General features: G+C 35.3%; 61 protein-coding genes and 1 riboswitch (2 of these 62 cut by a window edge). Of the genes, 12 read left to right on the top strand and 49 right to left on the bottom strand.

All coding sequences use genetic code 11. The features are described from left to right. The 5 genes from AC27VX_RS03500 to AC27VX_RS03480 form a co-directional block, all read right to left on the bottom strand. Positions 1-59, bottom strand: the 5' end (the start) of a protein-coding gene (locus AC27VX_RS03500; protein ID WP_488693859.1) for a fatty acid desaturase family protein. It extends 1033 nt beyond the left edge of the window; only the first 59 of its 1092 coding nucleotides appear in the window; the start codon lies at positions 57-59; its stop codon lies off the left edge, out of view. Between the two features lie 86 nt (positions 60-145). Next, the gene (locus AC27VX_RS03495) at positions 146-1153 is read right to left on the bottom strand and encodes a homocysteine S-methyltransferase family protein (protein WP_236857188.1); all 1008 of its coding nucleotides are present in this window, start codon (positions 1151-1153) and stop codon (positions 146-148) included. 72 nt (positions 1154-1225) lie between these two features. Beyond that, complete coding sequence (locus AC27VX_RS03490; protein WP_236857187.1) at positions 1226-2386, bottom strand: O-succinylhomoserine sulfhydrylase; 1161 nt, start codon at positions 2384-2386, stop codon at positions 1226-1228. Between the two features lie 110 nt (positions 2387-2496). Then, positions 2497-4035 carry an ACT domain-containing protein gene (locus tag AC27VX_RS03485; protein WP_300688927.1) on the bottom strand — a complete coding sequence of 513 codons (1539 nt, stop codon included), beginning with the start codon at positions 4033-4035 and terminating at the stop codon, positions 2497-2499. Next, the gene (locus AC27VX_RS03480) at positions 4022-4978 is read right to left on the bottom strand and encodes an alpha/beta fold hydrolase (RefSeq protein WP_488693857.1); all 957 of its coding nucleotides are present in this window, start codon (positions 4976-4978) and stop codon (positions 4022-4024) included. Before AC27VX_RS03480 ends, AC27VX_RS03485 begins: the two co-directional genes overlap by 14 nt. A gap of 58 nt (positions 4979-5036) precedes the next feature. Next, a riboswitch (SAM riboswitch) is annotated at positions 5037-5143 on the bottom strand. A gap of 188 nt (positions 5144-5331) precedes the next feature. On the opposite strand from AC27VX_RS03480, the gene AC27VX_RS03475 reads away from it, so the two are divergent. Continuing rightward, positions 5332-7950, top strand: coding sequence for an MGH1-like glycoside hydrolase domain-containing protein (locus tag AC27VX_RS03475; RefSeq protein ID WP_488693855.1), 2619 nt, complete (start codon positions 5332-5334; stop codon positions 7948-7950). Positions 7951-8014: 64 nt separating this feature from the next. Here the strand turns inward: AC27VX_RS03475 and AC27VX_RS03470 are convergent, their stop codons facing one another. The 8 genes from AC27VX_RS03470 to AC27VX_RS03435 all read right to left on the bottom strand — a co-directional run bounded on the left by AC27VX_RS03470 (position 8015) and on the right by AC27VX_RS03435 (position 15303). Next, positions 8015-8434: an OsmC family protein gene (locus tag AC27VX_RS03470; protein ID WP_300688918.1), complete on the bottom strand. Its 420-nt coding sequence runs from the start codon at positions 8432-8434 to the stop codon at positions 8015-8017. 71 nt (positions 8435-8505) lie between these two features. After that, positions 8506-9828 (bottom strand): DUF58 domain-containing protein, encoded by a 1323-nt coding sequence (locus tag AC27VX_RS03465; protein WP_488693853.1) that lies wholly within the window; start codon positions 9826-9828, stop codon positions 8506-8508. Positions 9829-9895: 67 nt separating this feature from the next. Next, complete coding sequence (locus AC27VX_RS03460) at positions 9896-10246, bottom strand: four helix bundle protein (protein WP_488693851.1); 351 nt, start codon at positions 10244-10246, stop codon at positions 9896-9898. 60 nt (positions 10247-10306) lie between these two features. Further along, the gene (locus AC27VX_RS03455; protein ID WP_236857180.1) at positions 10307-11338 is read right to left on the bottom strand and encodes an AAA family ATPase; all 1032 of its coding nucleotides are present in this window, start codon (positions 11336-11338) and stop codon (positions 10307-10309) included. Positions 11339-11414: 76 nt separating this feature from the next. Then, positions 11415-12572, bottom strand: a complete 1158-nt coding sequence (locus AC27VX_RS03450; RefSeq protein ID WP_488693850.1) for a hypothetical protein — start codon at positions 12570-12572, stop codon at positions 11415-11417. A gap of 11 nt (positions 12573-12583) precedes the next feature. Next, entirely contained in the window at positions 12584-13375 is a 792-nt protein-coding gene (locus tag AC27VX_RS03445) for a DUF4129 domain-containing protein (protein WP_488693848.1), read from the bottom strand. Then, positions 13368-14330 (bottom strand): DUF4013 domain-containing protein, encoded by a 963-nt coding sequence (locus tag AC27VX_RS03440; protein WP_488693847.1) that lies wholly within the window; start codon positions 14328-14330, stop codon positions 13368-13370. The genes AC27VX_RS03445 and AC27VX_RS03440 overlap by 8 nt, the downstream gene beginning before the upstream one ends. Then, positions 14314-15303, bottom strand: coding sequence for a stage II sporulation protein M (locus tag AC27VX_RS03435; protein ID WP_236857175.1), 990 nt, complete (start codon positions 15301-15303; stop codon positions 14314-14316). The genes AC27VX_RS03440 and AC27VX_RS03435 overlap by 17 nt, the downstream gene beginning before the upstream one ends. A 27-nt stretch (positions 15304-15330) precedes the next feature. Between AC27VX_RS03435 and AC27VX_RS03430 the strand changes: the two genes are divergently transcribed. Both AC27VX_RS03430 and AC27VX_RS03425 read left to right on the top strand, forming a co-directional pair. Continuing rightward, positions 15331-16080 (top strand): RDD family protein, encoded by a 750-nt coding sequence (locus AC27VX_RS03430; RefSeq protein WP_236857174.1) that lies wholly within the window; start codon positions 15331-15333, stop codon positions 16078-16080. Positions 16081-16147: 67 nt separating this feature from the next. Then, positions 16148-16438 carry a GNAT family N-acetyltransferase gene (locus AC27VX_RS03425; protein WP_488693844.1) on the top strand — a complete coding sequence of 97 codons (291 nt, stop codon included), beginning with the start codon at positions 16148-16150 and terminating at the stop codon, positions 16436-16438. Here the strand turns inward: AC27VX_RS03425 and AC27VX_RS03420 are convergent. From AC27VX_RS03420 to smpB, 5 genes are all read right to left on the bottom strand, one after another. Next, a complete protein-coding gene (locus AC27VX_RS03420) occupies positions 16427-17398 on the bottom strand; it encodes a glycosyltransferase family protein (RefSeq protein WP_236857172.1) in 972 nt (323 codons plus the stop codon). The genes AC27VX_RS03425 and AC27VX_RS03420 overlap by 12 nt on opposite strands. Then, a complete protein-coding gene (locus AC27VX_RS03415; protein ID WP_488693842.1) occupies positions 17399-18223 on the bottom strand; it encodes a UDP-2,3-diacylglucosamine diphosphatase in 825 nt (274 codons plus the stop codon). A 57-nt stretch (positions 18224-18280) separates the two neighbouring features. After that, positions 18281-19021, bottom strand: a complete 741-nt coding sequence (locus tag AC27VX_RS03410; RefSeq protein WP_236857170.1) for a YebC/PmpR family DNA-binding transcriptional regulator — start codon at positions 19019-19021, stop codon at positions 18281-18283. 93 nt (positions 19022-19114) lie between these two features. Then, a complete protein-coding gene (locus AC27VX_RS03405) occupies positions 19115-20629 on the bottom strand; it encodes an OmpA family protein (protein ID WP_236857169.1) in 1515 nt (504 codons plus the stop codon). 77 nt (positions 20630-20706) lie between these two features. Beyond that, positions 20707-21165, bottom strand: coding sequence for an SsrA-binding protein SmpB (gene smpB, locus AC27VX_RS03400; protein ID WP_236859461.1), 459 nt, complete (start codon positions 21163-21165; stop codon positions 20707-20709). A gap of 121 nt (positions 21166-21286) precedes the next feature. On the opposite strand from smpB, the gene AC27VX_RS03395 reads away from it, so the two are divergent. Beyond that, positions 21287-22909: an ABC-F family ATP-binding cassette domain-containing protein gene (locus AC27VX_RS03395; RefSeq protein WP_236857168.1), complete on the top strand. Its 1623-nt coding sequence runs from the start codon at positions 21287-21289 to the stop codon at positions 22907-22909. Between the two features lie 85 nt (positions 22910-22994). Here AC27VX_RS03395 and AC27VX_RS03390 read toward each other — a convergent pair whose 3' ends face one another. Continuing rightward, positions 22995-23807: a M48 family metallopeptidase gene (locus tag AC27VX_RS03390; protein ID WP_488693839.1), complete on the bottom strand. Its 813-nt coding sequence runs from the start codon at positions 23805-23807 to the stop codon at positions 22995-22997. Between the two features lie 110 nt (positions 23808-23917). Between AC27VX_RS03390 and recJ the strand changes: the two genes are divergently transcribed. From recJ to AC27VX_RS03360, 6 genes are all read left to right on the top strand, one after another. Further along, complete coding sequence (gene recJ, locus AC27VX_RS03385; protein ID WP_236857166.1) at positions 23918-25630, top strand: single-stranded-DNA-specific exonuclease RecJ; 1713 nt, start codon at positions 23918-23920, stop codon at positions 25628-25630. Between the two features lie 38 nt (positions 25631-25668). Next, positions 25669-26253: a nicotinate (nicotinamide) nucleotide adenylyltransferase gene (gene nadD / locus AC27VX_RS03380; RefSeq protein WP_488693837.1), complete on the top strand. Its 585-nt coding sequence runs from the start codon at positions 25669-25671 to the stop codon at positions 26251-26253. Positions 26254-26509: 256 nt separating this feature from the next. Continuing rightward, positions 26510-26851 (top strand): DUF3817 domain-containing protein, encoded by a 342-nt coding sequence (locus AC27VX_RS03375; protein ID WP_236857164.1) that lies wholly within the window; start codon positions 26510-26512, stop codon positions 26849-26851. Positions 26852-27091: 240 nt separating this feature from the next. Continuing rightward, the gene (locus AC27VX_RS03370; RefSeq protein WP_300688572.1) at positions 27092-29353 is read left to right on the top strand and encodes an outer membrane beta-barrel family protein; all 2262 of its coding nucleotides are present in this window, start codon (positions 27092-27094) and stop codon (positions 29351-29353) included. A gap of 44 nt (positions 29354-29397) precedes the next feature. Further along, complete coding sequence (locus tag AC27VX_RS03365) at positions 29398-31650, top strand: TonB-dependent receptor domain-containing protein (RefSeq protein ID WP_488693834.1); 2253 nt, start codon at positions 29398-29400, stop codon at positions 31648-31650. A gap of 78 nt (positions 31651-31728) precedes the next feature. Next, complete coding sequence (locus AC27VX_RS03360; protein ID WP_236857161.1) at positions 31729-32589, top strand: alpha/beta hydrolase; 861 nt, start codon at positions 31729-31731, stop codon at positions 32587-32589. A 48-nt stretch (positions 32590-32637) separates the two neighbouring features. Here AC27VX_RS03360 and AC27VX_RS03355 read toward each other — a convergent pair whose 3' ends face one another. The 3 genes from AC27VX_RS03355 to AC27VX_RS03345 form a co-directional block, all read right to left on the bottom strand. Beyond that, on the bottom strand, positions 32638-34392 hold the full coding sequence (locus AC27VX_RS03355) for a discoidin domain-containing protein (protein ID WP_488693832.1): 1755 nt from the start codon (positions 34390-34392) through the stop codon (positions 32638-32640). A gap of 160 nt (positions 34393-34552) precedes the next feature. Further along, positions 34553-35476 (bottom strand): citrulline utilization hydrolase CtlX, encoded by a 924-nt coding sequence (ctlX, locus tag AC27VX_RS03350; protein WP_236857159.1) that lies wholly within the window; start codon positions 35474-35476, stop codon positions 34553-34555. A gap of 226 nt (positions 35477-35702) precedes the next feature. After that, positions 35703-36617, bottom strand: a complete 915-nt coding sequence (locus AC27VX_RS03345; protein ID WP_488693830.1) for a dimethylarginine dimethylaminohydrolase family protein — start codon at positions 36615-36617, stop codon at positions 35703-35705. Positions 36618-36907: 290 nt separating this feature from the next. Between AC27VX_RS03345 and AC27VX_RS03340 the strand changes: the two genes are divergently transcribed. Further along, positions 36908-37066: a hypothetical protein gene (locus AC27VX_RS03340; protein ID WP_236857157.1), complete on the top strand. Its 159-nt coding sequence runs from the start codon at positions 36908-36910 to the stop codon at positions 37064-37066. Between the two features lie 37 nt (positions 37067-37103). On the opposite strand, the gene AC27VX_RS03335 is transcribed toward AC27VX_RS03340, so the two are convergent. The 8 genes from AC27VX_RS03335 to AC27VX_RS03300 form a co-directional block, all read right to left on the bottom strand. Further along, the gene (locus AC27VX_RS03335; RefSeq protein ID WP_488693828.1) at positions 37104-39278 is read right to left on the bottom strand and encodes a TonB-dependent receptor domain-containing protein; all 2175 of its coding nucleotides are present in this window, start codon (positions 39276-39278) and stop codon (positions 37104-37106) included. Positions 39279-39358: 80 nt separating this feature from the next. Beyond that, positions 39359-40420 (bottom strand): helix-turn-helix domain-containing protein, encoded by a 1062-nt coding sequence (locus AC27VX_RS03330; protein WP_488693826.1) that lies wholly within the window; start codon positions 40418-40420, stop codon positions 39359-39361. A 312-nt stretch (positions 40421-40732) separates the two neighbouring features. Then, complete coding sequence (locus tag AC27VX_RS03325) at positions 40733-42019, bottom strand: citrate synthase (RefSeq protein WP_236857154.1); 1287 nt, start codon at positions 42017-42019, stop codon at positions 40733-40735. A gap of 81 nt (positions 42020-42100) precedes the next feature. Continuing rightward, a complete protein-coding gene (gene eno / locus AC27VX_RS03320; protein WP_236857153.1) occupies positions 42101-43393 on the bottom strand; it encodes a phosphopyruvate hydratase in 1293 nt (430 codons plus the stop codon). Between the two features lie 341 nt (positions 43394-43734). Further along, positions 43735-44523, bottom strand: a complete 789-nt coding sequence (locus AC27VX_RS03315; RefSeq protein WP_300687624.1) for a sensor histidine kinase — start codon at positions 44521-44523, stop codon at positions 43735-43737. Further along, on the bottom strand, positions 44520-45152 hold the full coding sequence (locus tag AC27VX_RS03310; RefSeq protein ID WP_236857151.1) for a hypothetical protein: 633 nt from the start codon (positions 45150-45152) through the stop codon (positions 44520-44522). The genes AC27VX_RS03315 and AC27VX_RS03310 overlap by 4 nt, the downstream gene beginning before the upstream one ends. Positions 45153-45154: 2 nt before the next feature. After that, on the bottom strand, positions 45155-45880 hold the full coding sequence (locus tag AC27VX_RS03305) for a hypothetical protein (protein ID WP_488693823.1): 726 nt from the start codon (positions 45878-45880) through the stop codon (positions 45155-45157). A 6-nt stretch (positions 45881-45886) separates the two neighbouring features. Further along, positions 45887-46519, bottom strand: coding sequence for a response regulator (locus AC27VX_RS03300; protein ID WP_300687621.1), 633 nt, complete (start codon positions 46517-46519; stop codon positions 45887-45889). Between the two features lie 324 nt (positions 46520-46843). Here AC27VX_RS03300 and AC27VX_RS03295 point away from each other — a divergent pair, with 324 nt between their 5' ends. After that, positions 46844-47278: a hypothetical protein gene (locus AC27VX_RS03295; protein ID WP_236857148.1), complete on the top strand. Its 435-nt coding sequence runs from the start codon at positions 46844-46846 to the stop codon at positions 47276-47278. A 48-nt stretch (positions 47279-47326) separates the two neighbouring features. Here AC27VX_RS03295 and AC27VX_RS03290 read toward each other — a convergent pair whose 3' ends face one another. The 19 genes from AC27VX_RS03290 to rplE form a co-directional block, all read right to left on the bottom strand. Continuing rightward, positions 47327-48151, bottom strand: a complete 825-nt coding sequence (locus tag AC27VX_RS03290; protein WP_300687620.1) for an N-acetylmuramoyl-L-alanine amidase — start codon at positions 48149-48151, stop codon at positions 47327-47329. Between the two features lie 282 nt (positions 48152-48433). Then, entirely contained in the window at positions 48434-49252 is an 819-nt protein-coding gene (locus AC27VX_RS03285) for a GLPGLI family protein (protein WP_488693820.1), read from the bottom strand. Positions 49253-49261: 9 nt separating this feature from the next. Then, positions 49262-49471, bottom strand: coding sequence for a bacteriocin-like protein (locus tag AC27VX_RS03280; protein ID WP_236857145.1), 210 nt, complete (start codon positions 49469-49471; stop codon positions 49262-49264). A 372-nt stretch (positions 49472-49843) separates the two neighbouring features. After that, positions 49844-50362, bottom strand: coding sequence for a 50S ribosomal protein L17 (rplQ, locus tag AC27VX_RS03275; RefSeq protein WP_236857144.1), 519 nt, complete (start codon positions 50360-50362; stop codon positions 49844-49846). 6 nt (positions 50363-50368) lie between these two features. Further along, positions 50369-51364, bottom strand: coding sequence for a DNA-directed RNA polymerase subunit alpha (locus AC27VX_RS03270; RefSeq protein ID WP_236857143.1), 996 nt, complete (start codon positions 51362-51364; stop codon positions 50369-50371). Positions 51365-51397: 33 nt separating this feature from the next. Next, positions 51398-52006, bottom strand: coding sequence for a 30S ribosomal protein S4 (gene rpsD, locus AC27VX_RS03265; RefSeq protein WP_236857142.1), 609 nt, complete (start codon positions 52004-52006; stop codon positions 51398-51400). A 19-nt stretch (positions 52007-52025) separates the two neighbouring features. Further along, positions 52026-52415: a 30S ribosomal protein S11 gene (rpsK, locus tag AC27VX_RS03260; protein ID WP_034702879.1), complete on the bottom strand. Its 390-nt coding sequence runs from the start codon at positions 52413-52415 to the stop codon at positions 52026-52028. 12 nt (positions 52416-52427) lie between these two features. Further along, the gene (gene rpsM, locus AC27VX_RS03255) at positions 52428-52805 is read right to left on the bottom strand and encodes a 30S ribosomal protein S13 (RefSeq protein ID WP_002983260.1); all 378 of its coding nucleotides are present in this window, start codon (positions 52803-52805) and stop codon (positions 52428-52430) included. 9 nt (positions 52806-52814) lie between these two features. Next, positions 52815-52931 (bottom strand): 50S ribosomal protein L36, encoded by a 117-nt coding sequence (gene rpmJ / locus AC27VX_RS03250; protein ID WP_007839480.1) that lies wholly within the window; start codon positions 52929-52931, stop codon positions 52815-52817. Positions 52932-52993: 62 nt separating this feature from the next. Beyond that, positions 52994-53209, bottom strand: coding sequence for a translation initiation factor IF-1 (gene infA / locus AC27VX_RS03245; protein ID WP_002983257.1), 216 nt, complete (start codon positions 53207-53209; stop codon positions 52994-52996). A gap of 3 nt (positions 53210-53212) precedes the next feature. Next, positions 53213-54592, bottom strand: coding sequence for a preprotein translocase subunit SecY (secY, locus tag AC27VX_RS03240; RefSeq protein ID WP_236857141.1), 1380 nt, complete (start codon positions 54590-54592; stop codon positions 53213-53215). A 9-nt stretch (positions 54593-54601) separates the two neighbouring features. Further along, positions 54602-55051 carry a 50S ribosomal protein L15 gene (gene rplO / locus AC27VX_RS03235; RefSeq protein ID WP_236857140.1) on the bottom strand — a complete coding sequence of 150 codons (450 nt, stop codon included), beginning with the start codon at positions 55049-55051 and terminating at the stop codon, positions 54602-54604. Between the two features lie 21 nt (positions 55052-55072). Beyond that, positions 55073-55249, bottom strand: a complete 177-nt coding sequence (gene rpmD, locus AC27VX_RS03230) for a 50S ribosomal protein L30 (protein WP_027371710.1) — start codon at positions 55247-55249, stop codon at positions 55073-55075. 10 nt (positions 55250-55259) lie between these two features. Next, positions 55260-55781 carry a 30S ribosomal protein S5 gene (gene rpsE / locus AC27VX_RS03225; protein ID WP_042721505.1) on the bottom strand — a complete coding sequence of 174 codons (522 nt, stop codon included), beginning with the start codon at positions 55779-55781 and terminating at the stop codon, positions 55260-55262. Positions 55782-55800: 19 nt separating this feature from the next. Then, a complete protein-coding gene (rplR, locus tag AC27VX_RS03220) occupies positions 55801-56154 on the bottom strand; it encodes a 50S ribosomal protein L18 (protein ID WP_236857139.1) in 354 nt (117 codons plus the stop codon). Between the two features lie 15 nt (positions 56155-56169). Beyond that, complete coding sequence (gene rplF / locus AC27VX_RS03215; RefSeq protein WP_236857138.1) at positions 56170-56715, bottom strand: 50S ribosomal protein L6; 546 nt, start codon at positions 56713-56715, stop codon at positions 56170-56172. A 17-nt stretch (positions 56716-56732) separates the two neighbouring features. Further along, the gene (gene rpsH, locus AC27VX_RS03210) at positions 56733-57131 is read right to left on the bottom strand and encodes a 30S ribosomal protein S8 (RefSeq protein WP_236857137.1); all 399 of its coding nucleotides are present in this window, start codon (positions 57129-57131) and stop codon (positions 56733-56735) included. A gap of 145 nt (positions 57132-57276) precedes the next feature. After that, positions 57277-57546 (bottom strand): 30S ribosomal protein S14, encoded by a 270-nt coding sequence (rpsN, locus tag AC27VX_RS03205; protein WP_076353267.1) that lies wholly within the window; start codon positions 57544-57546, stop codon positions 57277-57279. A gap of 3 nt (positions 57547-57549) precedes the next feature. Further along, on the bottom strand, positions 57550-57671 hold the final stretch of the coding sequence (gene rplE, locus AC27VX_RS03200) for a 50S ribosomal protein L5 (protein WP_123945195.1). The gene runs 430 nt beyond the window's last position; only the last 122 of its 552 coding nucleotides appear in the window; its start codon lies off the right edge, out of view — the gene reads right to left on this strand; it ends in the stop codon at positions 57550-57552.

The following is a 57671-nucleotide window of genomic DNA, read 5'->3' as shown; positions in this document are numbered from 1 at the left end:
CTGAGTTCATTAAACAATCGGGCATCATCTGAATCTTTTAAATAAATCGGCTTTTCCATCTGAATAGATTTTATGATTTATTTAAAGTTAATATTTATAATTCAGCGGACATTATTGATTTTAATTAAAAAAATCTATCAAATAACTAAAATTCCTTCAATTTTCTTGGTGGATAATTTTCTACCAAATCAGCAATCGCTTTTATATGTTCTGGTGTAGTACCACAACATCCTCCGATAATATTAATCAATCCTTTTTCTGTATATTCTTTAATCTGTCTTGCCATATCTTCCGGTGTTTCATCATACTTTCCAAAAGCATTTGGCAGACCTGCATTAGGATAAGCTGAAATATAGAATTCTGAGTTATGAGCCAATGTTTCGAGATAAGGAGTAAGCTGATCTGCTCCTAATGCACAGTTGAATCCTACACTTAGCAAATTCAGGTGGGATACAGAGATCAAAAATGCCTCAGCAGTCTGACCGCTCAAGGTTCTTCCTGATGCATCGGTAATCGTTCCGGACACCATAATGGGAATTTCAATACCTCTTTCTTCCTGCAATTCGTCAATGGCAAACAAAGCTGCCTTAGCATTCAGTGTGTCAAAAATGGTCTCTACCAAAAGAATATCTGATCCTCCATCCAGCAAAGCTTCACATTGTTGTCTATAAGCTACCCGCAATTCTTCAAAAGTGATGGCTCTATAGCCCGGATCATTCACATCAGGGCTTAAGCTTGCCGTTCTGTTGGTTGGACCGATAGATCCGGCAACAAATCTCGGTTTATCCGGATTTTTTGCAGTGTATTCATCACAAGCTTTTCTGGCAATTTTTGCGGACTCATAGTTCAGTTCATACACGAGATCCTCCATATGATAGTCTGCCATGGCAATTGTTGTTCCTGAAAACGTATTGGTCTCAATGATATCAGCTCCTGCTTCCAGATATTTTTTGTGAACTTCTTCTATTGCGTAAGGCTGTGTCAGAGAAAGCAGGTCATTGTTTCCTTTTACAGGATGTTCCCAGTCTTTGAAACGTTCTCCTCGGTAGTCTTCTTCTTCAAATTTATAACGCTGAAGCATTGTCCCCATTGCACCGTCGAGGATTAAAATTCTTTCCGTTAAAGCTTTATATAATGGTTCTGAATTTTTCATTTTTTATCTATTTTGGCTAAAGCCGTTGGATATTTTGATCATCAAAACGGGACAAAGCCCGTTTCTCCTGAATTAATCTAAAGCCTGTTTAAGGTCTGCAATGATATCATCCACATTTTCCAATCCTACTGAACAACGTACAAGTCCTGCTGTAATCCCTACTTCATTTCTTTCTTCATCTGAAAGTTTGGAATGGGTAGTGGACGCCGGGTGCGTAACGATCGTTCTTGTATCACCTAAATTGGCAGAAAGTGAACACATTTGTATCTTATCCAGAAAGTTTCTACCACCTTCTATTCCACCTTTGATTTCAAAGGCAACAATATTTCCTCCAAGCTTCATCTGCTTTTTGGCTACTTCATAACTTGGATGAGATTTCAGGAATGGATATTTTACAAGTTCTACATTCGGATGGCTCTCTAAAAACTCAGCTACCTTCAACGCATTTTCACAATGCTTTTCTACACGGATTGCCAACGTTTCCAAACTTTTTGATAATACCCAGGCATTAAAAGGAGATAATGCAGGTCCTGTATTTCTTGCAAATAGATAAATTTCCCTGATCAGGTCTTCTTTTCCTACTGCTATTCCTCCCAGAACTCTTCCTTGCCCGTCAATCAGCTTCGTTGCAGAATGTACCACAACATCTGCACCATATTTGATTGGCTGTTGAAGATAAGGTGTTGCAAAACAGTTATCTACAATAAAAATAAGATTATGTTTTTTCGCAATCTGTCCGAAAAACTCAAGATCCAGAATTTCAATAGCGGGATTGGTAGGAGTTTCAAGGTATAAAATTTTTGTATTCGGTTTAATATACTGTTCTACATTCTGTGCATCTTCTGCTTTGAAATAAGTGGTTTCAATATTCCATTTCGGGAAATACTTTGTGAATAAAGTATGAGTAGACCCGAAAACCGACTGGCAGCTTACAATATGATCTCCGGCATTTAATAATGCAGCAAATGTAGAATAAATTGCTGCCATTCCGGTTGCAAATGCATAACCAGCCTCTGCACCTTCCATTTTTGCAATTTTCTCTGTAAACTCTGTTACATTAGGATTGGAAAACCGGCTGTACAGGTTTTTAGATTTTTCTTCGGCAAAGCTGGCTCTCATATCTTCTGCATCCTGAAAGATAAAGCTGGATGTAAGATATAATGGTGTGGAGTGCTCATCAAACTGAGTTCTTTCTGTCTGCGTTCTTATTGCTGATGTTTCAAAATTTTCCATATAGTTTTAATTAATTGACCAATGCAGCAGTCTAACCATGAGATTCTTCGCTTTTGCTTAGAATGATCATCATTGGTAAACTGCTACATTATTATACTGTTGCCTTAATATTATTTCGTTTCACTTAGTCTTAAAATATCTCCAAAAACACCTCTTGCTGTTACCAGTGCTCCAGCTCCGGCTCCCATGATAACGATTGGGTTTTCACCGTAGCTTTCTGTATAAATTTCAAAGATGGAATCTGAACCTTTCAATTGTCCTAATGCTGAAGTTGCAGGAACAGAAATCAATTTTACATCCAATTCTCCTTTCTCTTTCTGAAGATCACCATGCAAATCACCTACATATCTCAATACATGACCCGGCTCCTGATTTTCTTTGATTTTTTGATATTCTTCGTCTAATTCTTCCAGCCTTGTAAGGAACTCTGATTTTGAAACTTCAAGTAAGCTTTCAGGAACAAGGTTCTGGATATTAATATCTGAGAATTCATTGATTAAGTCTAATTCTCTTGCCAGGATCAATAATTTTCTTGCCACATCATTTCCTGATAAATCTTCTCTTGGATCCGGTTCGGTATAGCCTTTTTCTAACGCTTCATTGATAATGGTTGAAAATTTATCGTTTCTCAAAGAAAAATTATTGAAAACATAGCTCAATGTTCCGGAGAAAACTCCTTTAATTCTTGTAATATTTTCTCCTGAAAGGTGTAATAATTTGATTGTATCAATTAATGGAAGACCTGCTCCTACATTGGTTTCATAGAGGTAACGTCTGTTCTTTTTATTCAAAGTATATCTCAACTTGCGGTATTCTTCGATAGGCAGTGTATTGAAAATTTTATTGGAAGAAACAAGGTCAAAGCCGTTTTCTGCCAGCGTATGGTAGTTTTTGACAAAATCTTTACTTGCTGTATTGTCAACAACGATCAGGTTTTCCAGTTGATTTTCGTTGGAGAAATTAATCAGCTCTTCAACTTTTGACGGATGTTCTGCTGTAAGCACCTCATCACTCCAGTTAGATTCAAATCCTTTTTTGTTGAATGCTATTTTTCTGGAGTTAGCTACAGCCACTACCTTAAGGTCTATATTTTTACGTCTTTTGATCTCATCAGAAGATTCTAATACCTGATTGATCAAAGTTTTCCCTACATTTCCATGGCCAATAATAGCCAAATGAACGGTTTTAGGCTTTTTGAAAATTTCAGATTCTATAATATTTTTAGTTTTTTCATCTTGTGAAGAGGTAACAACTATATTGACTCTGTTTTCCCCTGCTATCTGGTTTAACAGCAACGGAAAGACATTATTTCTGGCCAATTCTGCAAGAACTTTATTAAAATCTTCTGCGACGAAACCTATTACAGAAACATTGTTGATGCTATAAATCTGTGATACTTTTCCTGATTTTCTTTCTGATTCGAATTCGTCAATAAGACAAGCTACTGCTTTTTCCGCATCCACTTCCTGAACCAATATTGAGATTCCGTTTTCTATCGCTTGCTGGGAAATTACTCCTACACTGATACGCGCTAAAGTAAGCGCTTTAAAAATACGCCCGTCAATTCCGATTTCACCTAAGAAATCTTCTCCTTCAAATTTGATGATTGATCTGTTCTTTAAAAACTTTATTTCGTTAACCTTTTTCATTACTGTATAAAATGTTTTTTATGATATTATTTAATTGTTGATATTCCATTAGGAAGGCATCGTGCCCGTGTATTGATTGGATCTCATGATAAGAGACATTCTTATTTTTCTCTTTCAGCTTTTCAAAGCACATTCGGATTTCAGAGGCTGGAAAGAATAAGTCTGTATCTACGGAGATCATGTGCATTCGTGCTTCTATCTTCTCCAGAGCGGCTTCATTTGCGTTAATATTCATCAAAAGATGATTCATCAGCCAGTATGCTTTTAAACTAAATCTTTCGTTTAGCGCATTACCGTGATAAACCAGCCAGTCTTCGGATTCTAAGCGCTGTTTCTCCTGATTGTATTTATTTTGAAATCTATCATTGAGCGATTGTGGAGTTCTGTAGCATAACATGGCATGGATTCTTGCCTTTTGTAAAGGTTCATCTTTATCATTCAATAAAAATTTCTGAACCATACATTGGGCATGAAGCCAGTCGTGAGTTCTGTAATCACAAGCTATAGGGATAAAAATCTCTGCAAGTGCAGGTTGTTTTGCAAGCATTTCCCATGCAATACCTCCTCCCAGAGAGCCTCCAATAATGGCATATAAGTTTTTGATCTGTAAAGCTTCAAGACCTTTCAGAAATAGACCGGCTATATCTGAAGGGGTGAAATCTTCATAATCTTCAATTAAAAAGTTATCGTAACCGTTTCCGGGTATATTAAAACAAAGAACTGTGTATTTATTGGTATCAACGATCTGGTTTTCGCCTACCAACTGCTGCCACCAGCCTTTTTCACCTGAAACTGCAGAGTTTCCGGTAAGGGCATGATTGATCAGGATGATGGGAGCTGTAAACGGGTCTTTCCCGAAAAGCTGATAGCTTAACGAGATATGATATTCCTTTTTGGAATTCGTTTGATACGAAAGATTAATGTAGTTTAGTTCTGTTTTCAATTCTATTATTTTAATACAATTGAAAATGCCACAGGAAATGGCTGAAAAGAACTTCAGTAAGTTATCTGTCCAAAATTATTTGGTAGAACGTAGCACCTTCTTTGCTTGCACAAAGGGTTGCTAAGGTTTCATAGGGTCTAATCCCTCAACCTTTCTTGATAACATTTTCAATATTTGAATGAACGAATGGTGCAAAGGTAGCTATTTTCTTTTAATTTCAAAAAAAAAATAATTTAATATTTTTAAAAGCCTTTAAACACAAGTGTTTCAAAGCAATATTAATAATTATTCAGATAAAAGGAATTGGAATTATTTTTCAAAAAAACTAACTTCGTATGGAAAAATGATGATATATGACTGCCGAAAAGGAAAGATTACAAGATACCAAATGGAAAAACTGGGGACCTTATGTAAGCAACCGGCAATGGGGCAATGTACGTGAAGACTACAGTACCAACGGAAATGCATGGAACCATACCAATCACAATAATGCGGAGAGCTACGCTTACCGATGGGGCGAGGAAGGTATTGCAGGAATTTCTGATGTTAAACAGCTTTTCTGCTTTGCTTTTTCATTCTGGAATAAGAGGGACAAAATTGTAAAAGAACGCTTCTTTGGATTGAGCAATCCACAGGGGAATCATGGTGAAGATATTAAGGAGATTTTTTATTATCTGGATAACACTCCCACTCATAGCTATATGAAAATGGTGTACAAGTACCCTATCGGAGAGTTTCCTTATGATGATCTTGTTACAGAAAATGGAAGGCGTGGCAAGAAAGACCCGGAGTATGAGATTTTTGACACAGGAATTTTTGATAATGATGAGTATTTTGATATTTTTATTGAATACTGTAAAGCAGATCACAACGATATTCTGGCCAGAGTTACTATCTGCAACAGAAGCCAGCATGATGCACCCATTGTCGTAATACCGACCGCCTGGTTCAGAAATAACTGGAAATGGGGCTACAATACTTATAAGGGAGCACTGAATGCGGATTCTCATGACGGAAGCATTAATATTGGGCATGACAGTATTTCAATCAAAAAAATATACTCGAAAAATGGAAATGCACAAAGTGTATTTTGTGAGAATGAGACCAATACTTCAAAGCTTTATGGAGCTCCTTTGGCTGAAAATAGTTATTTCAAAGATGGAATCAATAATTTTCTTATTCATCAGACCAATACGGTAAATCCGGAAAAAAGAGGAAGTAAAGCTTCTTTTCTGATTGATGAAATGATTGAGGCAGGCCAGTCTAAAGTTTTTGAATTCAGATTATGTCCAGTCGAAACAAATGAACCTTTTGCTGGGTTTGATGAAATCTTCGAGATCAGAAAAACGGAAGCTGAAGATTTTTACACCGAGGTTCAGTATGATACTGTAAACGAAGATGAGAAGAATGTACAAAGACAGGCTTTTGCCGGACTTCTTTGGAATAAACAATTCTATCACTATAATGTCGGAAAGTGGCTGAAAGGGGATCCAAATTTTGAGGCTCCAAGGAATTTTAATGACTATGTAAGAAATACGGAATGGAATCATCTTCACAATAAGGATATTATTTCCATGCCTGACAAATGGGAATATCCCTGGTATGCTACGTGGGACCTGGCATTTCACTGTGTTCCTTTTTCTATCATTGATGCAGAGTTTGCCAAAGGGCAGCTTTTATTACTGACTAAAGAATGGTATATGCATCCTAACGGACAGCTGCCGGCGTATGAATGGAATATGAGTGATGTGAATCCTCCGGTACATGCATGGTCCTGCTTCCGTGTTTTTAAAATTGATGAAAAAAACAATGGTAAACCTGATTTATTATTCTTAGAGAAAGTTTTCCAGAAGCTTCTTCTTAATTTTACCTGGTGGGTGAATCGTAAGGATAAGAACGGTAAAAATATTTTCGGAGGCGGTTTCCTCGGGCTTGATAACATCGGTGCTTTTGACCGGAACATGGAGTTAAAAGACGGACAGCATCTTGAACAGGCTGACGGAACAAGCTGGATGGCAATGTATGCATTAAATATGATGCGAATTGCGATGGAACTGGCTCAATATTACCAGGTATACGAAGATATGGCGATCAAATTTTTTGAACATTATCTTTATATCGCTGAAGCGATGGAAAATCTGGGAGAAGGAACAAAAGGTTTATGGAACGAGGAGGACGGATTCTTTTATGATGTTCTGCAGCTTGGAAATGGCGACAGTGTTTCTTTGAAATTACGAAGTATTGTCGGTTTAATTCCCTTATTCGCAGTAGAGATTGTAGATCACAGATTACTGGAAAAGATGCCTAATTTCAAAACCCGAATGGAATGGATCTTAAAAAATAAACCGGAGCTTACCAAGCTTGTTTCTCATTGGGATGAGGAGGGGCAAGGCAGAAAGCATCTGATGAGTATCCTTCGAAAAAACAGACTGACTAAGGTTCTCACCAGAATGCTTGATGAAAAAGAGTTTTTAAGTACTTATGGAATCCGGGCTATGTCTAAAGTATATGAAGAAAATCCCTTCATATTCTCTGTTCATGGGGCTGAAAATGTAGTGTACTATACTCCTGCAGAGAGTGACAGCAGGATGTTTGGAGGAAACAGTAACTGGCGTGGCCCGATCTGGTTTCCTATCAATTTCCTGATTGTAGAAAGTTTGCAGCGCTTCCATTATTATTATGGAAACAGCTTAAAGGTAGAACTTCCAACCGGAAGCGGCGATAAGAGAAACCTGGATGAGGTTGCTCAAAACATAAGTAAAAGGCTTTGCTCTATATTTTTAAAAGATGAACATGGGCAACGGGCTTTTAATGGTGGAAATCCAAAGTTTAATTACGATGAGCATTTCAGAGATTATATTACTTTCTTTGAATATTTCCATGGAGATAACGGACGGGGTGTAGGAGCTTCCCACCAAACGGGATGGACTGCTACTGTAGCAAAACTGATAAAACCAAAACTCAATTTTTAAGATGAGTGGTGATAATAAAAAACCGGATAAAATATCCGGTTTTTCTATTTTTTAAAATAAGAGATTAAATTTTTTCTCCATTCACATATACTTCATACCCGATTTCAACATTCGGTTCTAAGGTTTTTGATACGGAACAATATTTTTCAAAAGACAGTTCGGCAGCCTTCAACGCTTTTTTAGGATCTACTTCCCCTTCTAAAAGAAATTTAACTTTAATGGATTTAAAAGGTTTTGCATCATCTACCTGAATTCTCTCTCCTTCTACTTCTGCCTGAAAGCCTTTAATGTCCTGGCGCTGTTTCTTTAAAATAGAGACTACGTCAATCCCGCTGCATCCTGCTACTGCCATCAAAACACTTTCCATTGGAGAAACTCCTTTTGCTCCCGGTTGAGAAGTGTTATCCAGAAGGATAGAGTTTCCCTGAGCATTGGTACATTCAAATAAAAAGTCGTCGTTTATTCTGTTAAGTGTTATTTTCATTATTCAATAGATTAAAAACATTAAGACACCAAGTAGTGTCAAAATATAAATTGATTATTTACTTCGCAAAGTTATAAAATTCCTCTCGCTTTTATCTCCAAATATTTATTGATAACGTCAATATTCAAGTTTTCAGGAAGTGTATATACAGTGTAAATTCCATATTTACGAAGTTCCTGAATGATCAGTTTCTTTTCAAATTCGAATTTTTCAGCCACAATCTCGTCATATATTTCCTGCATATTTTCAGGATTATTACTGGTCAGGGTCTGCAATTCAGAATTTTTGAAAAATACCACTACCAGCAAATGGTTTTTAGCAATCCCACGAAGGTATTTAAGCTGTCGGTTCAGCCCGTCCAGTGTTTCGAAATTTGTAAAAAGAAGAATTAAGCTTCTCTGATTGATAGAATATTTTACATCCTGATACAAACGGTTAAAATCACTTTCAAAAAAATCGGTCTTAATATTATACAGGGCTTCTGATATTTTTTTCAGCTGCCCGGATTTGTTATCAGCTGCAATTTTATTTTCTGCTTTTTTTGAAAATGTCATCATGCCTGCACGGTCTCCTTTGCGAAGGATAATATGTGATAATGCCATAGCAGCATTGATGGAGTAATCCAGAAGGCTTAATCCATTGAAAGGCATTTTCATGGTTCGCCCTTTATCAATCAGGATAAAAATACGTTGTGATCTCTCATCCTGGAATTGGTTGACCATTAATCTGTTCGCTTTAGAAGTTGCTTTCCAGTTGATTGTACGGATATCATCTCCGGGAACATAGTCTTTGATCTGCTCAAACTCCATGGTATGACCCAATTTTCGGATTCTTTTGATTCCACCCATCAAAAATTCGCTTTGCAGCGCCATCAGCTCATATTTTCTGAGGTGAATGAAAGATGGATAGGAAGCCAGTGCAGCATCTTTCTGAAAAGTATATCTCTTTGAAACAAATCCTAAGGGTGACGAGGCATAGATATGCAATCCTCCAAAATGGTATTCTCCCCTCTCTTTAGGTTCTAATGTATATTGAAAAAAAGTATTGGCCCCGGAATCTATATGCTTCTTTATTAAAAAATCTCTTTTTTGAAACTGGAAAGGGATTTCATCAATGACTTTAGCATCGATTTTAAAACTGTAATTATTTTTAATATCAATCTTTACAAAATTTTCATCACCGTTGGAAAGTTTTTCCGGTAAAATTCTCTGAGCCTGCAGGGCATTTTTTTGATTAAAAAGCAAAAGATAATCCACCATCAGGGCAAGAAAGCATATTAACAAGACAATATGAGCTCCCCACATGAATGCCGGAAAGAAAAATGCTAAGACATACAGCGCCCCCACTCCGATGAGTGTGAGGAAAAAGCGTGTATTGATGTATAAGTTTTTCATTGTTTAGGTGGTGGGTAGCAGGTTATAGGTTTTAGGTGGCCGCTTATTAACTTTATCTCTTTCATTATTATTGTAAGGAGTTAATTAAACCATTCAACATTTTAGTAATTTCAATAATTCCCTGATTTAATTTTAAATAACTTTCTTCATTTAATAAATTAAGATTTTTGCAAATGGTCAGCTGTGTTTCAATTTCAGCACAACTCCCTCTTGCTATTTTCAAAAATTGCAGATAGTCAGGTTTACTTCTTCTTGAATTTCCTTCAGCAATATTAGATGGTATGGAAACAGCAGCTCTTCTTATTTGCGAAATCAATCCATAAATTTCACTCTTAGGAAAAAGCTCTGTTGCTCTATAAATGTCAGTAACAAAATCAATAGATTTCTGCCAAACTAAAAGCTCTTTAAAATTTGCCATATGTAATAATTTAAGCATTCACTCTCTATCACCTGCTACCCGCCACCTATTATCTGCTACCTATCTAGGAATCTCTATTCCTTCTAAAATCTGACGGATGATCTCATCTGCCGTAAGACCTTCCATTTCTCTTTCCGGAGAAACGATTACCCTGTGTCTCAGGACAGCATAACTTGCTTCTTTGATATCTTCAGGAGTCACAAAATCTCTTCCTCTTAGTGCGGCAAATGCCTTTGAAGCAGTAAGTAATGCCAGCGATGCTCTTGGGGAAGCTCCTAAATATAAGAACTGATTTTCCCGTGTGTTGATGATAATTTTAGCAATATATTCCATCAGCTGACCTTCCACAATGATTTCTTTTACCAAATGCTGATAACTCTTCAGCTGTTCAGCTGTAATCACTTTCTGTACGCCTTCTGTCTTATCTTCTTTTTTGCTTTCATGCTGATTTTTAATGATCGTAATTTCCTGCTCAAGGTTAGGATATCCTACATTGATCTTGAATAAAAACCGGTCCAGCTGCGCCTCAGGAAGTCTATAAGTCCCTTCATGCTCAATCGGGTTTTGGGTAGCCACTACCAGAAACGGTTCATCCATAATATAACGGGTTCCATCCATGGTAATCTGCCTTTCTTCCATTACTTCAAACAAAGCAGCCTGCGTTTTTGCCGGTGATCTGTTGATCTCATCAATTAATATAAAATTGGAGAAAATAGGACCCTTTTTAAATTCAAATTCAGAGTTCTTCACACTGAAAACAGATGTCCCTAAGATGTCTGAAGGCATAAGATCCGGTGTAAACTGAATTCTGCTGAAACCTACGTCTATTGTTTTCGCCAATAGCTTTGCTGTAATCGTCTTGGCCACTCCAGGAACTCCCTCAATCAGAACGTGTCCATTTGAAAGCAAAGCTGCCAAAAGGTGTTCTATCATATTTTCCTGCCCTACAATTACTTTACCGATTTCAGTTTTTACTTTATCAAGGCTTGTACGAAGTTCAATCATATCTATTCTTGACTGAAACTGTTCTTCGCTTTTATTAAGATTAATAGCGCTTTGGTTTTCTATATTTGAGTTTTCCAGGTTTTCCATAATTCTTTTCTTTGGTTTTTTGATAGGATTTTATTCTACCTTTTATTAAATCATCTGTTGGGATGTTTCTGTTTCTTTATTTTAATATTTCGTCTAGCAGTCTGTTGATTCTCGCAAGGTCTTCCTTCATTACGCTGGCATAAGGATCCTGAGCTTTTTTGATCAGCACGATTGCTTCATTGATCATTTCCATAGTTTTCCCTGTTTTTAGCTGCAGCTTTTTAGCAAATTCTTCATCTAAATTCTGGGTATCGATCAGCAGATCCAACCTTACTTTATTTAGAAAATATTGTGCTTTTTTTGCCATCATGTCATGAAAATCTCCTTCCTGTAGATAAAGATTTCCAATACTTTTAACAAAATCCAGAGAGGTATTTCTCAATGGTTCTAGCACAGGTATTATTCTCTGCTTTCTTTTTGCATTAAAGAAAATAAACAGCACAAGCCCTCCCAACAAAACCCACCATGCATATTTTAAGGCAGGGTTTGAAAGTACAAATTTCATAAAGAAGCGTGACTCTTTGGTATTGCTTTTCACAAACCAAACTGTTTCTCTATCCTGAAGATAGGAGAATACATCCTGCGCATATTTTGTATTTCCAGATTTGAGAAGATAATAGTTGGTAAGAAAAAGAGGCTCTGTATGGGCGTAAATATTCCCTTTTCCAAATTTCACTTTAATAAAGTTTGCCTGATCCGTGTTCTTCTTCTCCACCGTTTTCCCTAATACTTCAACTCCGGGTTTAATAAATGAAAATCCTCTTCCTGATGGAAATTTATCTAATATAACAAAATCGTTCTGGTATTTTTTCTCAGTAAACTTCAGTACATTTTCTTCTTCAAAAGAGATCTCAGAGTCGTAATATCCAATCGTATCTGAAACAGCTTTCGGCATACGGCTTACCATTAACATTGCATCTGAACCCTTTGCTACCTGATCCAGAATTTTTTTCCAGGATCCCTCATCAATATCATTTTCTATAACCAAAATATTATGGGTTTCTTTTGGTTGCTTGCTATAGTACTCGTAAGGAGACTGCTCAATAGTCTTCAGATTATTTTTAAAAAGATTTTTTGCTTCATTACTGAAAACAAAAAGACCAAAAGGAGATTTTTCATGAATATCAAAATTCTTTTGCCAGTTTACGGTCTCTTTTTTATTAACTTCAAGCAACGCCAAAATAATCATCACAATGATGAAAATTACAGCATATATTTTGAAAGTTTTATTCATGGTTTGTTTTATTATGGTTTAAATGCCTGATATTGATTTTTAAATTTCTGATAACTTTGTTCTTCAATATTGAATTCCCCATACCAGACATAATCGAAAATATAGGATAAATCGGAAAAGTCTTTTTGAAGATTCGGAGCTTTTAATTCTCCGGCATAATCTTTATTGGTTTTTTCAGGATTCCAATTGATCAGTTTTTTATCACTTAATCTTTTAAGAATAAACAAAAACTGGTAACGAACTGCAGAACGATAGTCTTTTTCATTTTCAAACTTTGCGATACTTTCAGGAAAATTAATTTCATGAATATTTTCATTCAGCTCCTGTACGTTAAGATCCAATTTCCTGTTCTTTTTTCCAAACATGAAATTTCCCTCTTTCCCAAGAATATATTTTATAATAAAATAAAGCAAAAAACCTACAAGAATAATGGCAAACAGACGAATAAGAACTGTCGTAAATTCTGCAGATTTTGTAAAAGCTGTTTCCCCGAATATACTTTGTAAAAACTGGTTTATTTTTCTCATCAGCTTTTGCGAGAAAGATTCTCTTGGCTTTGATGCAGAATAGTCAAATTCGTTTCCTTTATACCTTGACGGAATGTTTTCTTTAAACTGCTTTGGATAGACCACATTTTCTGAAGCCGGATTTTTCATCAATACCGAATCTGCACGAAGCATATTATGATAATGCCCGCTTATATAGAGAGAATCATCCAGATAATCACCTGCAGGCCCATCATCCTGCGCTTTGACAAGCCCAAAAGAGAGAGAAAACAATATGAAAAAAAGAATCTTATTCATTGATACCAATAGTGTCTATTTCTGCAAGTTCTACTTTCTGATGAAGGTCTGTTCTGCTGTCATAATACATTAATCCTGCATTCACATACATCAGATTCGAAAGAATGAATGAAAGCAGCATAGAAATTCCATAGAATACAAAAAATATAAGACCCAAAGCTCCAGTAAAAGGATTTTCCTCGAATTTACCATCTGGTGTAGAGGTAAGAACTGATCCGTAAAAAAAGATCAACGGAATATAGGTAAAAATGGAAGAAATGATTGATATAATAGTAATCATAACAATAGATCCCCCCCAATATTTCCAGTAAGGGGATTTTTCCCTTCCGTTCGGGTAAGAAAACTGTGATCTTATAGAATAGCTCAGACTTTCAAAAAACTTTCTGTCTGAATTAAAATAATCATACATCAAAAATGTAACAGCGTTAAATATCGTAGGATAGATTAAAAATATCAGGAAAATTCCTATGATTAGAAATATCAGGATATAGGAAAAGCCAATCACGAAAAAAGCCAGCGGTGCAACAATAAAAGTCAGTCCTATACATAGTTTGGCTATTTTTCCGGCATTTTTTTTAAAATCACTTAAAATCTCATCCGTTTTTACCTTTTCAGCTCCCTGGGCAATTCTTTTCAGGTAAAAAACAGGATAGAGATAACTTATTATCATCAAAATCATCAGCAACAGAAAAGTCAGTAATCCAATCCCTATCAACATTCCGGCGTTATCAGAGAAATACTGTTCGAAATAATAGGACTCACCGCCTAAATTGGAGGCAAAGATCTGAGCAAAAATCTCTTTATATCCAAAGATAGCCACAGCCACCATTAAGATCAACACCAATCCATTGATCAACAGATAGCTTTTTAAATAATTTTTCCCATATAATTTAAAGAAATTAAAGCTGTCACTGATAAAGCTTCCAAATTCTCTCTTTTTATAAAATTGCATCATTGATGTGTTTATTTGTTTTTTTATTGACAATAGAAGGGTACAAAAGATAGTAAAATATTACAATCGCAAGTGAACTGAAGATAATCACCAGATTTAAAACCAAAGGCATCTTCAGTGCGTGTCTTGTTACATAACCTTCAATAATTCCTGCACAAATTGTAAAGGGAATGGTGCTCAGAAATATTTTGAATGAATCTTTAAACCCTTTTTTAAAAGAATTAAATCTGGAAAAAGTCCTCGGAAACAGAATAGAAGCGCCTAAAATCAATCCACACATAGCCTCTATTACCATTGCAAAGATTTCAAATACTCCATGAAGCCAAATTCCTCTTGCACTATCTTTCAGGGCTCCGTAATCATAGAAAAAATATTGAAAGGCTCCCAGCATTACACTATTGGAAAGCAGCGCATATAAAGTCCCTACTCCTCCCGCAATACCATAAATATAGAGTTTGGCACCTACCTGAATATTATTGAAAATAATACCGATAGTGCTTCCCCAGGTAGAACCGCTTTCATATATTGCAACGGCATTTCCTTTCTTAATATTTTCTATGGTCTCATTCACGTAAGATTCTCCATTTGGTATGGCAACTGCTAAGAAACCTTTGTCATAGATCGCAGAAAGCACCCCTATTGAAGTAAAGAGAATAAAAAAAAGAAAAGCATAGGCAAGGTATCTCCGGTACTGGTACACCAATAAGGGAACTTCAGTCCTGAAAAAATAAATCAGCCTGTTTTGCTCTACCCTTTTTGTTTTATAGATCTTCTGAAAAATCTGAGAAGACAAATGATTCAGGTAAACCGTCGTATTACTTTTAGGGTAATAAGTCTGGGCAAAAGAAAGATCATTGATCAGGTTAATATATAACGAAGACAGGTCATCAGGATTTTTTTTAATTTTCCCATCAATAACCTGTTCTATTCCCAACCATTTTTCTTTATTTTGTTTAATGAAATAAACTTCTCTCATAATTGTAAGGCTAAAATAATAAAAAATATGTCTCAAATTGCGATAAATACCTCACAAAATGTAAATATTAGCTTTAATATGGCCAGTATAGGAGAAAGAATGCTGGCATTCATTATTGATCTTCTGATAAGGGTAGCATATGTGGTTATTGTACTCTATCTGTTCTTCAATATTTTTGATTTAGGGTATCTATTAAACGGACTTGATGAATGGTCTATCCGGGCAGTTTATATTATTCTTACATTCCCTATTTATATCTACCCTCTTGTATTGGAAAGCCTTATGGAAGGCCAGACTCCAGGCAAAAAGGTCATGAAAATAAGAGTTGTGAAAATTGATGGATATCAGGCTGGTTTTGGTGATTACCTTATTCGATGGGTATTCAGGATTGTTGATGTTTCTTTCGCAGGAGTGATCGGATTAATTTCAATGATTGTTTCGAAAAACAACCAGCGTTTAGGGGATATAGCCTCAGGTACTGCTGTTATTTCTTTAAAAAACAATATTAATATCTCTCATACCATTTTGGAAAATATTCAGGAAAATTATATTCCTACTTTCCCACAGGTTATTGCTCTGAGCGATAATGACATGAGGATCATCAAGGATAATTATACGAAAGCGCTAAAAGTAGATGACCGCCAAATTATCAATAAACTTTCAAATAAGATCAAAAGCATTCTGAAGCTGGAAATAGATCCTACTAAAATGACAGAAAGACAGTTTATTAACGTTATTATTAAAGATTATAATTACTATACCGGGAAAGATAATTAACAACAAATCAACAGCTCATAAGGATGGCCAAGTTTTTGTATCTTTATTAACATTAAAGTGCTGAATCATGAAATTTGAAAACAATAAATCCGGAAACGGCGGAGTTCTTACTCTAAACAATGAAACAAAAGAGGTTGGAAGGCTTACGTATACTATTTTCCCTGAAGACCATAAACTAATCATTTCTTTTGTATTGGTTCACCCTGAATTTGAAGGCAGAGGAATGGGAAAATTTTTGGTAGAAGAGGCCCTGAAGTTTGCCAGAGAAAATAACTGGAAGGTATACCCTCACTGTTCTTATGCTAGGGCTGTCATGACAAGAATGAATGATGTGGAGGATATTTTTTTAAAGAGTTAAAACTTCCTTCACCAGAATTTCTTCAATATCATTCGGGTAGTCTACTTTCAGATGATGATCGGAAGCTACCCACTCCATAATTTCCTGAAGATTTAAAACTTTAGAATTCGGTATGCCCATTTTGTCTAAAGCACAGGCATTACATTCCTGCTCATACTGATTGTGAATAGGGATTACAAATAACTTTTTATCCATAAAAAGTGCTTCGGCAGGAGTTTCAAAACCCGCATTACACAGAATCCCCTCGCAACCTTCAAAATACTTCAGATACTGACTTTCGTCAATTGGAAAGACTTCAACATTTTTAATCCTTACCTGTACTTTACTGTATTTGGAAAAGACTTTCCATTCCACAGGAATTTTTCTTAAAACTTTAATGATATTTTCGTCTGCAAAACTAGGAAGATATACAACGTAATAGCCCTGTTTATAAGGATTAAGTTTTCTTATCTTTCCTCTGATAACAGGTTTTTTTATCTGAGGATGATAATTTTCAAAATGAAAACCGATCTTTCGCTCACTGGGAACGTAGTATTTTAAAATCATCTCTCCCAGAAAATCTTTCTTCAAGGGTTTGGGTGTTTCAGCAAAACTCATGGATGCCTGATGGCTGAGTTCTATCATTGGCAGTTTCTTCAGTTTAGAGGCCCAACCTGTCAGAGGTTCATAATCATTGATGATCAAATCATACTGTGAAAGCTCAAGTTCTTTTATCGTTTTTATAGCTTGAATAAATTTATTCTCTGTAAAAGTTTTCCGATAGGATAATCCCCCTGTTTTATTATAAAGCAGCGAAATGCCTTTATGTTGAAAATCAAGATCAAAATCAGCCTTTAATTGCGACTGATGTCCGCTAATCAATGTATCAACTGAAGCGTATTTTTTTAGGATTGGAATAATTTCCTGTGCTCTTGCCACATGCCCGTTTCCAGTTCCCTGAAATGCATACAAAACCTTCATTTAAGAAAAATTGGTTACTATTTTTAAAAGAGCGGAAGGATCCATGTCCTGAATTTCTTCCATTTCATCGTCTTTCAGCAAATGCTTATGATCATCATAATAGAAGATCGACCATTCTTTATCATTATATTCAAGAGCTGACAGGTTTTCAATCCAATCACCGGAATTAAGATAGGTACATGATCCTTTTTTATTGACAACCTCTCGGATTTGTGGCTGATGGATATGTCCACACACTACATAATCATATTGATTGTCAATGGCCAGTTCAGAAGCCGTAAGCTCAAAGTCCCCGATATATTTTACCGCTTTTTTTACATTGTTTTTGATTTTCTTTGAAAATGAATATTTTTCTCTACCCATTTTTTCCAAGAACCAATTGACAACATTATTGATAGCAATAAGGAGATCATATCCCTTTCCTCCGAGTTTAGCGATCCATTTAGAATGTTGGACTGAGGCATCGAAAACATCGCCATGAAATATCCATGTTTTTTTCTGGTCGATATTCAGGCAGATTTTATTACAGACTTTAAGTTTTCCGAGTTCGAAATCTGTGAATTTACGAAACATTTCATCGTGATTGCCTGTAATATAGTAGACATCTGTGTTTTTGGTAGCAAACGAAAGGATCTTTTTGATCACTTTCAAATGAGGTTTAGGGAAGTAAGACTTTTTGAACTGCCAGATATCAATAATATCCCCATTCAAAACTAAGGTTTTAGGATGGATAGAATTGAGGTATCTCAGCAATTCTTTAGCCTTACATCCATAAGTTCCCAAATGAACATCCGATATAACAACTAGTTCAATGTTTCTTTTCATAGTTTTATACAAAGAAACTAATTGAAAGTTAACTGTATATGAATGCTATATTATTTTTTATAAAGAGTTCATCAGCTCTTCTGTGATTTCCATATTGTGGTAAACGTTTTGTACGTCATCATCATCTTCGAAACGCTCAAGCATCTTCATATTAGCTTTGAACTGTTCTGCATTCACCTCTTTTGTATTATTTGGAATTCTTTGAAGTTCTGCGCTCTTCGCTTCAATGCCAAGCTCATCTAATTTGTGAGATAAAGAACCGAAATCTTCAAAAGCCGTTGTAATCATTACCTCATCTTCATCTTTTTCTACATCTTCAGCACCTCCATCAATCATTTCCATTTCAAAATCGTCCCAATCCATTTTGATTTGAGCTAAATCAATCGTGAAAATACCTTTTCTATCAAAGATAAATGCCAGCTCCCCATTTTTTCCAAGGTTACCATCAAATTTGTTGAAAATAGCTCTCACATTGGCTACGGTTCTTGTCGTATTGTTCGTAGTACATTCTACAAAAAAAGCAACACCACCTTGCCCGTATCCTTCATAAGTGATCTCTTCGTAGTTTTCAGCATCAGCACCACTTGCTTTCTTGATTGCTCTTTCTACGTTATCCTTAGGCATATTAGCCCCTTTTGCATTCTGGATACATCTTCTCAGCGCAGGATTGGCTTCAGGATCTGTTCCACCCGCTTTTACTGCCAATGCAATATCTTTTCCTATTTTAGAGAATGTTTTGGCCATCTTGTCCCATCTGGCCATTTTAGAAGCTTTTCTATATTCAAATGCTCTTCCCATTTTAATTTTTAATTTTCAACAAAATTACTCAAAAGTCAACAAAAAAAAAATACCTCCAAAGAATTGGAGGTATTCATTATTTAGAAAAATTAATTATTTTTTCTTTTTAGCTGGAGCTTTTTTAGCCGGAGCTTTTTTAGCACCTTTCTTAACCGCTTTTTTAGCTGGTTTAGCTACAGTTAAGTCATTTTTCTTGTAAGTATCCCACTCAGCACCTGAGATCGCTCTTACGATAACTTTTCTGTCTTTTTGTCTTTCAGCATCAGATGCAGTTGCAGGAACAGTAGCTTCCTGAGAACCGATACCAATAGATTTCAATGTTGCAGGGTTTACACCTCTAGCTTCTAAAGCACCTACTACAGAAGCAGCTCTTTCTTTAGAAAGTTTCAAGTTGTAAGCAGCAGCACCTTTAGCATCTGTCATACCTACTACTACGAAGTTTTCAGCGTCAGCTTCTTTGATGATCTTAGCAGCACTGTCTAATTTTTCGTTAGACTGAGGTCTGATCGTAGCTTTGTTGAAATCAAATAAGATATCTTTTAATTGTTCAGTTACTACTACAGCTGTTGGCTTCTTAGGAGCTGGACATCCGTTGTATTCAGGAAGACCTGGTACTGTAGGACATGCATCATCTTTATCTAAGATACCATCACCGTCAGTATCTGGCCAAGGACATCCGTTGTTTTCAGCAGGACCTGCTACTGTAGGACAAGCGTCATCTTTATCGATTACACCGTCACCGTCAGTATCTGGCCAAGGACAACCGTTGTTTTCAACTGGACCAGCAACATCTGGACATTGATCGTCTTTATCTGGAACACCATCTCCGTCTGTATCAGGACATCCCTGGAATTCTGGTAAACCTGGAGTATCTGGACAAAGGTCATCTTTATCTAGGATACCATCTTTATCTCTGTCTCTGTTTCCGAATCTAAATAAGATAGATGCAGAAGCTTGCCAGAAGTTAGCAACTGTAGAGTGATCACCTGGAGTTGATACATAGTCACCTTGGATACCAAGACCGAAGTTCTTAGTTACCCAGAAGTTAGCACCAGCACCTGTAGCTACAGTAAAGTGGTTAGCTTTACCATTTTCGTTACCATCCTTACCGTTACTAACAGTTTCGATATAGTTACCGTTAGCATCTACAGCGTTTCTTGGGAAAGTAAGTGCAGAATAGTCATGTCTTAAATAGTTAGCACCAACTCTTAAATATGGATCAAACCAAGATTCTTCGTTCCATAAAAGACCTGCAGCGTGAGCCTGGAAACCAAGACCTGTCATTAGGAAAAATTCTTTCCCCATGTTGAATTTTTTGTTTTCAACATTTCCAACAGAAGTTTGCCAGTCAATAACTAAACCTTTACCAATGTTTCTAGCAACTGTTAACTTAGACAATGGAGGTGTAATAGAGAAGTTGTTCACATTGAACATACTCTTTGTCAAATTGTTAGCAGAGAACGTATTACTAAAAGTACCTCTTGCTGCTATATGGTTTTCAGCGTGAGCACCAACCCCGATCAACCACGGATTGTTGGTAGTCTGCGCGAAAACAGTAGAGGCAACAGTAAGCGCCAATGCTGAAATTCCTAATTTTAGATTTTTCATAGAATTAAATGATTAAATAATTGATAATGCAAAATAAATATAATTTTTCTTTATATACAAAGTTTTTCAAATGATTTTTAACTTTTCTTTAATATTCTGTCCAGGTTACGTTTATTTTCTCTATCTTTTATCGTCTCCCTTTTATCGAAAAGTTTTTTCCCTCTACCAAGCGCTATCAGCACCTTTGCTTTCCCTCGATCAGTGATATATAATTTTAAAGGAATAATTGTGTTACCTGCATCCTTTAACTTTTTTTCAAGTTTTTGCAATTCTTTTTTGTGCAAGAGCAATTTCCGTTCCCTTTTTGTCTTGTGATTATAAAAAGTCCCCAATTTATACTCATCAATCATCATATTAATAATGTATAATTCCCCATCAATAAACTGACAGAACGATTCTGTGATGGATGCTTTAGATGAACGTAAAGATTTTATCTCTGTACCCGTCAAAACCATGCCGGCTTCAAATTCTTCAAGAATTTCATATTCAAAGCGGGCTCTTTTATTTAATATACTAACTGTTTTTTCAATCTTCATCATTTTAAAATTTCGTTAATGAAATATATAAAAAATACCATACGTTTAAAAACTTGACTATTATATTATTACAAATTACCCAAATTCTTTTCGTATTTTTGCGCCAAATTTACAAAACTATATGTTAACAGTATCTAACTTATCTTTACAATTCGGGAAAAGAGTTCTTTTTGACGAGGTAAATATTATGTTTACCAAAGGAAACTGCTACGGAATCATCGGAGCAAACGGTGCAGGAAAGTCTACATTCCTTAAAATATTAACAGGAAAGCAGGATCCGACAACAGGAAACGTATCTCTGGAGCCAGGGAAAAGAATGTCAGTTTTGGAGCAGGATCACTTTGCTTATGATCAGTTTACTGTTCTTGAAGCTGTTTTGAGAGGTAATAAAAAATTATACGAGATAAAAGAGGAAATGGATGCGTTATACGCAAAAGAAGATTTCTCTGATGAAGACGGAATTAAGGCTGGTGAACTAGGTGTAATCTATGATGAAATGGGAGGCTGGACTGCAGAATCTGATGCACAGACTATGCTTTCTAACGTAGGTGTAAAAGATGATATGCACTGGCAGATGATGAGTGAACTTGAGAACAAGGACAAAGTAAAGGTTCTTTTAGCTCAGGCACTTTTTGGAAATCCTGATGTATTGATTCTGGATGAACCTACGAATGACCTTGACATTGACACGATCTCTTGGTTGGAAGATTTCCTTGCAGACTATGAAAACACGGTAATCGTGGTTTCTCACGACCGTCACTTCCTTGATACGGTTTGTACGCATATCGGAGATTTAGATTATGCTAAACTTAACCTTTATACCGGTAACTACTCGTTCTGGTACCAGGCATCTCAGCTGGCAACAAGACAAAGAGCTCAGGCCAATAAGAAAGCTGAAGAAAAGAAAAAAGAACTTCAGGATTTCATTGCCCGATTCAGTTCTAACGTAGCTAAGGCAAAACAGGCTACTGCAAGAAAGAAGATGATCGACAAATTAAATATTGACGACATCAAGCCATCTTCAAGAAGGTACCCAGCTATCATTTTTGAAATGGAAAGAGAAGCCGGAGATCAGATTCTTGACGTAAAAGATCTTGAGAAAACAAAGGATGGTGAACTCTTATTCTCCAACATTGATTTAAATCTTAAGAAAGGTGATAAAGTAGCTGTTCTTTCCAAAAACTCTTTAGCTATTACAGAGTTCTTCGAAATATTAGCAGGAAATGTGGAAGCTGACAAAGGAACAGTTGCATGGGGCGTTACCACAAACCAGTCTCACATGCCTTTAGACAATACAAAATTCTTCCAGGAAGATCAAAGCTTAGTAGATTGGTTAAGACAATTCACAAAGAATGATGAAGAGCGTCACGAAGAATTCGTAAGAGGATTTTTAGGAAGAATGCTTTTCTCAGGTGATGAAGCTTTAAAATCTTGTAAGGTACTTTCCGGAGGAGAAAAAATGAGATGTATGTTCAGTAGAATGATGCTTCAGAAAGCAAACGTTCTTCTATTGGATGAACCTACCAACCACCTGGATCTTGAAAGTATTACTACTTTGAACAACTCATTATCAAACTTCAAAGGAAATCTTTTATTGGCATCTCATGACCACGAAATGCTTTCAACAGTCTGTAACAGAATCATTGAATTGACTCCGTCTGGAATTATCGACAGAGAGATGACTTATGATGAATATCTTGCTGACAAAAAAGTAAAAGAATTAAGAGAGAAAATGTATTCTTAATCTGATACTCTACCAAAGTATATCAATAAAAACACCTCAAGGCAATGCTTTGAGGTGTTTTCGTTATAAACAATAAATAAAATAATTATCTTGTAAGCTTTGAAGTGGGAAGGCTAACAGTTCCCGGATCTTTCCATAATCCGTCTTTTTCAGCTCTTTTCTTGATCGCCTGAGCTCTTTTTTCACTATCCGGATGGGAGTTAAACATCTTTTCAAAACTGGACTGTGTACTTCCTTCTGAAAGTAAAGCCAATTTTTTAAAGGCAGTATAAGCTCCCACTACATCATATTTATTCGCTTTCATGAAATCATATGAATAGGTATCAGCTTCTGATTCTTGTTTTTTACTGTGAGAAGCATCTACAAATGCATTAGCCATTTTTCCGATCTGACTGTCATTAAGAGTAGCTATAGCTGATGAAGCTGATGAAGCAGCGTCTAAAGCAGCTGCCTTCAAATAAGCAGATTTCATCGCATCTTTGGTGTCCTGATTTTTAACGTGTCCTATTTCATGACCTATTACAGCCAGTAATTCATTATCCGTCATCACATCCATCAGGGAAGAAAATACCCGTACACTTCCGTCTGCACAGGCAAAAGCATTGATATCCTTAACCTTATATACTTTATAATTCAGATTCAGCCCGTCCTGAGATTTATGCTGTCCAAACAATTTGTTCAGTCTTACGGTATAAGGGTCTTTTGGGCCTGCTACAGTATTATTTTTATCCATCCAATCTACTGATTCTTTGGATAATTTGATAGCATCTTCATTGGTAAAGGTTAAAGCTTTTGCACCATTAGAAACAATTCCTGCAGCTTTACCAAGATTGATTTTTTGTGCATTAATTGAATTCATTGCCCCTAAGAATATCAGGCAAACTATAATTTTTTTCATAATCATTTTTTAATTTGGAGCACGAAGATAGCCCTTTTTTAACAATTATTAAGTCAAAACTTAGCTTCTGTTCTTTTCAGAATGCTATTTTTTTTCCCTATTTTTGTGAAATGAGTCAAAAATGGATTTACAAGCCCGAACCCGATGAGGAAGTTGTAGACAGACTAAGTTCGTCACTTGGTTTTGGTACTTTTGAATCTAAACTTCTCGTTCTAAGAGGAATTGACAATTATCAAAAGGCCAGAGAATTCTTCAAGCCGAATCTTACCGATATACACAGCCCATTTTTAATGGCAGATATGCAAAAAGCTGTAGAGCGTATTGCTACTGCAATTGAAAATGGTGAAAAAATACTGGTTTACGGTGACTATGATGTGGACGGAACCACGGCCGTTGCTCTGATGTATCTTTATCTCAGCAAAATTGTTGAGAAAAAATATTTAGACTATTATATTCCGGACAGAAACTCCGAAGGATATGGAATTTCTACTGAAGGTATTGATTTTGCCAAAGAGAATGGTTATTCACTCATTATTGCTCTGGACTGCGGAATCAAGGCACTTGATATGATCAGCTATGCCAGTAGTCTGGATATAGATTTTATTATTTGCGACCATCATCTTCCAGGCGAAGAAATTCCAAATGCTATTGCAGTACTTGATCCTAAAAGAAGTGACTGCAGATATCCTTTTAAAGAACTTTCAGGATGTGGTGTGGGCTTTAAACTTTGCCAGGGATTAAACACGATATACAAGCTTCCTGAAGCTGAATTATTTGAGCTTACAGATCTTCTTGCGATTTCTATTGCCGCAGATATTGTTTCTATGACAGGAGAAAACAGGGTTTTGGCAAAAATGGGATTAAAGGTTCTCAGAAAGACAAGAAATCTTGGATTAAGATTACTGATTCCTGAAGATAAGCTTTCTCATTTTGAAATTTCAAATATCGTATTTGAAATAGCCCCAAAAATCAATGCTGCAGGACGGATTTCACATGGTAAAGCAGCAGTTGAACTTATGGTTTCCGACAACCTGAAACACGCGAATCAGATTGTTAATGATATCATGGGTCTCAACGATGAAAGACGTGAGCTGGACATGAATTCTACGCTTTCTGCCCTGAATCAGATTATAGAATCCCAGCAGGAAACAAAACATACTACAATTGTCTACCATCCTGAATGGAATAAGGGAGTAATCGGTATTGTTGCATCCAGACTTATTGAAACGTATTATAAACCTACGCTGGTCTTTACGGATGGAAATAATGGTGAAATGGTGGCTTCTGCAAGATCTGTTTCTGACTTTGATGTCCATGAAGCCCTTGACCTGTGCTCGGAATACTTTTTGAAATTCGGAGGACATCATGCTGCTGCCGGACTTTCAATGGAGAAAAGCAAATTTGATGCATTTAAGGTAAAGTTTGAGCAGATTGTTTCTGAAAAAATTAGGGAACATCAGAAAGAACCTTCTATATCTATTGATACTGAAATCACAGTTGACGAAATCAACAGGGAGTTTATCAATTTCCACAGAAAACTGGCCCCTTTTGGGCCCCACAATATGAAACCTATTTTCACATTGACCAATCAGAAACTTTCCGGATATGTAAAAACAATGGGTAAAGATAACAATCACCTGAAGTTCTACATCAAACAGGAATCTACAGGACGCAATATTGAATGTGTAGGCTTCAAACTTGGACAATTTGTTGAAGATTTTAAAAATAAAAATTTCGACCTTGCATTTACGTTGGAAGAAAACCATTGGAAAGGCAATGTCACTCATTATCTCAATATTAAGGATGTGAAATTCAGGGATTAACTAGTGCCCCCTGTTATCATCATCTGCTTGCTAAACAAATGAAAAAAGTCGGTTTATTTTTCGGATCTTTTAATCCAATCCATATTGGACATCTTATTTTGGCTAATTATATTCTGGAAAATTCTGATATGGATGAGCTTTGGTTTATAGTCAGTCCACAAAACCCTTTCAAAGACAAAAAATCTTTACTGAAAGACCACAACAGACTGGACATGGTACAGCTTGCGGTAAAGAATTACCCGAATATGAGGGCTTCCAACGTAGAATTTTCTCTACCCAAGCCAAGCTATACTATTGACACCCTCACCTATCTTCATGAAAGGCACCCGGATTATTCTTTCAGTCTTATTATGGGTGAAGATAATCTGGAAAGTCTTCACAAATGGAAGAATTCTGATATGCTTATCAAAAATCATCACATTATTGTTTATCCAAGAGTGTTCGAAGATGAGAAAAAACATTCTGAATATTTACAGCATGAAAATATTTCTCTGATAAAAGCTCCTGTCATAGAATTGTCTGCGACAGAGATCCGTACTATGATTAAAGAAGGAAAGAATGTGAGACCGATGCTTCCCCCTGAAGTTTTTGAATATCTGGACGGAAGCAATTTCTATCACTAAGAGGCATGAGAAATGTTATCCGTTTATTTTTTCTGGTACTTGTACAATGTCATACCTTTACATTTCCTAAAGCTATGAACAAGGAAAGTAACTCATAGAAACACAGGACAGGCTCACATGCTATAACCAATGAAAATACAAAGTACTGTTTGAAAAGAATTATAAAAATTATTTTATCACATCCATGGACACGTATGACCTCTAAAGGCTATCCAGTCTAAAGCAAGATATCCGTAGCCATAACATAACGTTAATTATGAACTTCATCGAAAAATTTTTCTCAAAATATTCTCAGGAAAAAATCATTAAGTGGTTTAAACAGATCTGCGTAGCAGAAGCAATTACCTGTTTTCTTTTGTACGGGGTTGCGATGATCTGGAAAAGATATGACGATGAAGGTCTTCTTCCTACTATTTTCATTATTATTGTGGGAAATATCCACGGATTATTTTTTAGTCTTTATCTCTTATTTTGTCTGCCTGTAAGAAAAATATTTAAGTGGGATGATGAAGACTTTGTGTTCGCATTATTAGCCGCTTTTTTCCCTTTTGCAACTATTTGGGTAGATAAAAAACTAGCCCGATTCGATAGAGAATAACATTTTTTTTCATAAAATTTCATTTTTTACTGTAACAAAATTATTGTTACAGTTGTCTTATTATACAGAAAGGTAAAGCAATCATTTTTTTTGAATAAATTTTAACTACTGGAAATCAACGTTTTAAATTCATTTAAAAATATTTTCAAGTACTTTGTATTGCATGATACTAAATTTATTATATATCTTTGCAATGTAAAATAACAAACGATACAAGCTATTAAACTAAAAATAATAATCATGAAAACTCAAATTCTCATTGCAGCCCTACTTTTCAGCGGACTGATCACAGCCCAGCAGAAAAAAGACAGCTTGAAAGTAAATACTATTGAGGCAGTCAATATCAAGAAACAGGTTTTCAAAAAACAAGGTGACCGCCTGATTTATGATGTAGCATCCTCACCTATTGCCAAGGGAACCAATACATTCAACCTTTTGAAGCAAACTCCAATGATATCCAGTGTGGATGGAAAAACATTGAAGATTCTGGGAAAATCTGATGCTGTCATCTACATCAACAATAAGAAAACAAATATGGATGCTGAGGCATTGATTGAAATGCTAAAGTCCACTCCATCAGAAGATATTCAGAAAATTGAGGTCATTACCGTTCCGGGAAGTGAATTTCAGGTAGAATCTAAGGAAGGCGTTATTAATATTGTTATGAAAAAAAGCAAAAATAACGGCTATAATGGTACTCTGAAAATGCAGAATGAACAGGCTCATTATAACAATCCTTCTGCTGGAGCGTCTTTCAACTTCAGACAGGGAAAGTGGTCGGGAAATTCTAATTTCAGAACGGGAAGCTGGACTGAAAGACAAAGATATACATTGTCTAATGGTGATTCAACTTTCAAAAATGAGTCTTATGGATCTAATGATGACCCCAACAAAACAGTAGGAGGAGGTTTCAATCTTGATTATGAAATCAGTAAGAGACAAAGTATCGGATTTTCTTATAATATGAGATACAACAAAAGTTTCAATTCTATTCTGGATATTACCAACTTCCAAAATGGGATTTTAACAAACAGAACTGTAAATAATGAAGATGCACAGACCAGAAATCATTCTTTCAATTTAAATTATGAAATAAAGACAGATTCACTGGGCAGTAAGCTTACTTCTAATGTTTCCTACTTATGGTTCAACAGGGATAAAGTAAGTTTCAACGAAACTTTTCCTTTAAACAATGTAAAAGGTAATGATTATTCTGCCCTGCATCAGTCTGTACCCCAGATTATCAACAACTATGCGGCTAATATAGATTATCTGAAAAAGACTTCCAAAGGTGAAACATGGCTGATGGGGATTAGCTACAACCGAACCAACACTGATAATGATACGAAACAGGATAAATTTGAGGATAAAAATTTTGTAATAGATACTGCTCAGACGAACCATTTCATTTATAAAGAAAATATTCTGGGAATCTACCTAAACTACGAAAGAAAGCTGACAGAAAAGTTATTCGGAAAAATCGGAGCCCGTTATGAAATGACCAGAAGCACGGGAGATATCGTAGACAAAACCGGTTTTGAAAGAAATTATAATAACCTGCTGCCATATCTTAATTTAAATTATGCAATCAGCTCAGACCATAACCTTAGCTATACTTTCTCCAGCAGAATCCGAAGACCAAGATTTTGGGAACTGAACCCTTCCAGAACATACTTCACGCCAACCAATTATACACAGAACAATCCTTTTATACTGGCATCCAAATTTTATAATCAGGAACTGAACTATATGTATAAAAATGCATTCTATGCCAATCTGAGTTTTAATATGGTAGAAGATGCCGCCGCTTCTGATATGCTTCCTTTACAGGGAACTGTAACTGCTCCTGTAAAAGATGATAAAGGAAATTATATATATGATCCAGAAGGGAATAAAATCATGCAAACAACAAGATTCCTGAGATATATAAGAACCAATTATGGAAGTAACAGAGAACTTAGCTTAACTCTGGGAATGAACAAATCCTGGTTCAAAGACATCTGGACAACGAACTATTCTGTGAACCTGGGGTATGTAACCTTCAAAGGGGCAGTGTTGGAAGATCCTACTTCCAGACCTGGACCGGATGAAACGGAAGTAGTAGATCCTTATATCATTGACATTAAAAACTATAATATGTCTGCTACATTTAATAACACAATCAGGCTTTCCTCTAAAAAGGACTGGTTCTTAGGTGTTAATTACTTTTTTGCAAGCCAGACAGCCATGGAAGGTGGTATGATAGGAGCCAGACAGAGTTTTGACATCACTCTCAAAAAAATTATAGGCGACTGGACGGTTGTAGCAGAAGTTTACGACTTGTTTAATCAAAGCTTTTACAGTGTTAAAGGAGTACAGCCTAACGGAAAATTTAATAATATAACCAACTTCAACTATCCAAGATTACTAAATATCGGAGTTACCTATAATTTCGGAAATCAGAAACTGAAAAAAGCAAGGGAAATGAAATCAGCTAATGACGCTGTAAAATCAAGAACCTAATTTTTAAAGCCTCATATCACTTCACCACTCTTAAAAAAACAAACATGAAACGTATACTTTTGTCCATTGTAATCATATTCGGAACCTGCGCAGCAGCTCAGGAAAAGAAATCTGACACTGTAAAAACCAAAAGCATAGAAGGCATTACGCTTACGAAGCAGGTTTTCAAAAAGCAAAGCGACCGTTTTGTATATGATGTAGCAGCGTCTCCTGTAGCTAAAGGTAATACTACTTTTGATCTTCTAAAGCAGACTCCATTATTATCATCAACAGACGATAAAACATTAAAAATTGCAGGAAAAAATAATGCAATTATCTATATCAACGGAAGAAAAACGAATATGGATGCTGATTCTCTGGTTCAGTTTCTTAAAAATACTCCGGCAGAAAATATTCAGAAAATTGAAGTTATTACGGTTCCCGGAAGCGAGTTTCAGGTAGAATCTTCGGATGGGATCATCAATATCATTTTAAAGAAAAAGATGAGTGATGGCCTTAACGGAAATATGAGAATGTCTAATACTCAGAATAAATACAATGCAAGCCAGGCCAGCTTCTCTGCTAACTACAGAAAGGATAAACTGGGAATAAGCGCGAATGTAAGCGGCGGGGAAAATATTGAGCCACAAACTTATATTTTAAGAAACGGTACTGCAACTACCTCTAATGAATCTAAAGGTAACGTTGATGATCCGAATAAAAATATTGGCGGTTATCTGAATATCGATTATCAGATAAATGATAAAAGCAATCTTGCATTGTCCTATAATACATGGACCAATAAAAGCGATAACTCAACCGTAGATTTGTTTAATACGATCAGGACTGAAAAGGAAACAAAATATACCTGGTCCAAAAATAGAGAGAATACACGATCATACAATAATTCCCTGAATTTAAATTATGAATTAAAAACAGACTCTTTAGGCAGCAAACTGAATCTGAACGCAGCCTATCTTAACTACAGAAGGTTCCAGAATATTGACAATCAGACTTTTCTTTCAGATGTAAACATGGACGTAAAAAAAGGGACTATGCAGGTTTTACAAAGTCTCCCCCAGATCATTAATAATTTCTCCGGTATGGTGGATTATATTCAAAAGTTCAAAAATGATCTGACAGTTTCAGTAGGTGGAAATTATAATAAAACGAAAACAGATAACGATTCGAAAAATATTACTTATTCTTATGATCCTCTGTTGGCTCCTGATCCAAGGCCCAATCATTTTATCTATGATGAAAATATCTACGGTGCTTATGTAACCATAGAAAAGAAATTATCTGATAAAATTTCAGGAAAAGTTGGGGCCCGATATGAGATCACCAATAGTCTTGGAACTTCTGATAATGCACCTACGGAGGCACTTAAAAAGATTGAAAGAAATTATAATAATCTACTGCCCTATCTAAGTTTTAATTATGCTGTCAATGATAAGAACAATATCTCTTATTCCTTTTCAAGCAGAATGAGAAGGCCAAGCTTCTGGGAGCTGAATCCGGTAAGAAATATTCTGACTGAAGCCAATTATACACAAAACAACCCTTTCGTAAAGGCTTCTTCAACTTATAATCAGGAGCTTACTTATATGTACAAAAATTCATACTTCCTGATTTTAAATCATTCTTATATTCAGGATGCTATCACACAGGTTCCGTTACAGGGATATCCGGTATCGCCTGATGGTAAAGTAGGAGAAAATCCGGTATTAAGATATATCAGAACCAATTTTGGTAATAAGCAGGAAATGTCTGCAATGGTAGGTCTTCAGAAATCATTTTTCAAACAATACTGGACGACCAATTTCAATATCGGAGTCCAGCACAATATCAATAATGGAAGCCTTGACACGGATCCTACTACAGGCGATAAGTTCAGAAATGAGAAGGGGGAAGATATTGTTTATACCAATAAAACAAAATCTACCAGTCTTTTGATCCAGACCAATAATACCATTCGTCTTGATAAGAAGAAAAGCTGGTTCTTTGGGATCAATTATTTCTTTGTAGACAAACAGCAGATTGAGCTTGGAACATTGAAAAGCTTAATGAGCTTAGACCTCAGCATCAAAAAGATGTGGAACGACTGGACTTTTGCGATCAATGCCAATGATATTTTAAATACCAATATCATCAAAATAGAAGATCAGCAGGATAACGGAAATTATAATTATATCCACCAAAACCGTTACAACAGAAATGTAATGATAAGCATGACCTACAACTTCGGAAACCAAAAGGTAAAAAAAGTGAGAGATATTGAAGGAGCATCTGACTCCATCAAAAACAGAACAAGATAAAAGTTATCATTCTTCATATTTAATTATTTTTATTACAAACCCGTTGATTGTTCAGCGGGTTTTTTATCTTTAATATCTATGAAAAAAAAAATATTTCTCACTTTTGTGTTTGCGAGCCTCTTTTTTCTATCCACAGCCTGTAAAGAGAAAAAGGTAAGCCTTGGCAATACTATCAGCTTTGATAAGGAAGAGAACATCCGTTATGGCAATGCTCCTGAGCAGAGTATGGACCTTTATATACCTCATCAAAAATCTGATAATAACAGAAATGTATTTATCATTATTCATGGCGGCGGCTGGCGTGGCGGAAACAAATCTCAACTCACCTTATTCACGCTTAGTATGATGCAGAGGTTTCCTGATGATATTTTTGTCAATATGAATTACAGACTGGCTTCCACTACTCAATACGCCATTCCAAATCAGATGATTGATATCCAAAGTGCCATAGCTTTTATCGAAAGGAAGCTGAATTACAACCCCCGGTTGATTCTTCTGGGAAATAGTGCGGGCGGACATCTTTCTATGATGTATGCTTATCATTTTGATGCAGATAAAAAGGTAAAAGCAGTGATCAATATTGTAGGCCCTTCTGATCTTTCAGATCCCGGCTTTGCAACATATGAAGATTATCCTTTTGTGGAAAAGCATCTGATTGATCCTAATATACTTCCTTCAGAGACCTCAGCTATTGATTTTGGAAGTCCGGTACACTGGATAACCAAAACCTCACCCCCTACTCTCTCTTATTATGGAAAAACGGACCGCGTTATCCCTCTTACACAGGAAAAAATATTAGATTCAGCGTTAGTTAATAATAATGTGATGCATGAATCATATGAGTTTAACGGAGGTCATCTGGATTGGGACAAAATTCCAAATAGAAAATTTCTGATAGACCAAATTGAAAAATTCATCCAACGTATTGATAAAAAATAACACGCCTTAATTCGTTAAAGCGTGCTACCTTTTGTATCTATAACTTATCTATTCAGATTTTGCAATTTCAGTCTTTTCAGACATTCCGCTGGCATTGAAAGCCTCAATCTGGAAATAATAAGCATCTGTTCTGTCTGCCCCTGTAAAGAAATATTCGTTTTTACCATATACCATAATACTTCCATATAATTTATCCGGAGATTTTCCCCAATAGATCACATATCCGTCTGCTTCGGGATTCTGCTGCCATTTCATCCATATACTCCTTCTTTCACCGTACTTCTTAGGATCAGCTCTTAAAGGTACAAATCCTTCCACTTTTTTAGGTTTCTCACCTCCTCCTTTTCCGAAGACTCTGAAACCGCTCAAAGCAAATTTTCCTGTAGGCATTTTCAGATTTTCCATTTTAAGGAACCTTGCAGTGGCAGGCTTTTCAAGTTCAACATAATCATGGGGAACATCTTTTGTATTTTTGCTTTTATCAACAATTACATTCCATTTCTTCCCATCATTTGAACCATAAATTTTATACTGATGCATTTTCCCTAATGTTTTCCCCATGAATTCAGCGTCCTGATCTGCATAGTTTATCTGGATAGCATTGATAGTGGACGCCTCACCAAGATCTGTCTGAAACCATTCTCCTGAATTTCCTGTTTTTGCACTCCAGTACGTTTTGATATCTTCATCCACCGCATAGTTTGGCTGATATCCTCCCAAAGTAGAAGAAACCTGAACGGGTTTGTTATAATTCAGCAGCATCCATCCTGCAAAAAGTCCTTTGGCAAAGTCTTTTCCCTGTGCATACTGCGGAAGGTAAGTAGGATAGTCTCCATACGCTGTATTACAGTACATTACATCATCTTTATCAAACCCTGCCGGCCAGATTCCCAGTCGTCTTTCGAAATTATTTTTAGTAGAAATAAAAATGGTTGAAACATGCCACCAGTTTTTGTAATTATCTTCAAAAGTGGCCCCATGCCCGGCTCCTCTTGCAAAACCTCCCGGTTTATAAGAAAACGGATTGTGCTGCTGATATTCAAATCCTTCTAAAGGGCTTTTACTCACATATACCCCATCAGAATAGCCACTAAACTCAGTAGCCGGTGCTCCGTACTGCATATAATATTTATTGTTGTGCTTGGTCACCCATGCTCCTTCTACAAAGGGCTGCAGAAAAACGTTGTCATTATATTCCCCGAATCTCTCCCAGCCATGATCTTCTGGTTTTAACCTAAGAATTGGCTTTACGAAGCCTTCAGACTGCAATGTTTTGGTTTTCACTTCAGTTCCCAGCAACGGCCACTCATTACTTGAGCCCCAATACAGGTAAAGTTTATCTTTATCTTCATCGTAATGAAATGCCGGGTCCCATGCTCCTACTTTCAAAGTATCTACAGCTATTTTCCAGTCATCCTTAGTAGGGTTAGTACTTTTCCAGATCGGAAAATCCTGCTCCCAGGTAGAACCGTAAACGTATAATGTATCTTTCATTGCCCACACTGCCGGAGCATTAAGGTCATGGATATATTTTTTGTCTCTGAGGAATTTTCTTTTTACAAACTTCCAGTCCAGCATATCATCACTGTACCAATATCCTTCTTGATTGGTTGAGAAAAGGAAAAGTTTATTTTTAAAATTGACAATCACCGGATCTGCTGTAGCACGATGTTTTCCCTGTGTGGAAAAAACTTCAAAAGGTGTATATCCATAATCGATGTTGATTGGATTACAGAAGGTTTTCTGCTGTGCTCCTACAATCATTCCAAAAAAAATTGCTAATGATAAAAAGTATTGTCTCATTTTCAGATTTTAAAAATTAAGACAAAGTTAGCTAACTTTTTTTGGTTTTCTAAATCCATACTCTATCAGTGGGGATACTGTAAAAATTTCAGGAGATCCTATAAAAAAACTTCTGAATTTATAAATAAAGTCAGAAGTTTAAATTTTTAATTGAGAATGATTATTTTTTCGGAAGAAAAACCTCAGCAAGCATGCATCTTGCACTTCCTCCTCCGTTTACTTCAATAGTATTCAGGTCAGAATAAATAATTTCGCAATATTTTTCAATCGCAGCTACCTGCCCAGATGTCAAAGACTTATAAGCAGTCTGGCTCATTACCAGAAATTTTTCACCGTCTTTATTTTGAACCTGAAGCATATTTCCAGCAAACTGCTGCATCTGCTCTTCAGAAATTTCGATAATTTCCTTTCCTGAACTCTTGATCGTTTCGATTATCTTTTCTCTTTCCAATTCATCATCAATACAATCAAGACAGATGACAACAAACTTATCTGCCACACACATCATTACATTGGTATGGTAAATAGGAAGTCTTTCTGTTCCCACAGTCTGATAAGAATGGAAAACAACTGGCGTAAAACCATATTTTTCACAGAATTCTCTGAACAGATTTTCATCCAGCCTTAAAGAAACTGAACCATAAGCAATTTTCTGATCGTGGTCAAAAATCATGCTTCCTGTTCCTTCCAGAAAATGTCCCTGCGTTTCAGAAAAAGACCAGTCATCAATTTCAGTAACTTCAAATCCCTGATCTTTGATACTTTCAATGATATCATCTCGTCTTTCCACTCTTCTGTTTGACGCAAACATAGGGTACAAAACCACTTTTCCGTCTTTATGGAAGCTTACCCAGTTATTTGGGAAAATGGAATCAGGTGTATGAGGGTCCAGGGTATCTTTTATAGTGATTACATTAATTCCTCTGCCTCTCAGGTTCCCGACAAAAGTATTGAACTCTGCCAAAGCTTTTGACTGAATATCTGAACCGGCCTGTTCTACCTGAAAGTAATTATTTTTCGCTGTCTCTGCGTTGTAACCGAATGCAATCGGCTCTATCATTAATACTGTATCTGTTGTTTGCATTGTTTTTAAGTTTGAGGGTGTTAATATATGAAGGTTTGAGAGTATACTTCTTATAACCTTTATAATCTTTCGGTCTTTTAAGTAATCTGGTTCTTATTGGGGGGAATATTTTTTTTAAAATACTTTTAAATGCTGATCAAATCTGACCTTTGAACTTGTTTATTCTTTAAGATCAAAAATCATCTCCAATATCACCTATAAAAACTCTTTTACTCTGAAACTTTTATTATTCTCTTACCAACGGCATGGTAGAGCATCTCAACAGACCGCCCATTTTAGAAATTTCTCTGTAAGGAATTTCTTCTACAGTCATTCCCCATTCGTTTCTCAAATGGTTATTCATTCTTGTGAAGGTCTTATCGGACACTACAATGTCCGGAGCTATAGAGAATATATTCGGGAACATTTCAAACATTTCTTCATCATTGATATGGAAGCAGTTTTCTTCTCCGAAAATATCAATGATTAATCGATAGTCACTTTCATCCACGAATCCGTTTTTATAAATAATACATTTATCTTCTCCTACCGGATTAAAAGTGCAGTCAAGATGCAGAATACCCTCGAAAGGTACTTTATCATTTTTTTTCAGTTCAAGATCAATGATTCTTTTCTTTGGAAAGTATTCTTTTAAGATTTCAATGGCATACTCATTGGTTCTTGCCGTCTTATAGTTTCTGTAATCTTCGCTGAAGCAAGTTCCTATGAAAATAAAATCATTCCATACGATGACGTCTCCACCTTCAATATGGGCTGTTTCCGGAAGATTGATGATTTTTCTCCATGCTACCTTTTCAAAAACGCTTTTATATGCTTCCTGTTCGTCTGCTCTGTCTGCAATCACGTTGGAGATAATCATTTTATCGTCAATCACAAAGGCTACATCTCGTGAAAAAACCTGATTATAATCTTTGATAATGCTTGGGCGCAGCACTTCAACGTCATACTTTTTCAAAACTGCTTCAAAAGCATTCATTTCATTGATAATATCCTCTTCTTTGGGATACATATTGTGTTCGATTGAGTAATATGATTTTGCGTCATAACTTTCCTCTAATGTGGGGACCGCCCCCAATGAATTAGGCTGACCTAGCACTACTGACTTCAGCCTGCCCGTTTCGTTTTTAATGTTTAGTCTCATAAAGATTTATGCAATACTACAAATATAAGTAAAGGTCTCTATCTGGAAAACTTTTGTTCTATTTTCTCCTTCAAATTTGACTATAACGGGAGAATACTTTTATGATTTTTATTTGTTTTTCTCTATTTCAATTCTATTTTCTCTGAAAAAAGTCTATAAACTACTATGTTCCATCTACATATAATCATAAATCACATCCTGTTTATTAAAATATTTTCATACATTAGTGATATAATTTTCGCGAAATTATACATCATAAAACTTTACTATTAACATCAAACAACAAAATCATGAACAAGAACAATTCTGTGCTGAAAAATGCACAAAAACTAGGAAGAGAACAACAGAAAACTGTAATGGGAGGAGCTATAGCCGGCAGAAGATGCTGCGAATGGGATGATAATGGCAAGTGCTTTATCTGGACTTGTGACAAATGTTACTGCCCATAATAAAATCAAGAACCTGCTTTTTCAAGCAGGTTTACTTTTATCTGGCTCTGTTTTCTTCTTCCGTTTTCTGCGTTTCTTTTACCTGATATTTTGCGCTTCCAAAGTTATAACCAACCGAAATGACCAACCGGCTGCTATCCCACCAGTGTGTAAGGCGATTATCCATAATCTTTTTATGCCGGAATTCCAATTTCTGGTCATAAGAATCAAGGAGATTATTATACCCGATTTTTGTGTTTAACTGATTGTCAAACCATGATTTCTGAATTGACAGATCTATGCTGTATCTTGGCTTGATGATGTAAAGGCTGTTTCCCGTTTTGGATTCATAATTGGCAAACAGGTTAACTGTGTATCCTTTTGGAAGAGAAAATACCTGGTTTATTCTCACTTCATAATTGTAAATATTCAGTGCAAAAACCTCATTCAAATAAGGTCTGAATTCATAATTGTAATATCCTGTAATCTGGCTGGTCAAATTCCACCATTTCATAATTCTAACCGGAAAGCTGGTTTCAAGGGCCGCAAAATTTCTATAAGGAAGATTAGTTCCCAAATATTCCAATACATTTGTTTCCGGATTGTACATAGGATATCGCGTCATTACGTCCTTTTCTTTTCCAACTGTAAAATTTGTGATCCAGTTTTTATAGCGATAAGTTGCTTTGATCTGAGTTGTAAAAGAAGGCAGCAAATAAGGATTGCCTATCCAGTAATTTAAAGGGCTATAATAAACCCGGAATGGGTTAAGCTGTGAAAATCCTGGTCTTGTAATTCGTCTGCTATAGGAAAGGGAAAGTTCACTGGATTTATTAAAAGTATAGTTCAGGCTTAAAGAGGGCAGCCATTTCAGGTAGTTTACTGAAACAATAGAATCAATAGTAACAGCATTGGAAATACTGTTTGTATTTTCGAATCTCAATCCTGCATTGATCTGAATTTTTCCAAATTTTTGCCTGTAAGCAAGATAACCTGCCGTTATTTTTTCTTGATATGAAAATACATTGCTTCTTGTACGGTCAAAAGCAAATTGATCTCCTACGGATAATGTATCATATCTGATATTATTGTTTGTATCTGAATCGCTGTATTTAATTCCTGCTTCTATGTCTGCATTTCCAATTTTCTGGGAAACATCGATCTGTGTACTATAAATATTAATTTTATTAAAGAGATCAGACTTCCAATAGGATAAGAGATCATTGGCAGGTTGATCTCTATTGATAAAATCATCTTTCTGCTTATTGACAACGGAAAGATAATTCCCTAGAAAACTGAGTTTAAATCCTTTATTTTGCAATGAATAATCAGCTGTGATCCCATAATTATCCTGTGAATAAGCTATAGGATTTTCACTGGTGGTATTAAAGATCAACTGATCCTCATTTTTATCAGTTGTATAAAGTGATCCTGCACGGGTACGCTCGCTTTCCCGGAAATTGGATCTCAGATTTAAGCCTATTCTATTTTTTTCATTTAATCTGAAATCTGCACCGGCCTGAATACTGTAGGTTTTACTATAATCTTTTTGATTGGTATTGGTACGCATAATATTGGTATTTGCCAGCCGCTGCAGTGCGTTATATCGATAGCTTGAAACTCCCTCGTTATATCCTGTCTGCAGATTATAAGTTGTATTTCCTGTATTGTAAGAAATATTAACCGTATTTTCCCTGTAATTGTACTTATTGATATATACATTACCATTATAATTTCCCTTCCAGCCGAGGTTGGCATTTTTTTTTAGTTTAATATCAATAATTCCTTTAAATTCTGCATCATATTTTGACGAAGGGTTGGCATTCACTTCTACAGATTCTATCATCTCGGGTGATAAAGACCGTAAGTATGCCTGTAACTCCTGGTTACCCATCACAACAGGCTTCCCATCAATAAAGATAGCGGGAGTGATTCTTCCCCCGATAAAAATTCCACTTTCCTGATCTACTGTAACACCAGGCGTTTTTCTCAAAACATCAAGAAGATGGGTGGATGTTTTAAAGTCTTTATTTCCAGCAACAGTCATTACCAGATTCCCATCATTCATTTTTATACTTCGTGGAGCTGACTGAATAATGACTTCTGAAATATTGGTGGTATTAGATGCGGAGCCAGCCAGAGAATCTGAAACTTTTCCTTTTACAGTGTCCTGTGCTCTTCCAGAAATTGAGACAAGCAACAGTAAGAGTAAAAACCATAATTTGATCATCATAAATCGTAAATTTTATGAAGTCAAAAGTATTGGCTTGTTGTAGAAATGAGGTTTTGAAATTAAAATTCCGCAGTACGAAATTATAAATTTGAACTCTGCAATCCCGTATCAATAAAGGTTTGCGAATGTTTATATAAAAGAGGGGTTGTATTTTTAATCTTCTTGAAGGTAGAGAAAAAAGTCGATTTGGAATTAAATCCTACTTCATATCCGATTTCTTCAATCTTTAAATAGGAGCCACTTTCTATTTTTTCACAGGCTTCATTGATCCTGTATTCATTAATGTAGAGAGAGAAGCTTTTTTCCAGATTATCATTTAATAACTGGGAAAGCTGATGGGTTGACATATTCATTCTGGAAGCCAGATCATTCAACTTAAGGTTTGGGTTTTTATAAAGTTCTTCGGCGTCCATTAGTCTTTCTAATCTTGACACAATATTCTCTGCCTGTTCTTCTGATATTTTTTTGTTAGAATATCTTTCAGTTTCCTTTACCGGAAGCTGTTCTTCTTTTTTACTGAATAAAATCAAAAAATTGGCATACAGTACAAATGAAAATACCAGGCTTCCTCCTGCACAGTAGATCTGTATCCAGCCAGTAGAAATCAACTGATAGGTCAAAAAGATGATCACATTACTGAGGAGAACCGGGAAAACAAACTTGTTCGGGTTTTTATTATTCTGTTTTGAAAAAATATAGTATTGATAGAGGGTATAAAACACAAAGCCAGCCCACACGGTATAAATAAAGGTTCCAAAATAATGCTCCCAGGTAACGGGAAAAACCACATACAGTAATCCTACTGCTCCCAAAATAGATGTGAATATTCCAAACCACTTTCTACAGCTTTTCAAATCAAATTGTTGTTGCTGAAAGGAAGATTTCACATAATAGTACAAAGCGGGGCCTGTGAAAAATAACGCGGATAGTCCTAAATGAGGAATTATTCTCGGCCAATCCGGATAGAAGTATATACATACGGAAATGCCTACTCTTAAACTAAGCATCAACAGCAACAGTCCCAGGAAAAAATCCGGCAGATATTTCAGTTTTTTAAAGGATAGCAAATAAATCCCTAGCAGAAGTCCATTGAATGCTCCTACTGCGCTAAAGAAAAATAACATTTGTTCTCCGAAAGTCATGATCAAATAGTTTTATTTTAAATACAGGCTGAAGAAATTACATTAATCCCTGTCCAATAGAAACGGAATTTAGCCCGTTTAATCAATACATATCATTCATCCGGCTTTATCCGAAACCTATATTTTGTAAAAGTAAATTTAATCATTAATTAGATTCAATTTCAATAAGATATACATATTCTACAAAAGATCTATTCTAATTACACGTTTGAACTATGCTTTTTAAATGAATGCTCTGAAATCCAATTGCTGATCTGGAAAATAAATAATCCCAAAGCAAGCTTTGGGATTATTATATGATAAAAAAAAATATTATCTGTTTGAAATATCGATGTAATTTCTTTCCTGAGCACCTTGGTAAACCTGTCTAGGTCTTCCGATTGGGTCTCCTTTTAATCTCATCTCTTTCCACTGAGAAATCCATCCCGGAAGTCTGCCTAATGCAAACATTACTGTAAACATTTCTGTAGGGATTCCTAATGCTCTGTAGATGATCCCTGAATAGAAGTCTACGTTTGGATATAGTTTTCTTTCGATGAAATATTCATCTTCAAGAGCAACTCTTTCTAACTGCATTGCAATATCAAGCGCTTTATCCTGGATTCCTAATGCTGTAAGGATATCGTCAGCAGCTTTCTTGATAATTTTTGCTCTTGGATCGAAGTTTTTGTACACTCTGTGACCAAAGCCCATTAAACGGAAGCTGTCATTCTTATCTTTAGCTTTAGCAACATATTTAGATACGTCACCACCATCTTTCTCGATCAATTCAAGCATTTCAATTACGGCCTGGTTAGCCCCACCGTGAAGTGGTCCCCAAAGAGCAGATACTCCAGCAGAGATTGAAGCAAAAAGACCAGTGTGTGCAGAACCTACCATTCTTACTGTAGAAGTAGAACAGTTTTGTTCGTGGTCAGCGTGAAGAATTAGCAATTTATCTAAAGCACCTACAACTACCGGATCGATTTCGAAATCAGCGTTTGGTAATCTGAATGCCATTTTGTAGAAGTTCTCTACATAGCTTAGGTTGTTATCTCCGTGGTTTAATGGTAAACCTTGAGTTTTTCTGTATGTCCAAGCACAAAGGTGAGAGAACTTAGCGATCATTAGCTCAGCAGCATGATCCATTTCTTCTTTAGAGTTTACGTTAACTGCTTTTGGGTTGAAAGCTGTCAATGCGGAAGTCATAGAAGATAAAACTCCCATAGGGTGAGCTGAACGAGGAAAAACATCAATGATCTTTTTCATCTCATCTGCGATGAAGTTATATTTTTTAATATTATTGTCGAATGAAGCAAACTGATCCTGAGTAGGCAATTCTCCATGTAATAAAAGATACATTACTTCTGTAAAGTTAGATTTCTCAGCAATCTGCTCGATTGGATAACCTCTGTAGAATAACTCTCCTTTATCTCCGTCTAAGTAAGTGATGTCGCTAATGGTAGCTCCAGTATTTTTGTAACCTAAATCCAGAGTGATCAAACCTGTCTGGTCTCTTAATTTTGAAATATCAATCCCTCTGTCTCCGATAGTACTATCCACGATTGGATATTCATATGAATTACCGTCGTAATTCAATATTACTTTGTTGTCTGACATTATTTATTTTTTTTTAAATATACTACTTTCCATAAAATACGGCAAACAAAAAATATCGCTTGCCGTTATTTATAAATTCAATTATCTTTTAATTTTAAATGCTTCTAAACCTGGGAAAATTGCTGTTTCGCCAAGGGCTTCTTCAATTCTCAACAACTGGTTGTATTTTGCCATTCTGTCTGATCTTGAAGCAGAACCTGTTTTGATCTGTCCGCAGTTCATTGCTACTGCTAAATCAGCAATTGTAGCATCTTCAGTTTCTCCTGATCTGTGAGACATTACTGAAGTGAACTTGTTGTTCTGAGCCATCTGCACTGCAGCCATTGTTTCAGAAAGAGAACCGATCTGGTTTACTTTTACAAGGATTGAGTTGGCAATACCTTCTTTTACTCCTCTTGATAATCTGTCTACGTTGGTTACAAATAAATCATCACCTACCAATTGTACTCTGTCTCCGATTTTATCTGTTAACATTTTCCATCCTTCCCAGTCATCTTCCTGCATACCGTCTTCGATAGAGATGATTGGATATTTATTAGCCAATTCTGCAAGATAAGAAACCTGCTCTTCTCTTGATCTGTGAGCTCCTTTATCTCCTTCGAATTTTCTGTAGTCGTACGTTCCGTCTTTGTAGAATTCTGAAGCTGCACAGTCTAATGCCAACATGATATCATCACCTGGCTTATATCCAGCTTTTTCGATGGCCTGAAGTAAAGTATCCAAAGCATCTTCAGTTCCGTTGAAAGTAGGAGCAAAACCTCCCTCGTCTCCTACTGCTGTAGAAAGACCTCTTCCTTTAAGAATAGATTTAAGGTTATGGAAAATCTCAGTTCCTTTTCTCAATGCATGAGAGAAAGAATCTGCTTTTACCGGCATGATCATAAATTCCTGGAATGCAATAGGTGCATCAGAGTGAGATCCACCATTGATAACGTTCATCATTGGAACTGGAAGTGTATTAGCGTTTACACCACCTACATATTTGTATAGAGGCATCCCCAATTCTGCAGCGGCAGCTTTTGCTACTGCTAAAGAAACTCCCAAAATAGCGTTCGCACCAAGATTTCCTTTGTTAGCCGTTCCGTCAAGATCAATCATAATCTGATCGATATAGTTTTGTTCGAAAATTGGCTGTCCAACTAAATTCTCTGCAATTATTTCTTTTACATTTTCAACAGCTTTCAGTACTCCTTTTCCCTGGTAGTCTGAACCTCCGTCACGTAATTCTACTGCTTCATGTTCTCCTGTAGATGCTCCTGAAGGTACAGCAGCACGTCCCATTGCTCCACTTTCTGTAAATACATCTACTTCAATGGTGGGATTACCTCTGGAATCTAAAATCTGTCTTGCTTCTATGTAAGAAATTGCACTCATTTTTTATTATTTTTAGTTTATACAAATTTAATCAAAATTAAACTTTCAGGGCCATTTCGAGGGATTTTTTTGAAATAAATGCAAGTTAAATTTTAGTTAATTTATATTATGATAACCTTTATAATTGTATTCGTTAAATCCTATTAATAAATTAAAGTATAAAAATAAAAAACACTTCAAGTTTTATAAAATAAGAGAGCATTTCAGTCATTAAAAAATTAGGTGATATTTTATCGGGTTTTATGCATTCATAATTTATTTTCTATCAGGATTCAAAATGATCTATGTCCTCAAACAACACCCTTACAAATGATGTTGTTTTTACTTAATGAGTTGTTATTTTATAATGTCATTTTGAATAATAAACGGGTTCCTGTATTTTCAGATAAGATGTCACAATTCCCATTCAGTTTATGCATTCTCCGTTTCATATTCCTAAGGCCGTTTCCTTCCTGATATTCTTTCGGGATTCCCTTGCCATTATCTGATATTTCTATCGTAAAAACATTTACATTTTGGATAAATGAAAGTTTTAGGTAATCTGCCTCACTGTGTTTATAAGCGTTATTAAGGGCTTCTTTTAAACAGAGAAACAGGTTTCTTCTCTGTTCTGTTGAAACAGAAGTCTCTGAAATGATATCAACACTTTCGCACGATAATTTTATTTTTGTTTTTTTGAGAAAATTATCTGCATATTGAATAGCATACTCTGTAAAGCTTCCCAAGGTATCATTTCCGGAATTGAGGCTCCAAAGCATTTCGCGCATAGAAATATTCATTTCTTCTGAGGTTTTCAACAACTCGTCAATATCATTCTGCAAATCGATATCCTCTGCTCTCTGTTTTAGAAATTCTGCCTGAAGTTTCAATGCAGAAATACCCGCGCCGAGATCGTCATGCATATCATGGGAAATGCGCTCACGTTCCTGCTCTATTGATTTTTGTTTTTCAAGTTCTTTCTGAAGGAGCTGGTTTTGGTGTTCGGCTTCTTTAAGTTGCTGCTCTTTTAAGTAAAGGAGTTGTTTTCGGTTGTATGTTATAACAACAAAGATGATGAATAGCACAAAGAGCATCATTATTGCAATTGCAACAATATAGGCAAGCTTCATATCATCTTGAATTTGTGTCATGCATCTAATTGTTTTTCATATTTAATAAGTGCCACATAAAATAAAAAATAAGTAATACCATTTATGAGATTCAAAACAAATTTAAGCTGTCCTAAAAATACTTTATCTTCAATTTCAAGGAAGTACATCGGAATAATTCTAAAAAGCGAAAAACTACTCCATAATAAAAGAGCGGTAGAAACCCAAAAATTAGGATCAACAGTGATTTTTGATATCACTTTAGTATTTAATTTCTGGTAATACCAAAAAAGAGAAACAATAATATAATAAGTAACCAAACATATTCCCAGCCTGCTATCAAAATCAGTACTATAAAAGTTCGTAAATATTAAAATATAAATGATACTGCATAAAAAAAAGACAGTAAAAACATGCTTAAGCCAGGATTTAAATATTTTTTTGAAAAAAAAATAAAAAAATATAATTGAGAATATAATGTAAATATTATACTGAAGGCCATTCTTTGAATTTTCATCAATAAGATCTCGAAGCCATGATATGGTTTCGTTCAAGAATGTAATTAATAAATAGATCATTAAATAGCCTTGAGCAGAAAGAGAATACTTTCTGCCCAAAACTATAGCTTTTATTGTTACAAATAATAGTATTATTTTATAAATAATTCCCATTTTTAAGGCTTTAGATCTCCTAAGTCATAATAACCTTCATAAAATAAAGCTCTTGTTGCCATAGCAAAATGATGAACCCGATCAGAGTCCTTTACCTTTACAGTAAGTGTTAATCTTAATTTATTTTCTACTGTTACACATATTACTTCAAATTTCAAATCCTGTTCAAAACCATTAAATAAAAATATTTTCCTCATTTGATAAGTAACGTACTCTGTAAGAACCGGATTTGAATCGATGCCAGCTATTATCTTGGTTCCTACTCCATTTTTATAATTTTGTTTAATATTATAGAAAGACGGAGAACTTCTATTAAAACTTTCTGCCATCTGCCCTCTTAATATATAGGCTGTTTCATTGTTTAAATCTATTTCAAAGTTGGTAGGGCTAAATGTTTCAATATCTGAAAATCTGAATAAAATTCCCAAGTCACCATTATCATCAATAAAGAATATATGTAAGTATTTTTTATCCCAGTTTTCTCCTATAATTTTATTAATTTCTTTTTTAGTAATAATAAATTCATCTCTGAACTTATTAGAGTAATTAGTATTAAATAGCTCTTTTCCCCTTATATACTCTTCATCTGGTATAGGATCAGTGATATAATTCGCCATGAGATATCTGATTTCAAGCAATTGTTGATCATCACAATCCATGTTTGTTATTATAGTTATCAACTCTTCTTTAAGCTCTTTACATGATAACTCCTCAAATTTTTGCTTCATAGTTTCTTAGTTTTTAGTTTGATTAAATTTGTTGATAGCCTCCACTTTATTGTTTACGTGAAGTTTTCTGTAGATATTTCCAACGTGTTTTTTGACAGTATCAATGCTAATGCATTTTTGATCGGCAATTTCTTTATATAAAAGTCCTTGCGAAAGAAGTTCCAGGATTTCCTTTTCACGTTCTGTAAGTTCATCGAAGCCTTTTATTTCCGGAAGTTTTTTTTCAAAGTGCTGCAGGACTCTCCGGGCAATTGAAAAACTCATTGGGGCTCCTCCGTTATATACATCACGGATTGAAGAAAGAATTTTATCCATGCTTTCTCCTTTAACGAGATATCCCATGGCACCTGCTTTCAACGAATTAAAGATCTTTTCATCCTCTTCAAAGCTCGTACACATGATAAAATGGGTGTCCGGCAGTTGTGTCCGCAGCTTCTCAACAATCTCTATTCCAGGCATATCCTGAAGCTGAATATCCATCATCACCACATCCGGAGAAATATCAGGGAGGTTTTTCAGGGCATTATTTCCGTCAAAAAACTGAGCAACTACCTTCATATCGCTTTGATAATTGATGACCTTCTTCAACGCATTGTTGTAGTTTTTTTCATCTTCTACTATGGCGACGGAAATACTCATGTTCTTTTTTGTTTGAAGCAAATTTCAGCAGAAAACAGATAAGAGACAATTACACCTTTGTGTAATCTTATAATAGAAATTGGTAATTATGGTTAGTTTTTATTTTATTAAATTTAATCAATTATTCATTCCAAAATTATTTTCACTTCAATAAATCATAAACTGCTTTACAAGCAAGTCCAGGATCCGAGAATATCCCTTGTGAGAAAGCAAAAATAAATGGAGAAAAAAAGTCTGAATAACCACATTAATATTGGCAGAATGCCCCCATGTTATAAGGCATGATTTTTGTAAAAAGTAAAAAATAGATAAAATAATATAATCATGAAAAAAACTCTTTTAGTACTTGGTGCAGTACTTACATTAGCAGCAGTCAGCTGTAAAAAAAATGAAAGCGGAAACAAGACTGTTATTAAAATGGACAGTACAGAAACCTCCGTTACCGATAACAATGGTAAGATAGATTCTGTAACTCAGAGTTCTTCAACAGTAGAGGTCAATGGCCAGAAGACTGAAAAAACAGATTTTGTTTATAAAGCTACGGACGGAACATTGGTAAAAGTAATCTTCAAAAATGACCCAAAAGAAAGTACAGTTGCTATCACCAGCAACAAGAAAACCTTTACACTTCCCAAGACTGAAACAAAGGGAGATGAAACCATCTATAAAAAAGACGATATGACCGCAAGAGTAAAAGGAGACAGCCTTCACCTTGAACAGGGTAATAATATCATTGAACTGAAAAGAACTAAGATCTAAAATACAAATGTCCCTCCGTATAGAGGGACATTTAATTTTTATAGTGGTTTAATTTTTTTTCAGCATATCACTATTGATCCAACCATAAAGAGGTTCTTCATCTTTTCCTGGTTTTAACAAGACATACACATAGAACCAGCCAAGTTTACTTTTTATAAATTCAACTTCAGTATCTTTTTTAAGCTGTATAATCGAATCGAATTCAGTGGAAGGTCCTTTTCTTACATTCACATAGTTTGCGTTTACTTTATAAATATCCGCAGTATCATCTTCGCGTCCTACGAGCTTTGCTCTGAAATTTTCAATAGGAAATGCGGGCCCTGGGTCATTTTTCCTGAATGGTGCTATATCATCGTGTCCGAGAATATCTTTAATCTGGTAAGTTTCCATTAAAAGTTTACACACACGAAAGCAGCAATCTATTTGTTTTTCAGTAAAATTATGCCAGTACGAAACCTCATTATCATGTTTGTGTTTAGCTTCAACAACGACATCTTTTGAATATTCTTTTTCAAACCATGCATAGAATCTGTCATTTACTTTATTCAACTTTCCGGGATTTTCCAATTCAATACCAATAGAAAAGTTATTAAATCCTGATCGGTCTGCCCATCTGCTTCTCCCCGCATGCCATGCTTTTTTATTAAACTCTACCATTTGGGTGATTCTACCGTCTCTATCTATAATAATATGAGCAGAAGCTTTTGCTGTAGGATCCTGAAACCAATTTATAGAACTTTCAGCCCCTCTTCCTGCTGTAAAATGGATAATTATATATTCCGGAATCATCATTCCGTCTTTATTAGGAGTATCAACAAAGTTAATACTCTCTCCGGAAATTGTTTTTCCTAACTTATCTTTTAAAATGATCATGATCAAGATTTTTCAAAGATCAAATGTATTCTAAATTTATTAATTACATATTAAGGGAATAAAAAAAAACCACCCGGAATCCGGATGGTTTTCATTATATATCTGAATGAATAGAATATTATTCTTCAGTTAAAAAAAAGAATTTTACTAATATTAAAAATCCGCCTTTATAGTATACTCCAAATAAGTCAAACATTTTTAAAATTCACCATTTTGGGGCAGAAGTTAAAATTATATTGACAAACCAATATAGAGTTAAGAAATAATTTTGAAATCTAATTCTTATTGATACTTAACAGCCTTATCCAATTCTATGGGATTATAATTATTTATAATCTGAAGCTGGTAATCTTTTTTAATACTTTTTAACCCTTCTAAACTATTAATATGTTTATCAAATATATTTAATCCCCAAGTTCCTTCTTTCATCGTATAATATTCACCGAATGGATTATTATAGTTATCAATTAATAATTTCTGATATTGTTTTAATGTAATCGATACAGGTTTCACTCCAAGATTGGACTCAACAATATTATAAGTATCATAGTCTGATAAAATTTTATTAATAGAAACTAATTTATAATTAAAATTATCATTGGAGTCTTTTACTTCAAATATTAATCCCGGCAATCCTTTAAATTTATACGGCCCTTCTGAAACGGGCATTTCAAGAGAAAACCATGCAATCCATTTTCGTCCACCCCAAATAGCCTCGGCTTTTTGTAATTTATAATTGTCTGAAAGCTTTGTCTGAGGTAGTATTTTCCATTTAATATCATCTATAGAAGGATAATTATAATATATACCTGCTACATTCACAAAATTTTCATTCTTAAAAGAGCTTGTTTTTCTTTTTATTATCTGCTGTATAGGAAAAGTATAAGAAATAATACTTCCACTTCTTACCAAGGAATCTAATTTAATTAATTTTTTATAATAAAACTTAGTGTAATCTTTCTGTACATCAAGTACCATTTCAAGATTATCACTATCTTTTTTCAATGAGTCTGGTTTATAAGTAAAATCATAAATCACTCTATAGTTTTGAGAATAAGAATATTGAATAAAAAAAATGAAAAAAATGAAATATTTATGCATAAACAGATACTAACATAATGATTGCGCCATACTCAATGCTTTTCCACAATCTCCTTTTGGATCTGTATAACAAGACTGACTTCCTTGTCTATTAGAACACGATACGCATTGCTTACATCCCTCGGCTTCACCTGGATCTTCAGAAAAAAAAGGATTGATTGATCCAAATCCATTTAAAGTTTTCAACTCGTTTCTCGAAAGTTTTTTTAGATTTTTCATAAATAACAAATTTAATTTGTTTTTGCTTTTCTTGCTGAAAAGTGTTTATTAAAACTAAAATAAAAACTTATTATTTCCAAATTAAATTTGGAAAAATTACGTAATCAATACTTTAAACAACGTTTTAATTAAAATGAATTTAATATATCAATAACATATCGTAATAAATAGAAATATATTAATCAATAAAATTTAAAGACTAACATAAAAGTGCTAAACTTACATTATAATCCCTCCAAAAAATACAATTACAGCAACAACCATAATGAGGAATTGAAAAGTGATCCTATATACGTACCGGTTTTAAATTAAATACAAAACAAAAAAACCATCCGGAGTCCGGATGGTTTTCTATTGATATCTGAATGAATATTATTCTTCAGTTTTTTCTTCAGTAGTATCAGCTTTAGCTTCTTCTACTTTCTCTTCTACTACAGGAGCGTCAGCTACTACAGCTTCAGCTTTTTTAGCAGTTGTAGATCTTCTACTTCTTCTTGTAGTCTTCTTCTCTTCAGCATTAGGGTTGTAAAGCTCGTTGAAATCTACCAATTCGATAAGAGCCATATCAGCAGCATCACCTGGTCTGAAACCTGTCTTAATGATTCTTGTATAACCACCGTTTCTTTCAGCGATTTTAGGAGCTACAGTTCTGAATAATTCAGCAACCGCAAATTTATTTTGAAGGTAAGAGAATACTACTCTTCTGTTATGTGTAGTATCTTCTTTTGCTTTTGTTAATAGAGGCTCAACATATACTCTTAAAGCTTTAGCTTTAGCTACAGTAGTGTTGATTCTTTTATGCTCAATTAGAGAACAAGCCATATTAGAAAGTAAAGCACTTCTGTGAGAAGCTGTTCTTCCTAAGTGATTGAATTTTTTACCGTGTCTCATTATTAATTATTTATCAGCGTCTAACTTATATTTTGCAACGTCGAAACCGAAGTTAAGACCTTTTGAATGCACTAATTCTTCTAGTTCTGTCAAAGATTTTTTACCAAAATTTCTGAATTTCATCAAATCAGACTTACTGTAAGAAACTAATTCTCCAAGAGTTTCTACTTCAGCAGCTTTAAGACAGTTAAGGGCTCTTACAGAAAGATCCATATCTGCTAATTTAGACTTAAGTAGTTGTCTTGTATGAAGAGTTTCTTCATCATATTGGATAGATGCTTTTACAGCTTCCGTTTCAAGAGTTATTCTCTCATCAGAGAACAACATGAAGTGATAAATTAATATCTTAGAAGCTTCTGTCAAAGCATTTTGAGGACTGATGGAACCATCAGTTTCTATATCTAATACAAGTTTTTCGTAGTCTGTTTTTTGCTCTACACGATAATTTTCAATGCTGTATTGTACTTTCTTAATCGGCGTAAAAATAGAGTCGATAGCAATAGTCCCTACAGGAGCATTGTTTGACTTATTTTGTTCAGAAGGAACATACCCTCTACCTTTTTCAATATTGAAAGTAATTTCGAAAGTTACATCACTATTTAGGTTACAAATCACTAAATCCGGGTTTAAGACCTCGAATCCGTTGATCGATTTTCCTAAATCACCAGCAGTAATAATCGTTTGACCTGAAACTTTAGCAACAACCTGCTCATTAGCCTGGCCTTCTGCTGAAGCTTTTACTCTAACCTGCTTAAGGTTAAGAATAATTTCGGTAACGTCTTCGATTACTCCTGGAATAGTTGAAAATTCGTGCTCTACACCTTCTATTTTGATAGATGAAATAGCGTATCCTTCCAGAGAAGAAAGCAACACTCTTCTCAAAGCATTACCGATTGTAAGCCCGAAACCTGGTTCTAAAGGTCTGAATTCGAATTGACCTTTAAATTCATCAGAGTTAAGTAAAATTACTTTATCGGGTTTTATGAATTGTAAAATTGCCATATTATTGGGTTGAGCAAAAATTTGATTAAAAAATTATTTAGAGTAAAGTTCGACGATAAGGTTCTCCTTGATGTCCTCCGGAATTTGGATTCTCTCAGGAGCAGAAATGAAAGTACCTTCTTTCTTCTCATCGTTGAATTGTAACCACTCATAGTTTGACTTAGAAGCCAATGCATCGGTAACAACCTCAAGAGACTTAGACTTTTCTCTTACAGTGATCACATCACCAGCTTTTACCAAGTAAGAAGGGATATTAAGAATCTCTCCGTTCACAGTGATGTGTCTGTGAGAAACTAATTGTCTAGCACCAGATCTAGTTTTAGCAAAACCTAATCTGTATACTACGTTATCCAATCTTGATTCACAAAGTTGTAATAGAACTTCCCCTGTTACACCTTTACTTCTGTGTGCTTTTTCAAATAAGTTAGCGAACTGTCTTTCTAAAATACCGTAAGTATATTTAGCTTTTTGTTTTTCTGCTAACTGAACTGCATATTCTGATTTTTTAGCACCTCTTCTTTTGTTAGGACCATGTTGTCCTGGCGGTTGGTTTTTTCTCTTTTCGAAGTTCTTATCATCTCCGTAGATTGCAGCACCAAACTTTCTAGCAATCTTAGTTTTAGGTCCAATATATCTTGCCATAATGGGTAAATTCTAAAAATTAAACTCTTCTTCTTTTTGGTGGTCTACATCCATTGTGTGGCATAGGAGTCACGTCAATGATTTCGCTAACTTCAATACCTGAATTGTGAATTGTTCTGATTGCAGATTCTCTACCAGCACCAGGACCTTTCACGTACACCTTTACTCTTCTTAATCCAGCTTCATGAGCAACATTAGAGCAATTTTCAGCTGCCATTTGAGCAGCAAATGGAGTATTCTTTTTAGAACCTCTGAAACCCATTTTACCGGCAGATGCCCAAGAGATAACTTCTCCGCTTTTATTTGTTAAAGAAATGATGATGTTATTGAAAGAAGCTTGAATATGTGCTTCACCAATAGCCTCAACTTTTACTTTTCTTTTTTTAACTACTTTACTTTGTTTTGCCATAATTCCTAACGATTATTTACTTGCCTTTTTCTTGTTAGCAACAGTTTTTCTCTTTCCTTTTCGGGTTCTAGAGTTGTTTTTCGTTCTCTGGCCTCTTAAAGGTAATCCTAGTCTGTGACGTATTCCTCGTTGGCATCCTATGTCCATCAATCTCTTGATGTTCAATTGCACTTCAGATCTCAATTCTCCTTCTACTTTTACGTTTTCAGAGATATATGTTCTGATTGCAGCCAATTCATCGTCATTCCATTCGTTGACTTTCTTGTCTTCGCTGATACCGGCAGCTTTAAGGATTTCAGAAGAAGTACTTCTTCCTACTCCATAGATGTAAGTTAAACCGATAACACCTCTTTTGTTTTTTGGTAAATCAATACCTGCAATTCTCGCCATAATTTAATGTTAGCCTTGTCTTTGTTTAAATTTTGGGTTCTTCTTGTTGATTACGAATAGTACACCTTTTCTGCGTACGATTTTGCAATCAGCGCTTCTTTTTTTAATTGATGCTCTTACTTTCATTTTGATAGTATTTATTTTTTACAAATGCCAAATGGAATACATATTCCATTTGGCTAATTGTTTTAATATCTAAATGTGATCCTCCCTTTCGTTAAATCATAGGGAGACATTTCTAGTTTTACCTTATCACCAGGTAAAAGTTTAATATAATGCATTCTCATTTTGCCTGAGATATGAGCAATAAGTATATGCCCATTTTCCAGCTCTACACGGAACATGGCGTTTGAAAGTGCTTCCACGATCACGCCATCTTGTTCAATATGTTTTTGTTTTGCCATAAATTAATATCCAGTCGTTCTTGATAATTTAGACTGCATTAAGCCATCATAATGATGGTTCAGCAGATATGTATTAATCTGTTGAACTGTATCTAAAATTACACCCACCATAATTAATAGTGACGTTCCCCCGAAAAATAGGGCAAACGCATCTGTCTGAACAAAGCTTCCATGCACAATTGCTGGAAGGACTGCAAAGATAGATAAAAAAATTGCACCTGGCAAGGTAATTTTTGATAAAATATCATCTAAATAATCAGCGGTCTCTTTTCCGGGTCTTACTTTTGGTACTAACCCACCATTCCTCTTTAAATCATCAGCCATCTGGTTAACCGGAATTGTAATCGCAGTATAGAAAAATGAGAAGATAATAATTAATAGCGCAAACAATACATTGTACTGCCAGCTAAAAACATTCTTGAAACCTGCAAGAAAAGTGTTAGACTCATCGAATTTTGTTAATAGTCCTGGTACGAACATCAATGCCTGCGCAAAGATAATCGGCATTACACCAGCAGCATTTACTTTCAATGGAATCCATTGTCTCGCTCCCTGCATAAGATTTCTGTTTACACCTCCTCTTGCTTGAGCTCTGCTTACATACTGGATTGGTATTTTTCTAACAGCAACTGATAGAATCACTGCTAAAAGAACTACCACCATCCAGAATAATACTTCAATAAGGATCATAATAGATCCCATTCCTCCTTTTCCGTTCTGCACGGCCATCTCCTGTACGAATGCTTCAGGCAATCTTGAAAGAATACCTACCATAATAAGAATGGAAATACCATTTCCGATTCCCTTGTCGGTAATCTTTTCACCTAACCACATTGCGAATACTGATCCACCCACCAAGATAACAATACTTGGCAGCCAGAACATAATAGAATTTGGCTCTACAAAATATGCAGATTGGAATTGAGCATACGGTAAGAATAATTGAGTAATAGAAGTTAAATAAGAAGGTGCCTGTACCAGACAAACTCCGATTGTTAACCATCTTGTAATTTGGTTCAATGTATTTCTACCTGACTCTCCATCTTTCTGAAGCTTCTGAAGATAAGGAATAGCCATTCCCATCAACTGAACAATAATAGAAGCAGAAATATAAGGCATGATACCCAACGCCATTACGGAAGCGTGGCTGAAAGCCCCCCCCGTAAACGACGAAAGCAAGCCAAGGAGACCTGCTCCTTGCTTGTTACCGCCTTGATTTTTATAATGCTCTAAGAGATCTCCCACTTCTGCAAGGTTAATTGCGGGAAGTGAGATATAAGATGCGAATCTATACACAAGGATAATACCTAACGTAAAGAGAATTTTATCTCTCAACTCCTTTAGGCTCCATATATTTTTAAGTGTTTGTATAAATTCTTTCATTAGTAAGTATTATAAGGTAATTGCTTTTCCACCTGCCTTAGCAATAAGCTCTTCAGCAGACTTAGTGAACTTGTCAGCAGAGATTGAAATCGCAGATTTCAATTCTCCTCTACCCATAATTTTCACTAATTCGTTTTTAGAAACTACTCCGTTTGCTACTAATACTTCTTTCGTGATTTCTCCAGTGATGGATTTGTTCTCGATTAAAGTTTGGATAGTATCAAGGTTAACTCCTCTAAACTCTTTTCTGTTTACGTTTTTGAATCCGAATTTAGGTAATCTTCTTTGTAAAGGCATCTGTCCACCTTCGAAACCGATTTTCTGAGAATAACCAGCTCTAGCTTTCTGACCTTTGTGTCCTTTTGTTGAAGTACCTCCTTTTCCAGTACCTTGTCCTCTACCAATTCTTTTTGAATTGAATGTAGAACCTGCAGCTGGTTGTATATTGTTTAAATTCATTTTAAATTCTCTTTTATAAAATTATTTTTGAACTTCAAGTAAGTGACCTACTGCAGCGATCATTCCTAAGATAGAAGGAGTCGCTTCATGTTCTACAACTTGGTGAAGTTTTTTTAATCCTAATGCTTCAAGCGTTCTCTTTTGGGTTTTTGTTCTACCAATAGCGCTTCTTACTTGCTTTACTTTAATTGTTGCCATTGTTTATATATTAACCGTTAAACACTTTACTTAGAGAAACTCCTCTCATTCTTGCGATTTCTTCAGGTCTTCTGATGTCTAATAACGCTTTGAAAGTAGCTTTCACCACGTTGTGAGGGTTAGAAGATCCTTTAGATTTTGAAAGGATATCGTGAATACCAGCAGATTCTAATACCGCTCTTACCGCACCACCTGCGATAAGTCCTGTACCGTGAGAAGCAGGTCTTAAGAAGATATCTGCACCACCGTATCTAGCAGTAGTTTGGTGAGGAATAGTATGGTTCATTACAGGAACTTTCACAAGGTTTTTCTTAGCGTCTTCAACTGCTTTAGCAATTGCAGAAGCAACCTCTTTAGATTTTCCTAAACCAAAACCGATAACACCTTCTTCGTTACCTACTACAACAATAGCAGAAAATCCGAAAGCTCTACCTCCTTTAGTTACTTTTGTTACTCTGTTAACAGCTACGAGACGATCTTTTAATTCTAATCCTCCCGGTTTTACTCTTTCTATATTATCTAGTCCTAACATATTTTCCGAAATTTAATGATTAGAATTTAAGTCCACCTTCTCTCGCACCATCAGCCAGAGCTTTCACTCTACCGTGATATACGAAACCGTTTCTGTCAAATACAATACTTTCGATTCCTGCAGCGATAGCTTTAGCAGCAATAGCTTTACCAACTGCAGCAGAAATTTCAGTCTTAGTACCTTTAGCGTCTACACCTTTCTCTCTAGAAGAAGCTGCTACTAAAGTTTTACCATTTTTATCATCGATTAACTGAGCGTAAATTTCCTTATTACTTTTATATACAGATAATCTTGGCAATTCAGAAGAACCAGAGATTTTCCCTCTTACTCTTCTTTTGATTCTTATTCTTTTTTCTAATTTACTTAATGCCATAATACTTATAATTTATTAAGCAGATTTACCAGCTTTACGTCTAACAATTTCTCCTACGAATCTTACACCTTTTCCTTTGTATGGCTCAGGCTTTCTGAAAGAACGGATCTTTGCAGTAACCATTCCTAGAAGTTGCTTGTCGTGAGACGCTAAAGTAATAATTGGGTTTTTACCTTTTTCAGTCAATGTATCAATTTTTACTTCAATTGGAAGTTCTAATACGATACCGTGAGAGAATCCTAAAGCTAACTCAAGTTTTTGACCTGTGTGAGAAGCTCTATATCCTACCCCTACTAGTTCTAGTTTCTTTTCGAAACCTTCTGATACACCTACGATCATGTTGGCGATCAACGCTCTGTATAAACCGTGAAGCGCTTTGTGTTGCTTAGAATCAGATGGTCTGTTTACATTAAGCTCGCCATCTTTTTGTTCTAAAGTAATTCCTGCTGTAAGCTCCTGAGAAAGTTCTCCTTTAGCTCCTTTTACTGTTACAACACCGTTATTTTCAGTGACTGTAATTCCAGCTGGAATTGTTATAATTGCTTTACCAATTCTTGACATTTTCCTCTGATTAAAAATTAATAAACATAGCAGATTACTTCACCGCCTACTTTCTCTTCTCTAGCTTTCTTGTCAGTCATTACTCCTTTAGAAGTAGAGATGATAGAAATACCCAAACCGTTTAGTACTCTTGGAAGTTCAGTAGAACCTTTGTACTGTCTCAAACCTGGTCTAGAAGCTCTTTGAATAGACTTGATAGCAGGTTTGTTAGTTTGCTTATCGTACTTTAAAGCGATTTTGATCACTCCTTGAACAGCGCTATCTTCAAACTTAAAGTTTAAGATATACCCTTGATCAAATAAGATCTTAGTAATCTCCTTTTTGATTTTCGATGCAGGAATTTCCACCACTTTGTGGCCTGCGCTTTGTGCGTTCCTTACTCTTGTTAGGAAATCTGAAATTGGATCTGTTACCATTTTTCTTTTATAAATTATTGGTTAAAGACAATCAGTATTGAAAAGACTTGAAGAGAAAAATATCAGACTTCAGAAAACTTCGGTCTGATATTTATATTCTTTAGTATCTTGACAACTTAATTGTCTCGATTTTAATTAGTAATTATTACCAACTAGCTTTTCTTACACCTGGGATAAGACCGTTGTTTGCCATTTCTCTGAAAGTTACTCTGGAAAGTCCGAACGTTCTCATATATCCTCTTGGTCTACCTGTCAGTTTACATCTGTTGTGTAATCTTACAGGAGAAGCATTTTTAGGTAATTTCTGAAGTCCTTCATAATCACCAGCTTCTTTTAAAGCTTTTCTTTTGTCAGCGTATTTAGCAACTAGTGCTTCTCTTTTGCGCTCACGCGCTTTCATTGATTCTTTAGCCATTTCTTAGTTCTTTTTAAATGGTAAACCGAAGTGAGTTAATAATGCTTTAGCTTCTTTATCTGTCTTCGCAGTAGTAACAAAAGTAATGTCCATCCCTTGGATTTTTTTCACTTTGTCGATTACGA

Source organism: Chryseobacterium sp. 14P4.3.2, from assembly GCF_057799275.1.
The sequence above is the reverse complement of the archived record's forward strand: the minus strand, read 5'-3'. Positions and strand labels throughout refer to the sequence as shown.

Excerpts from the sequence above, each read along its gene's own strand:
- rplO (WP_236857140.1), bottom strand. The coding sequence starts at position 55,051 with ATGAATTTAAACAATATACAACCAGCTGCAGGTTCTACATTCAATTCA.
- AC27VX_RS03425 (WP_488693844.1), top strand. The coding sequence starts at position 16,148 with ATGAAATTTGAAAACAATAAATCCGGAAACGGCGGAGTTCTTACTCTA.
- AC27VX_RS03405 (WP_236857169.1), bottom strand. The coding sequence starts at position 20,629 with ATGAAAAATCTAAAATTAGGAATTTCAGCATTGGCGCTTACTGTTGCC.
- AC27VX_RS03355 (WP_488693832.1), bottom strand. The coding sequence starts at position 34,392 with ATGAGACAATACTTTTTATCATTAGCAATTTTTTTTGGAATGATTGTA.
- rpsD (WP_236857142.1), bottom strand. The coding sequence starts at position 52,006 with ATGGCAAGATATATTGGACCTAAAACTAAGATTGCTAGAAAGTTTGGT.
- rplR (WP_236857139.1), bottom strand. The coding sequence starts at position 56,154 with ATGGCATTAAGTAAATTAGAAAAAAGAATAAGAATCAAAAGAAGAGTA.
- rpsM (WP_002983260.1), bottom strand. The coding sequence starts at position 52,805 with ATGGCGAGAATTGCAGGTATTGATTTACCAAAAAACAAAAGAGGTGTT.
- AC27VX_RS03305 (WP_488693823.1), bottom strand. The coding sequence starts at position 45,880 with ATGAAGCAAAAATTTGAGGAGTTATCATGTAAAGAGCTTAAAGAAGAG.
- recJ (WP_236857166.1), top strand. The coding sequence starts at position 23,918 with ATGAGTCAAAAATGGATTTACAAGCCCGAACCCGATGAGGAAGTTGTA.
- AC27VX_RS03330 (WP_488693826.1), bottom strand. The coding sequence starts at position 40,420 with ATGACTTTCGGAGAACAAATGTTATTTTTCTTTAGCGCAGTAGGAGCA.
- AC27VX_RS03495 (WP_236857188.1), bottom strand. The coding sequence starts at position 1,153 with ATGAAAAATTCAGAACCATTATATAAAGCTTTAACGGAAAGAATTTTA.
- AC27VX_RS03455 (WP_236857180.1), bottom strand. The coding sequence starts at position 11,338 with ATGGAAAACCTGGAAAACTCAAATATAGAAAACCAAAGCGCTATTAAT.
- AC27VX_RS03490 (WP_236857187.1), bottom strand. The coding sequence starts at position 2,386 with ATGGAAAATTTTGAAACATCAGCAATAAGAACGCAGACAGAAAGAACT.
- AC27VX_RS03300 (WP_300687621.1), bottom strand. The coding sequence starts at position 46,519 with ATGAGTATTTCCGTCGCCATAGTAGAAGATGAAAAAAACTACAACAAT.
- AC27VX_RS03375 (WP_236857164.1), top strand. The coding sequence starts at position 26,510 with ATGAACTTCATCGAAAAATTTTTCTCAAAATATTCTCAGGAAAAAATC.
- AC27VX_RS03340 (WP_236857157.1), top strand. The coding sequence starts at position 36,908 with ATGAACAAGAACAATTCTGTGCTGAAAAATGCACAAAAACTAGGAAGA.
- AC27VX_RS03335 (WP_488693828.1), bottom strand. The coding sequence starts at position 39,278 with ATGATGATCAAATTATGGTTTTTACTCTTACTGTTGCTTGTCTCAATT.
- rplQ (WP_236857144.1), bottom strand. The coding sequence starts at position 50,362 with ATGAGACACGGTAAAAAATTCAATCACTTAGGAAGAACAGCTTCTCAC.
- AC27VX_RS03360 (WP_236857161.1), top strand. The coding sequence starts at position 31,729 with ATGAAAAAAAAAATATTTCTCACTTTTGTGTTTGCGAGCCTCTTTTTT.
- AC27VX_RS03415 (WP_488693842.1), bottom strand. The coding sequence starts at position 18,223 with ATGAAAAGAAACATTGAACTAGTTGTTATATCGGATGTTCATTTGGGA.
- AC27VX_RS03365 (WP_488693834.1), top strand. The coding sequence starts at position 29,398 with ATGAAACGTATACTTTTGTCCATTGTAATCATATTCGGAACCTGCGCA.
- smpB (WP_236859461.1), bottom strand. The coding sequence starts at position 21,165 with ATGAAGATTGAAAAAACAGTTAGTATATTAAATAAAAGAGCCCGCTTT.
- AC27VX_RS03280 (WP_236857145.1), bottom strand. The coding sequence starts at position 49,471 with ATGAAAAATCTAAAAAAACTTTCGAGAAACGAGTTGAAAACTTTAAAT.
- AC27VX_RS03440 (WP_488693847.1), bottom strand. The coding sequence starts at position 14,330 with ATGATGCAATTTTATAAAAAGAGAGAATTTGGAAGCTTTATCAGTGAC.
- AC27VX_RS03345 (WP_488693830.1), bottom strand. The coding sequence starts at position 36,617 with ATGAGACTAAACATTAAAAACGAAACGGGCAGGCTGAAGTCAGTAGTG.
- rpsE (WP_042721505.1), bottom strand. The coding sequence starts at position 55,781 with ATGTTAGGACTAGATAATATAGAAAGAGTAAAACCGGGAGGATTAGAA.
- eno (WP_236857153.1), bottom strand. The coding sequence starts at position 43,393 with ATGAGTGCAATTTCTTACATAGAAGCAAGACAGATTTTAGATTCCAGA.
- secY (WP_236857141.1), bottom strand. The coding sequence starts at position 54,592 with ATGAAAGAATTTATACAAACACTTAAAAATATATGGAGCCTAAAGGAG.
- ctlX (WP_236857159.1), bottom strand. The coding sequence starts at position 35,476 with ATGCAAACAACAGATACAGTATTAATGATAGAGCCGATTGCATTCGGT.
- rpsH (WP_236857137.1), bottom strand. The coding sequence starts at position 57,131 with ATGGTAACAGATCCAATTTCAGATTTCCTAACAAGAGTAAGGAACGCA.
- AC27VX_RS03470 (WP_300688918.1), bottom strand. The coding sequence starts at position 8,434 with ATGAAAATAACACTTAACAGAATAAACGACGACTTTTTATTTGAATGT.
- AC27VX_RS03325 (WP_236857154.1), bottom strand. The coding sequence starts at position 42,019 with ATGTCAGACAACAAAGTAATATTGAATTACGACGGTAATTCATATGAA.
- AC27VX_RS03460 (WP_488693851.1), bottom strand. The coding sequence starts at position 10,246 with ATGGCAAATTTTAAAGAGCTTTTAGTTTGGCAGAAATCTATTGATTTT.
- AC27VX_RS03430 (WP_236857174.1), top strand. The coding sequence starts at position 15,331 with ATGTCTCAAATTGCGATAAATACCTCACAAAATGTAAATATTAGCTTT.
- AC27VX_RS03290 (WP_300687620.1), bottom strand. The coding sequence starts at position 48,151 with ATGATCATTTTAAAAGATAAGTTAGGAAAAACAATTTCCGGAGAGAGT.
- AC27VX_RS03295 (WP_236857148.1), top strand. The coding sequence starts at position 46,844 with ATGAAAAAAACTCTTTTAGTACTTGGTGCAGTACTTACATTAGCAGCA.
- AC27VX_RS03315 (WP_300687624.1), bottom strand. The coding sequence starts at position 44,523 with ATGACACAAATTCAAGATGATATGAAGCTTGCCTATATTGTTGCAATT.
- AC27VX_RS03285 (WP_488693820.1), bottom strand. The coding sequence starts at position 49,252 with ATGCATAAATATTTCATTTTTTTCATTTTTTTTATTCAATATTCTTAT.
- rpmD (WP_027371710.1), bottom strand. The coding sequence starts at position 55,249 with ATGGCAACAATTAAAGTAAAGCAAGTAAGAAGCGCTATTGGTAGAACA.
- rpsK (WP_034702879.1), bottom strand. The coding sequence starts at position 52,415 with ATGGCAAAACAAAGTAAAGTAGTTAAAAAAAGAAAAGTAAAAGTTGAG.
- rpsN (WP_076353267.1), bottom strand. The coding sequence starts at position 57,546 with ATGGCTAAAGAATCAATGAAAGCGCGTGAGCGCAAAAGAGAAGCACTA.
- AC27VX_RS03465 (WP_488693853.1), bottom strand. The coding sequence starts at position 9,828 with ATGAAAAACTTATACATCAATACACGCTTTTTCCTCACACTCATCGGA.
- AC27VX_RS03410 (WP_236857170.1), bottom strand. The coding sequence starts at position 19,021 with ATGGGAAGAGCATTTGAATATAGAAAAGCTTCTAAAATGGCCAGATGG.
- AC27VX_RS03475 (WP_488693855.1), top strand. The coding sequence starts at position 5,332 with ATGACTGCCGAAAAGGAAAGATTACAAGATACCAAATGGAAAAACTGG.
- AC27VX_RS03450 (WP_488693850.1), bottom strand. The coding sequence starts at position 12,572 with ATGAATAAAACTTTCAAAATATATGCTGTAATTTTCATCATTGTGATG.
- rpmJ (WP_007839480.1), bottom strand. The coding sequence starts at position 52,931 with ATGAAAGTAAGAGCATCAATTAAAAAAAGAAGCGCTGATTGCAAAATC.
- AC27VX_RS03395 (WP_236857168.1), top strand. The coding sequence starts at position 21,287 with ATGTTAACAGTATCTAACTTATCTTTACAATTCGGGAAAAGAGTTCTT.
- AC27VX_RS03310 (WP_236857151.1), bottom strand. The coding sequence starts at position 45,152 with ATGGGAATTATTTATAAAATAATACTATTATTTGTAACAATAAAAGCT.
- rplF (WP_236857138.1), bottom strand. The coding sequence starts at position 56,715 with ATGTCAAGAATTGGTAAAGCAATTATAACAATTCCAGCTGGAATTACA.
- AC27VX_RS03370 (WP_300688572.1), top strand. The coding sequence starts at position 27,092 with ATGAAAACTCAAATTCTCATTGCAGCCCTACTTTTCAGCGGACTGATC.
- nadD (WP_488693837.1), top strand. The coding sequence starts at position 25,669 with ATGAAAAAAGTCGGTTTATTTTTCGGATCTTTTAATCCAATCCATATT.
- AC27VX_RS03485 (WP_300688927.1), bottom strand. The coding sequence starts at position 4,035 with ATGAAAAAGGTTAACGAAATAAAGTTTTTAAAGAACAGATCAATCATC.
- AC27VX_RS03270 (WP_236857143.1), bottom strand. The coding sequence starts at position 51,364 with ATGGCAATTTTACAATTCATAAAACCCGATAAAGTAATTTTACTTAAC.
- AC27VX_RS03435 (WP_236857175.1), bottom strand. The coding sequence starts at position 15,303 with ATGAGAGAAGTTTATTTCATTAAACAAAATAAAGAAAAATGGTTGGGA.
- infA (WP_002983257.1), bottom strand. The coding sequence starts at position 53,209 with ATGGCAAAACAAAAACATATTGAACAAGATGGCGTGATCGTGGAAGCA.
- AC27VX_RS03390 (WP_488693839.1), bottom strand. The coding sequence starts at position 23,807 with ATGAAAAAAATTATAGTTTGCCTGATATTCTTAGGGGCAATGAATTCA.
- AC27VX_RS03420 (WP_236857172.1), bottom strand. The coding sequence starts at position 17,398 with ATGAAGGTTTTGTATGCATTTCAGGGAACTGGAAACGGGCATGTGGCA.
- AC27VX_RS03445 (WP_488693848.1), bottom strand. The coding sequence starts at position 13,375 with ATGAATAAGATTCTTTTTTTCATATTGTTTTCTCTCTCTTTTGGGCTT.